The following is a 53,951-nucleotide window of genomic DNA, read 5'->3' as shown; positions in this document are numbered from 1 at the left end:
CGACCTCGCGGGCGACGCGGGTGACCTCGTCGGCGAAGGCGGAGAGCTGGTCGACCATGGTGTTGATCGTCGACTTCAGCTCCAGGATCTCCCCCTTCGCCTCCACCGTGATCTTCTTGCCGAGGTCTCCCTGCGCGACGGCCGTGGAGACGAGGGCGATGTTGCGGACCTGCGAAGTGAGGTTGTCCGCCATGAAGTTGACGTTGTCGGTGAGGTCCTTCCAGACGCCGGAGACGCCCCGCACCTGGGCCCGGCCGCCGAGGTTGCCCTCGGTGCCGACCTCGCGGGCGACGCGGGTGACCTCGTCGGCGAAGGCGGAGAGCTGGTCGACCATGGTGTTGATCGTCGACTTCAGCTCCAGGATCTCCCCCTGCGCGTCCACGGTGATCTTCTGGCTGAGGTCGCCGTTGGCGACGGCGGTGGTCACCTGGGCGATGTTGCGCACCTGCGAGGTCAGGTTCGACGCCATGAAGTTGACGTTGTCGGTGAGGTCCTTCCAGACGCCCGACACGCCCCGCACCTGAGCCCGGCCGCCCAACTGGCCCTCGGTGCCGACCTCGCGGGCGACGCGGGTCACCTCGTCCGCGAAGGCGGAGAGCTGGTCGACCATCGTGTTGACGGTCAGCTTCAGCTCCAGCAGCTCGCCGGTCGCCTCGACCGTCACCGTGCGGGTCAGGTCGCCGCGCGCCACCGCCGTCGTCACCAGGGCGATGTCCCGCACCTGCGCCGTCAGCCGGGAGGCCATGGTGTTGACCGCTTCGGTCACGTCCCGCCAACTGCCCGACAGCCCCTGCACCTTGGCCCGGCCGCCGAGCCGGCCCTCGGTGCCGACCTCCCGGGCGACCCGGGTCACCTCGCCGGTGAACAGGGACAGTTGGTCCACCGTCCTGTTCACGGTCCGGCCCAGCCGGCGCAGATCGCCGCGCAACTCCCTGGTCCCGTCGTGCAGGTCGACCCGCTGGGTCAGATCCCCGCCGGCCACCGCGTCCAGGACGCGCGTCGCGTTGGCCGCAGGGGCCACCAGGGCGTCCAGCAACTGGTTGACGTCGTCCACCCGCGTGGCCCAGCCGCCGTGGCCGGGACTGGCCGACAGGCGCTCGTCCAGACGGCCGTGGCGCACCACCTCCCGCTTCACCCGGCGGACCTCGGCGTTGAAGTGCACGCTGCGGTCCAGGATCTGGTTGAAGACGGACGTCAGTTCGGCCACGATCCCGTCGCCCGTCTCCGGCAGCTTCGTGAAGTCGCCGTCGCGGGCGGCGGTCATCGCCGCGAGCAGCGGGCGCAGCTCGGATGCTCGAATCCCGCCCTCAATACGTCCGTCTTCGAGCACATGCGGAGCACTGTTCTCACTCATGACGGCCCACTTCGATAACTCGGCGCTTATGGGCGTGGTCAGTCTGTCACTCTGACGGCGTCCGGAGAGGCGTAATCGTCCGAAGACCGAGGGCCGGTCGTCAGGTCGAGGCTCGAAACGTCGACCGTCCGAGGAGCTGCGCATGGGGGTCATTCCTACGCAACGGGAGACCGTGTCCCGGCCCGGCGGCGCGTCCGCCCGCCCGGGCGGGCTCCCGGCGCGCACGCGCGCGACCCTGGCCGGCGGCTCCCACGCGCCCGGCGCCGCCCGCGACCTCGTGCACGCCGCACTGACGGAGTGGAGCGGCCTCGGCCTGCCCGGTGGGGAGCACCTCGCCGGGCGGCTCGCGGAGGACGCCGTGCTCGTCGTCAGCGAGCTCGTCACCAACGCGGTCGTGCACGCCGGCACCGACATCGACCTGGTGTGCCGGCTGTGCCTCGCGGAGGACGACGAGCCCGAGGCGTACGCCGTCGTCGTGGAGGTCTCCGACCGCCACCCCTCCCGCGCCCCGCGCGACGGCACGCCCGAACCGCCCCTCGGCACCCCGGAGTACGGCCGCGGGCTGCAACTGGTCGCGACGCTGGCGGAGGCGTGGGGCGTGACGTACCGCCGGGGCACGAAGACGGTGTGGGCACGGCTGGGGCCGATCGCAGAGAACACCGCGGACGCCGGGCAGGCGTACGGCGACGACGTGCCCATGACCGCGTACACCACCGCCCCCGCCGAAGCCGCCCCGACCACCGCCCCCGCCGAAGCCGCCCCGACCACCGCCCCCGCAGAAGCCGCCCCGACCGCCGGCCCCGGCGCGGCCCCCCGCCCCGGTCTCGCCCCTGCGGCCCGTACCACCAGCACCCGGACCGACACCGCCCCCGCCGACGCCACCGCCGGCACAGACGCCCCCGCCCGCTTGCCCGCCTCCACCCCTCACTCCCGGGACTGGCTCGGCCGGGGTGCGCTCTCCTTCCTCGCCGAGGCCTCCGACCTGCTCGCCGGGCAGCTGGACGAGGACCTGGTCGCCGCGCTCACCGGCCAGTTGCTCGTGCCGCGGCTGGCGGACTGGTGCGCGGTGTGGCTGGAGGACGAACTCAGCGCGCGCGGCTGGGGCGACGGCACGGGCGGGCCCGGACCGCGGCTGGCCCGCGTCTGCCACAGCGGCGAGCACCACATCGAGGAACTGCGCCGCACCCTGGAGAAGGACCCGCCGCACCCCTCGCACCCGCCCGACGCTGCGGGCTCCGGGCCCACCGCCTTCCCCTGGCCCGCCGAGGCGCTCGGCCCGGGCGGCTCCGCCCTCGCCTACCGGCTGATCGCCGGCGGCCGCCCGCTCGGCACGCTCGTCATCGGCCGGGCCGGGCTGCTGCGCTTCCCCGACGAGATCACCGGGCTGGTCGAGGACCTCGGCCGCCGTGTGGCGCTCGCCATCGGTGCGGCCCGCCAGTACGCCCGCCAGGTCACCATCAGCGCCGTCCTCCAGCGCGGCCTGCTGCCCGGCGCGGTCGCCGAGATACCGGGACTGCGCAGCGCCCTCGTGTACGAGCCGCGCGAGCAGGGCGGCCCGAGCGGCGACTTCTACGACCTGTTCCCGGCGGGCCACGGCCGCTGGTGCTTCGCCGTGGGCGACGTGCAGGGCAAGGGCCCGGAGGCGGCTGTCGTCATCGGCCTCGCCCGGCCCTGGCTGCGGCTGCTGGCCCGGGAGGGGTACGGCGTCCCGGACGTCCTCGACCGCCTCAACCAACTGCTCCTCGACGACGCCACGGAGGCCGCCGACGCCGCGGCCCGTGCCTTCGTGGGCCCGGCCGGACCGGCGGACGGGCCGCAGACCCGCTTCCTCTCGCTCCTCTACGGGGAGCTGGTCCCCTTCGACGGCGGGGTCCGCTGCACCCTCGCCTCCGCCGGGCACCCGCTGCCGCTGCTGCTCGGACCCGACGGGACGGTCACCACGGCAGCCCAGCCGCAGACCCTCCTCGGGGTCGTCGAGGACGCCACCTACACCAGCGAGACCCTGGAGCTGCGGCCCGGCGACACCCTGCTGTGCGTGACCGACGGCGTCACCGAGCGCCGCTCGGGACCGCGCCAGTTCGACGACGATGACGGCCTGGCCGTCGCGCTGGCCGGGTGCGCCGGCCTCGACGCCGACCTGATCGCCGAACGCGTCCGCGACCTCGTCCACGCCTTCGGCGACGACCCCCCGGAGGACGACCTGGCCCTCCTGGTGCTCCAGACCGAGTAGCGGCGGCCGGGGCGGGGAGGGCGGGCCGCCGGGTGCGGGACAATGGAGCACATGCCTTCCGCACTCCCCGACGGTGAGCCCGTTCCCGACGACGGTGCGCTGCCCTCGTCCGCGCTCGCCGGGGCGGCCGACCGGCCCCTCGGCTTCTACCTGCACGTGCCCTACTGCGCGAGCCGTTGCGGGTACTGCGACTTCAACACCTACACCGCCACCGAGCTGCGCGGCACCGGCGGGGTGCTCGCCTCCCGCGACAACTACGCCGACACCCTGATCGACGAGATCCGGCTCGCCCGCAAGGTGCTGGGCGACGATCCGCGCGAGGTGCGGACGGTGTTCGTCGGCGGCGGCACGCCCACCCTGCTGGCCGCGGGCGACCTCGTGCGGATGCTGGGCGCGATCCGCGAGGAGTTCGGACTCGCGGCCGACGCTGAGGTGACCACGGAGGCGAACCCGGAGTCCGTCGATCCGGCGTACCTCGCGGCCCTGCGCGAGGGCGGGTTCAACCGGGTCTCCCTCGGCATGCAGAGCGCCCGGCGGCACGTGCTGCGGATCCTCGACCGCACCCACACCCCCGGCCGGCCCGAGGCCTGCGTGGCGGAAGCGCGGGCGGCGGGCTTCGAGCACGTCAACCTGGACCTGATCTACGGCACGCCGGGCGAGTCGGACGACGACTGGCGGGCCTCCCTGGACGCCGTGCTCGACGCCGGCCCGGACCACGTCAGCGCCTACGCCCTGATCGTCGAGGAGGGCACCCAGCTCGCCCGCCGCATCCGCCGGGGCGAGATCCCGATGACCGACGACGACGCGCACGCCGACCGCTACCTCATCGCCGAGGAGACCCTCACGGCGGCCGGCTACCACTGGTACGAGGTGTCCAACTGGGCCACCTCGCCGGAGGCCCGCTGTCTGCACAACGAGCTGTACTGGCGCGGCGCCGACTGGTGGGGCGCCGGGCCGGGCGCCCACAGCCACGTCGGCGGGGTCCGCTGGTGGAACGTCAAGCACCCGGGGGCGTACGCGGCGGCGCTGGCGGCGGGCCGCTCCCCGGGCGCCGGCCGCGAACTCCTCACGGACGAGGACCGCCGGGTCGAGCGCATCCTGCTGGAGCTACGGCTGCGCGAGGGCGTACCGCTGGACGTGCTGCGGGAGAAGGGACTCGCGGCCGCGCGCCGGGCGCTCACGGAGGGACTGCTGCAGCCGGGGCCCTACGACGAGGGCCGCGCCGTCCTCACCCTGCGCGGGCGGCTGCTGGCGGACGCCGTGGTCAGGGACCTCGTGGACTGAACGCCCGCCCGGCCCGTCAGCCGGTGACGAAGTCGATCAGCTCCTCCACCCGGCCGAGCAGCTCCGGCTCCAGGTCCTTGTAGGAGCCCACCCGGGCCAGGATCGCCTGCCACACCGCCCCGGTGTTGTCCGACGGCCAGCCCAGCGCCCGGCACACCCCCGTCTTCCAGTCCTGGCCGTGCGGCACGCGCGGCCATGCCTCGATGCCCAGGGCCGACGGCTTCACCGCCTCCCAGACGTCGATGTACGGGTGGCCCACCACGAGCGCGTGCTCGCTGGTCACCGACTGTGCGATCCGCCACTCCTTCGTGCCCGGGACCAGATGGTCCACCAGGACGCCGAGCCGCGCGTCCGGTCCCGGCGCGAACTCCTCGACGACCGAAGGGAGATCGTCGACGCCCTCCAGGTACTCCACCACCACGCCCTCGACGCGCAGGTCGTCGCCCCACACCTTCTCGACCAGCTCGGCGTCGTGCCGCCCCTCGACGTAGATCCGGCCGGCGCGGGCCACACGCGCGCGTGCGCCGGGCACGGCCACCGAACCCGAGGCCGTGCGGGCGGGGCGCGCCGGGCCGCCCGACGCGGGCCTTACGAGAGTCACCGTGCGGCCCTCCAGCAGGAACCCGCGCGGCTCCAGCGGGAACACCCGGTGCTTGCCGAAACGGTCCTCCAGGGTGACCGTGCCCGCCTCGCAGCGGATCACCGCGCCGCAGAAGCCGCTGCCCGGCTCCTCCACCACCAGGCCGGGCTCCGCCGCGACCTCGGGGACCGGCTGCGGCTTCTTCCAGGACGGGGTCAGATCGGCGGAGTACTGGCGCATTCGGACGACGATAGGAGAAGCCGGGGCGCTGTCACGGCGACACGCCGAAACGGGCGGCCAGGGCGTCCCGCTGCGCCCGCACGAACGCCGCGTCCACGACCGCCCCGTGACCGGGCACGTACCGTGCGTCCGCGCCGCCGAGGGCGAGCAGGCGGTCGAGGGCGGCCGGCCAGTGCGAGGGCACGGCGTCCGGCCCGGCCTGCGGCTCGCCGGACTCCTCCACCAGGTCGCCGCAGAACACCGCCTCCGGCGACCCCGGCACCAGCACCGCCAGGTCGTGTGCCGTGTGGCCGGGGCCCACGTTCGCCAGCAGGACCTGACGCCCGCCGCCCATGTCCAGGGTCCACTCCCCGGAGACCAGGTGGCGAGGCCGCACCAGGGCGTCCACGGCCTCCGTCGCCGCCGCCTCGTCCAGCCCGTTGCGCACCGCGTCCGCGTGCAGCTCGGCCCGCTCCCGCGCGAACACCGACTCGGCGCCCACCGCCGCGAACACCACCGCGCCCGCGAACGCCGCCGCCCCGAACACATGGTCGAAATGGGGGTGGGTGAGCGCGAGATGAGTCACACGGCGTCCGGCGAGCCGCTCGGCCTCCGCCCGCAGCCGTGTGCCCTCCGCGAGGCTCGAACCCGCGTCGATCAGCAGCACCGCCCCGGTCCCCACGACCAGCCCCACCGTGCAGTCCCAGCCCGGCAGCCGCCGCCGCCCGACCCCCGCCGCGACCTGCTCCCAACCCAGCTCTTCCCAAGTGACCGTCATACCGCGACGCTAACCGTGACGAACCCGTCGGCCGGCATGCGACCGGACCGACCTTGCCCCCCGCGCACCCCACGGCCGTACACTGGCCGGGGAACGCTGGCACTCGAATGTGACGAGTGCCAGGCAAGGCGCCAAGGGGACGAAGCACTGGAGGTGTGCGCGGATGCTGAGTGAACGACGGCTGAAGGTGCTGCGCGCCATCGTCCAGGACTACGTCGGCACCGAGGAGCCGGTCGGCTCCAAGGCGCTCACCGAGCGCCACAGCCTCGGCGTGTCCCCGGCGACGGTCCGCAACGACATGGCCGCCCTGGAGGACGAGGGCTACATCGCCCAGCCGCACACCAGCGCCGGCCGCATCCCCACCGACAAGGGCTACAGGCTCTTCGTCGACAAGCTCGCCGGGGTCAAGCCGATGAGCGCGCCCGAGCGGCGCGCCATCCAGAACTTCCTCGACGGCGCCGTCGACCTCGACGACGTCGTCGCGCGGACGGTCCGGCTGCTCGCGCAGCTCACCCGCCAGGTCGCCGTCGTGCAGTACCCGTCGCTGACCCGGTCCACGGTGCGGCACGTCGAACTGCTCTCGCTCGCCCCGGCCCGCCTCATGCTCGTGCTGATCACGGACACCGGGCGGGTCGAGCAGCGGCTGGTGGACTGCCCCGCGCCGTTCGGCGAGGCCTCGCTCGCGGACCTGCGCGCCCGGCTCAACAGCCGGGTCGCGGGCCGCCGGTTCACCGATGTGCCGCCTCTGGTGGAGGATCTGCCGGAGGCCTTCGAGGCGGAGGACCGCGGCACGGTCTCGACGGTGCTCTCCACCCTGCTGGAGACGCTCGTCGAGGAGAACGAGGAGCGGCTGATGATCGGCGGCACCGCCAATCTCACCCGCTTCGGACATGACTTTCCCCTCACCATCCGGCCCGTCCTGGAGGCCCTCGAGGAGCAGGTCGTGCTCCTCAAGCTCCTGGGCGAGGCGGGGGATTCGGGCATGATCGTGCGTATCGGGCACGAGAACGCCTACGAGGGACTCAACTCCACTTCCGTGGTGTCGGTCGGCTACGGTTCGGGCGGCGAGGCAGTCGCCAAGCTCGGCGTGGTCGGACCGACCCGCATGGATTACCCGGGAACGATGGGAGCGGTACGCGCAGTGGCACGGTACGTCGGACAGATCCTGGCGGAGTCGTAAGTGGCCACGGACTACTACGCCGTTCTCGGCGTGCGCCGCGACGCGTCGCAGGAAGAGATCAAGAAGGCCTTCCGGCGGCTCGCCCGCGAGCTGCACCCGGACGTCAACCCCGATCCGAAGACCCAGGAGCGGTTCAAGGAGATCAACGCCGCTTACGAGGTGCTGTCGGACCCGCAGAAGAAGCAGGTCTACGACCTCGGCGGCGACCCGCTCTCGCAGGCCGGCGGGGGAGGCGCGGGCGGCTTCGGCGCCGGTGGCTTCGGCAACTTCTCCGACATCATGGACGCGTTCTTCGGCACGGCGTCCCAGCGGGGCCCGAGGTCGCGCACCCGGCGCGGGCAGGACGCGATGATCCGGCTGGAGGTGGACCTGGAGGAGGCCGCGTTCGGCACCACCAAGGACATCCAGGTCGACACCGCGATCGTCTGCACCACCTGCAGCGGCGAGGGCGCGGCGCCCGGCACCACCGCCCAGACCTGCGACATGTGCCGCGGCCGCGGTGAGGTGTCGCAGGTGACGCGGTCCTTCCTGGGCCAGGTCATGACCTCGCGTCCCTGCCCCCAGTGCCAGGGCTTCGGCACCGTGGTGCCCACCCCGTGCCCCGAGTGCGCGGGCGACGGACGGGTCCGGTCGCGGCGCACGCTGACGGTGAAGATCCCGGCCGGCGTCGACAACGGCACCCGCATCCAGCTCGCCGGCGAGGGCGAGGTCGGACCGGGCGGCGGCCCGGCCGGCGACCTCTACGTCGAGATCCACGAACTGCCGCACGCGATGTTCCAGCGGCGCGGCGACGACCTGCACTGCACGGTCACCCTCCCGATGACCGCGGCGGCGCTCGGCACGAAGGTGCCGCTGGAGACGCTGGACGGGTCGGAGGAGGTCGACATCCGGCCCGGCACGCAGTCGGGGCAGTCCATTCCGCTGCACCAGCGCGGAGTGACGCACCTGCGCGGCGGCGGGCGCGGCGACCTCATCGTGCACGTGGAAGTCCAGACGCCCACCAAGCTGGACCCGGAGCAGGAGCGGCTGCTGCGGGAACTGGCGAAGCTGCGCGGGGAGGAGCGCCCCCAGGGGCAGTTCCAGCCCGGCCAGCAGGGGCTGTTCTCCCGGCTGAAGGACGCCTTCAACGGGCGGTGAGGCGGGGGCGGAGCCCCCGGCGGGACAGGGCGCCGGGACATGACACCATGCGGTCATGTCCTTCGCGCTGGCCGGTCTTCTCCGCCATCCGATCGTGCAGGCCCCCATGGCGGGCGGCGTCTCCGTCCCCCGGCTCGCCGCCGCCGTGTCCGAGGCCGGAGGGCTCGGCTTCCTCGCCGGTGGGTACAAGACCGCCGACGGGATGTACCGGGAGATCAAGCAGTTGCGCGGGCTCACCTCCCGGCCCTTCGGCGTGAACCTCTTCATGCCGCAGCCCGAGCATGCCGAGACCGGCGCCGTGGAGGTGTACGCCCACCAACTGGCCGGCGAGGCCGCCTGGTACGGCACGGAACTCGGCGACCCGGACAGCGGGCGGGACGACGGCTACGACGCCAAGCTCGCCGTGCTGCTCGACGACCCGGTGGCGGCGGTGTCCTTCCACTTCGGCGTGCCGAGCCCCGAGGCGCTGGCCTCGCTGCGCAGGGCCGGGACGGTCACGCTGGTCACGGCCACGACCGTCGAGGAGGCGCTCGCCGTGGAACGGGCCGGCGCGGACGCGGTGATCGTGCAGGGCGTGGAGGCCGGCGGCCACCAGGGCACCCACCGGGACGTCCCCGAGAACGACGGCTCCGGCATCGGACTGCTGTCGCTGATCGCCCAGGTCCGTGAGGCGGTCGGGCTGCCCCTCGTCGCCGCCGGCGGCATCATGCGCGGCAGCCAGATCGCCGCCGCCCTCGCGGCGGGCGCGAGCGCCGTCCAGCTCGGCACCGCGTTCGTCCCCACGCCCGAGTCCGGCGCGGCCGCCGCCCACAAGGAGGCGCTGACGAACCCGTTGTTCGTGTGCACCCGGCTGACCCGCGCGTTCACCGGCCGCCCGGCCCGCGGCCTGGTCAACCGCTTCCTGCGCGAGCACGGACGCTACGCGCCCGCCGCCTACCCCGAGGTGCACCACCTCACCGCGCCGCTGCGCAAGGCGGCCGCCGCGGCGGGCGACGCGCAGGGCATGGCTCTGTGGGCGGGGCAGGGCCACCGGATGGCCCGGGAGATGCCGGCCGGTGAGCTGGTGGAGGTACTGGCGGCCGAGACGGGCGCGGTGTGGACCGCGTCGGCGGCCGACGCAGAAGGAGGTGCGGAGCGATGACGGCTCCGGTGTTCGTGCTCGATCCGCTGAAGGTCCCCGACGGCAGCGGCGGGGAGGTCGTCCTCGACGGCCCGGAGGGGCGGCACGCCGTCTCCGTGAAGCGGCTGCGGCCCGGCGAGGGCGTCGTCCTCACCGACGGGCGCGGGCGCTGGGCCGAGGGCGTCGTAAGGGCCGCCGAGGGCAAGGACCGGCTGGTCGTCATGGACCTGGAGAGCATCAACGAGGAGCCCGAGGAACAGCCCCGCATCACCGTCGTGCAGGCGCTGCCCAAGGGCGACCGGGGGGAGCTGGCCGTCGAGACGATGACCGAGACCGGCGTCGACCGCATCGTCCCGTGGTCCGCCGCACGCTGCATCACGCAGTGGAAGGGCGAGCGGGGCGCCAAGGCGCTGGCGAAGTGGCGGGCCACCGCCCGCGAGGCCGGCAAGCAGTCCCGCCGGGTGCGCTTCCCCGAGGTCGCGGACGCGGCGACCACCAAGCAGGTGGCGGCACTTCTCGCCGGCGCGGACTTCGCCGCCGTGCTCCACTCGGACTTCGAGCAGGGCAGCGAGCGCCTCGCCACCGCCGAACTCCCCGACCGGGGAGACATCGTGCTGGTCGTCGGCCCCGAAGGGGGCGTCTCGTCCGACGAGTTGGCGCTGTTCAAGGAGGCGGGCGCGAAGCCGTACATCCTCGGCCGCACCGTGCTGCGCACCTCGACCGCCGGCACCGCCGCCACCGCCCTGCTCCTCGGCCGCACCGGCCGCTGGTCCTGAAGGACGCCCGTACGGGCGCAGTTCGAGGCGCGTGAGGGGCGGCACGCGCTCTACCGCCACCGCCGCGGCGGTGGCAGTCTGCCCGCATGGGGGCTTTACGACGCATGCGGGCAGGACGGCCGGGGACACGCACGGCCGCGGTGGCAGGGTTGGCGCTCGTGGCCGCGGGCGGGCTCGCGGCGTGCGATCCGGGCGGGCTGAGCGCCGCGTCCGTGGCGTACACCACCGACGAGGCCGCCACGGCCGAACTGGCCCGCCGTAAAACGGACGTACAGTGGCTGACCTGCACCGCCGACTACGGCAAGGGCCGCGCCTCGGCGGGGGAGGAGACCATCGCCTCGGTCAAGTGCCAGGGCCGGACCGACGACGGCCGGGACATCGAGGTCGACGGCACGGTCACCCGCGCCGTCGACGGCTCCTGCGTACGCGGCGACCTCCGCGCGCAGGTGGGCGGCAGACAGGTCTTCCGGGTCAGCGGACTCGGCGACTGCGCGTCCGCGACGCCCTCACCGCTGCAACCGCCGCCCTCCGCGAATCCGGCCCGACCGGCCCGGCCCACGGTCACCGTGACCGTCACCCGGACCGTCTGGTGCCCGTCGGACACCCGTTGCGGACCGGTCGAGGGCAAGTAGTGGCCCTGATCGGACGCTCATGGTGCAAGCACCCCTAAGCCCCTGTTCACGGCCCGCGCCCTTGCCTAGAGTGATCGGGTGACACAGTCCGCGACGCCTGCTGCGTACATCCGATACCCGCATCTGCACGGCGAACTGGTGGCCTTCACCGCCGAGGACGACGTGTGGCTCGCCCCCCTCGACGGCGGCCGCGCCTGGCGGGTCAGCGCCGACAACGTGCCCGTCTCCACACCGCGCATCTCACCCGACGGCACGACCGTCGCCTGGACCTCCACCCGCGACGGCGCCCCCGAGGCGCACATCGCCCCCGTCGACGGCGGACCGTCCACCAGGCTGACGTACTGGGGGTGTTGGCGCACCCAGGTGCACGGCTGGACCCCCGACGGACAGGTCCTGGCGCTCACCGCACACGGCCAGGCCAGCCTGCGCCGAAGCTGGGCGCACGCCGTCCCGCTCGACGGCGGGCCCTCGACGGTCCTGCCGTACGGCCCCGTCGGCGGCGTCGCCCACGGCCCGGCCACCGTGCTGCTGTCCGCGACCATGAGCCGCGAGGCCGCCCACTGGAAGCGCTACCGGGGCGGCACCGCGGGCAAGCTGTGGATCGACCGGTCCGTCGGCGACGGAGAAGGTGCCGGGGAGTTCACCCGGCTGCACGAGGACCTCGACGGCAACATCGAGTACCCGGTGTGGGCGGGCGACCGGATCGCCTTCCTCTCCGACCACGAGGGCGTCGGCGCGCTCTACTCCTCCCTCGCCGACGGCTCCGACCTGCGCCGGCACACCCCGCTCGACGGCTTCTACGCCCGCCAGGCCGCCGGCGACGGAACCCGGATCGTGTACGTCAGCGCGGGCGAGCTGTGGATCCTCGACGACCTCGACGGGGCCGAGCCGCGCCGGCTCGACGTCCGCCTCGGCGGACAGCGCACCGACCGGCGGCCGTTCCCGGTCGCCGCCGCCCGCTGGATGGGCTCCGCGATGCCCGACCACACCGCGCGCGGCAGCGCCGTGGAGATCCGCGGCGCGATCCACTGGGTCACCCACCGCCACGGGCCCGCCCGCGCGCTGGCCGCCGAGCCGGGCGTGCGGGCCCGGCTGCCGCACACCTTCCGCGTGGAGGGCGAGGAGTGGGTGGTGTGGGTGACGGACGCCGAGGGCGAGGACGCCCTGGAGTTCGCCCCCGCCACCGGGGCGGCCCCCGGCGCGGCCCCGCGCCGGCTCGCCGCCGGACGCCTCGGCCGGGTCCTGGAACTGGCCATGTCCCCCGACGGCAGCCGGGCCGCCGTCGCCGCCCACGACGGGCGGCTGCTGCTCGTCGAACGGGAGACCGGCGAGGTCCGCGAGGTCGACCGCAGCGCCGACGGCGAGGTCGGCGACCTGGTCTTCTCACCCGACTCCGGCTGGCTCGCCTGGTCGCACCCCGGCCCGCGGCCGCTCAGTCAGCTCAAGCTCGCCAACACCACCGACCTGTCGGTCACCGAGGCGACCCCGCTGCGCTTCCGGGACTTCGCGCCCGCCTTCACCCTCGACGGCAAGCACCTCGCGTTCCTGTCCACCCGCGCCTTCGACCCCGTCTACGACGAGCACGCCTTCGACCTGTCCTTCGTCGCCGGCGCCCGCCCGCATCTCGTCACGCTGGCCGCCACCACCCCCTCCCCGTTCGGCCCGCAGCGGCACGGCCGGCCCTTCGAGGCCCCCGACAAGGACGAGACCCCCGACAGCGAGGGCACCCCGGCCACCCGCATCGACCTCGAAGGCCTCGCCGACCGGATCATCCCCTTCCCCGTCGAGGCCGCCCGCTACTCCACGCTGCGCGCCGCCAAGGACGGCGTGCTCTGGCTGCGCCACCCGGTGCGCGGCGTACTCGGCGCCTCCCGTGCCACACCCGACGACCCCGACCCGCACACCGAGCTGGAGCGCTACGACCTCGCCCACCGCCGCCTGGACCACCTCGCCTCCGACGTCGACGACTTCGACGTCAGCGGCGACGGCAAACGGCTGCTGCTGTGGACCGACCACAAACTCAAGGTCGTCCCCAGCGACCGGCGCGCCTCCGGCGACGAGGACAGCGACTCCAACATCACCGTCGACCTCGGCCGCGTACGCCAGACGGTCGACCCGGCCGCCGAGTGGCGGCAGATGTACGACGAGACCGGCCGCGTCATGCGGGACAACTTCTGGCGGCCCGACCTCGGCGGCGTCGACTGGGACGGCGTCCTCGACCGCTACCGCCCGATCCTGGAGCGGGTGGCGACCAAGGACGACCTGATCGACCTGCTGTGGGAGGTGCACGGCGAACTCGGCACCTCGCACGCCTACGTCATGCCCCGCGGCGGCTACGGCGGCGGCGCCCGCCAGGGTCTGCTGGGCGCCGACATCTCCCGTCACGAGGACGGCAGTTGGCGCATCGACCGGATCCTGCCTGCGGAGACCTCCGATCCCGACGCCCGCTCCCCGCTCGCCGCACCCGGCGTCGCCGTGCGCCCCGGCGACGCGATCGCCGCCGTCGCCGGGCATCCCGTCGACCCGGTCACCGGTCCTGGACCGCTGCTCGTCGGCACCGCCGGCAAGGCGGTCGAGCTGACGATCTCGCCGGCCGGCGGGGGCGAACCGCGGCACGCCGTGGTCGTGCCGACCGACGACGAGGAGGCGCTGCGCTACCACGCGTGGGTCGCGGACCGGCGGGCCTACGTGCACGAGAAGTCCGGCGGGCGGCTCGGCTATCTGCACGTCCCCGACATGGTCGGCTCCGGCTGGGCGCAGCTCCATCGGGACCTGCGCATCGAGGTGGCCCGCGAGGGGCTCGTCGTCGACGTGCGGGAGAACCGGGGCGGGCACACCTCCCAGCTGGTGGTGGAGAAGCTGGCGCGGCGCATCGTCGGCTGGGACGTGCCGCGCGGGATGCGGCCCACCAGTTACCCGGAGGACGCGCCGCGCGGGCCCGTCGTCGCCGTCGCCAACGAGTTCTCCGGCTCCGACGGGGACATCGTGAACGCCGCGGTCAAGGCGCTCGGGATCGGTCCCGTGGTGGGCACGCGCACGTGGGGCGGGACGATCGGCATCGACAGCCGGTACCGCCTGGTCGACGGGACGCTGATCACCCAGCCGAAGTACGCGATCTGGCTGGAGGGGTACGGGTGGGGGGTGGAGAACCACGGCGTCGACCCCGACGTCGAGGTCGTCGTCCGCCCCCAGGATCACGCGGCGGGCCGGGACGTCCAGCTGGACGAGGCGGTGTCGCTGGCGCTGGCCGCACTGGAATCGACGCCGGCGAAGGTGCCCCCTACTGTGCCGTGACCCTGCATCGCAGTCCCGGATCAGGGGGCTCCGCCCCCTGGATTCCGGCCTGTGCCCACCCACCACCCGACTCGCTCGGGAGAAGGGTGAGCGGAAATCCGCCTCCACCCGCAAGCCGACGGCGGTCGATACCATGCCCCCACAGAGATCACCGGCGAGAAGAGGAGACCCGTATGGCAGGGGAACCGCAGAGCGACTGCCTGTTCTGCAAGATCGTCGAGGGCCACGTCCCCGCGACCATCGTCCGCGAGACGGAGACCACCCTCGCCTTCCGGGACATCAACCCCCAGGCCCCCACCCACATCCTGGTGATCCCCAAGGCGCACCACCAGGACGCCGCCGCCCTCGCCGCCGAAGCGCCCCAGCTCGCCGCCGACGTCCTCCGCGAGACGCAGGCCGTCGCCGACCTGGAGAAGCTGGAAAGCTACCGCACCGTCTTCAACACCGGCAGCGGCGCCGGCCAGACCGTCTGGCACGCCCACGCGCACCTTCTCGGCGGCCGCGGCCTGCACTGGCCCCCCGGATAACCCGCCGTGTCCGTACGCGAGTTGGTCGTCCTCGGCACCGCCAGCCAGGTCCCGACCCGGCACCGCAACCACAACGGCTACTTCCTGCGCTGGGACGGCGAGGGTCTCCTCTTCGACCCCGGCGAGGGCACCCAGCGCCAGATGGTGCGCGCCGGCGTCGCCGCCCACGACCTGAACCGGATCTGCGTCACCCACTTCCACGGCGACCACTCCCTCGGTCTCGCCGGGGTCATCCAGCGCGTCAACCTCGACAAGGTGCCGCACCCGGTCACCGCCCACTACCCGCGCTCCGGGCAGCGCTTCTTCGACCGGCTCCGGTACGCCACCGCCTACCGCGAGACCGTCGGCGTCACCGAGGCCCCGGTCGACGCGGACGGGCCGCTGGTGACGACCGGCTCGTACACCCTTCAGGCGCGCCGGCTGTCCCACCCGGTGGAGTCCTACGGCTACCGCCTCGTCGAGCCGGACGGCCGCCGCATGCTGCCCGACCGGCTCGCCGCGCACGGGCTGAGGGGGCCCGACGTCGGGCGGATCCAGCGGGAGGGCGCGATCGGCGGCGTCACCCTGGAGGACGTCAGCGAGGTGCGGCGCGGGCAGCGGTTCGCGTTCGTCATGGACACCCGGCTGTGCGACGGCGTGCACGCGCTCGCCGAGGGCTGCGACATGCTGGTGATCGAGTCCACGTTCCTCGACGACGACGTCGAACTCGCCATCGAGCACGGTCATCTGACGGCAGGTCAGGCGGCGCGGGTCGCCCGGGACGCCGGGGTGCGGCATCTCGTCCTCACCCACTTCAGCCAGCGCTACTCCGACCCCGGGGAGTTCGAGCGGCAGGCGAGGGCCGCCGGGTTCCACGGCGAGCTGACCGTCGCGCACGACCTGCTGCGAGTGCCGGTTCCGAAACGGCGGTGAAGCGGCCGTACGATGCTTTGATGCCCCTCCCCAAAGCTGAACTGCACCTGCACATCGAAGGCACCCTGGAGCCCGAGCTGGCTTTCGAGCTGGCCGCCCGCAACGGGGTGTCGCTGCCGTACAAGGACACCGAGGAACTGCGTGAGGCGTACCGGTTCGAGGACCTCCAGTCCTTCCTGAACCTGTACTACGAGCTGATGGCGGTCCTGCGCACCGAGCAGGACTTCGAGGACCTCGCCGACGCCTACCTCGCACGGGCGGCCGCGCAGGGCGTGCGCCACGCGGAGATCTTCTTCGACCCGCAGGCCCACCTCGACAGGGGGGTGTCGATGGGCACGGTCGTCGAGGGGCTGGGGCGGGCCCTCGGCCGCAGCCGGGAGCGGCACGGCGTCTCCACCCGGCTGATCCTGTGCTTCCTGCGCGACGAGTCCGCCGAGTCGGCCCTCGCCACCCTGGACGCGGCGAAGCCGTACCTGGACAGGATCACCGGGGTCGGGCTGGACTCGGCCGAGGTGGGGCACCCGCCGGTGAAGTTCCGCGAGGTGTACGAGGCCGCCGCCGCGCTGGGGCTGCGCCGGGTCGCGCACGCCGGCGAGGAGGGGCCGCCCGAGTACATCACCGAGGCGCTGGACGTGCTCGGCGTCGAGCGTGTCGACCACGGGCTGCGCTGCATGGAGGACCCGGACCTGGTGGCGCGGCTGGTGCGCGAGCGGATCCCGCTGACGCTGTGCCCGCTGTCCAACGTCCGGCTGCGCGCCGTCGACACCCTCGCCGACCACCCGCTGCCCGCGATGCTCGACGCCGGGCTGCTGTGCACGGTCAACTCCGACGACCCGGCCTACTTCGGCGGTTACGCCGGCGACAACTTCGACGCCGTACGGCGGACGCTGGGCCTGGACGAGGAGCGGCTGCGCGAGCTGGCCCGCAACTCCTTCGTCGCCTCCTTCCTGGAGGACGACGAGGAACTGCGGGCCCGGTACCTGGCCGAGGTGGAGGCGTACGCCTTCTGACCCGGCCCCGGTCAGTCCCCGGCGCCCGCCCGCCGGGGACCGGCCGTGTCGTACGCGCCCCGCACGGGCGCGACCGGGGTGTCCAGGGAGATGTCCACGACCGGCTGTTCGGGCGCGCCGACCTGCGGCACCGAGCCGTTCGGCGCGCCGGTGGCCGCGGCGACCACGGCCGCCGGGGTGCCGCCGCGCCGGCGCACCCCGCCCGCCAGCAGCGGGCGTCCGCCCGTGTGCAGGGCGACGGCGGTCATGGGGACGGCGACGACCAGCAGACCGGCGCCCAGGACCAGCCCCATCGCGGGGAACCCGGCCTGCGCCGACAGCAGACTCCCGGTCAGCGGGCCGGCCGCCGTCCCCAGTGAGGACGCCGACCCGACGAGCACCGCCCAGCGGCCGCGCGGGTCGAGCGAGGCGGCCAGCCCGATCAGGTAGGACAGCACGATCGGGTAGAGCACGTTCCAGGCGATCTCGCCGGCCGCGAAGCTGCCCAGCCCGGTCGCGGACGCGCTCAGCGCGACGCACCCGGCGATCAGCACGGTCCCGCCGCCGATCGGCGCCGCCCGGCCGAGCCGCGGGCCGAGCGCCCCGGCGCCCAGCACCCCCAGCAGTCCGGCCCCCAGGGCCACCGCGAACACCACGCCGACGGTGGCCTCGGTGAGGTGCGCCTGCGTCAGGCCGATCCGCCCGCTGACCCCCCACAGGGAGTTCTGCACGAGCGACCAGCACGGCATCGCCACGGCGAGCACCAGCCCCGACCGCAGATGGGGGAGCCGGGGGCCGGTCGAGCCCTGCCGGGCCGGCGCGGTGACCGTGCGGTCCGGGAGCCGGCTCGTCGACGGCCACACGGCGAGGGCGGTCAGCGCGATCGCCGCCAGCGGCTGCCCGTGCCCGGGGCCCAGGTGCGGGACCGTCAGATAGACGGCCCCCGCGAGGGCGGAGACCCCGAGCAGGCCGAGCGTGGAGGCCCGGTGCGGGTCGGGCTGGGCGGCGATCCGGGTCGCGGCCACCGTCGTGGCCGTACCGGAGCCGAACCCGCCGAGGACCGCGCCCGCGACCACCGCGGGCACGCTGCCGGCGAGGGCGGCCCCGCCGTAGCCGAGCACGGCCAGCACCAGCCCGAACCGGGCCAGGGTGCGGGCGCCGATCCGCTCCACCCGGGAGGCGAGGGCGAACCCGGCCGACGCCGAACTCAGCAGCAGGGCGCTGCCGACGGCGCCGGCCTCGGTGGCGGACAGCGGAAGTCCCGCGTCCAGCCGGCCGACGACGGTGGGCAGCAGATAGGGGGCGAGGTACCCGGCCGTGAAAAGGGCGACGAGGGGCCAGGGAGTGGTGCGGGGGGCGAACACGGGCGTTCCTGGGCGTGCGAATGGGGCGGCTATGAAAGGGGAGGGGGCGCCGACCGTCGACGGACAGGAACGCGCGGGCAATTTGTATCAAGCAAGCGGTTGCGACCAGTAGTTCGGATCGGATGATGTGGATCACATCACGTTTGGTGCGGTGAAAGCCGGGTACTGGCCTTCGCCCTCACGGTCCTTGGGTCGGCGGCTGACGCCAGTCGACCGACCCGGTCGCTCTCGGCGCCGTCGATTCGATCCGCGCCCTGGTCTCCCGCATCACCGCGACGATCCGCGCCTCGTGCGCCGGCGTCAGCCGGGCCACCGGTGCCGAGCGGCTGATCGCGTCCTGCGCGGGCGTGTCGTAGCGCAGCGCGAGACCGAAGCCGGCGATCGTTGACGCGGTGAGTTCACCTACCTAGCCTTCGTCTTCATACGTAGACAGGAGTGGGACGTGGACCTCACCATCACGGACGTACGGCTGAACCCGATCCTCGTCGCCGATCCGCCGCTGCTGAACACGCAGGGCGTCCACCAGCCGTACACCCCCCGGCTGATCGTGGAAATCACGACCGCCGACGGGGTCACGGGCGTCGGGGAGACCTACGGCGACACCAAGTACCTGGAACTGGCCCGACCCCTCGCCGCGCGACTGACCGGTCGTCAGGTGAGCGATTTGAACGGGCTGTTCGTCCTCGCGGGCGCGGTGGCCGTCGACGACTCCCGTGTCTTGGGTCAGGTGGACGTGGGCGGACTGCGCGGGGTGCAGACCGCCGACAAGCTGCGGCTCTCCGTCGTCTCCGCGTTCGAGGTCGCCTGCCTCGACGCGCTCGGCAAGGCGCTCGGGCTGCCCGTCCACACCCTCCTCGGCGGCAAGGTGCGCGACTCCGTCGAGTACAGCGCCTACCTCTTCTACAAGTGGGCCGGCCATCCCGAGGGTGCGGCGTGCGAGAAGGACGACTGGGGGGCCGCCGTCGACCCGGCCGGCGTGGTCGAGCAGGCCCGCCGCTTCAAGGAGCGGTACGGCTTCACCTCGTTCAAGCTCAAGGGGGGCGTCTTCCCGCCCGACGAGGAGATCGCCGCCGTGCGCGCCCTCGCCGAGGCGTTCCCCGGCCACCCCCTGCGCCTCGATCCCAACGGGGCCTGGAGCGTGGCGACTTCACTGCGGGTCGCCGAGGAGCTCGGGGACGTGCTGGAGTACCTGGAGGACCCCGCGCTCGGCACCGCCGCGATGGCCGAGGTCGCCGCCGGGACCGACGTCCCGCTCGCCACCAACATGTGCGTGACCACGTTCGCGGAGATCGCCGAGGCGTTCGCCAAGGGCGCCGTGCAGGTCGTGCTCTCCGACCACCACTACTGGGGCGGACTGCGCAACACCCAGCAACTCGCCGCCGTCTGCCGCACCTTCGGCGTCGGGGTCTCCATGCACTCCAACACCCACCTCGGGATCAGCCTCGCCGCCATGACCCACGTCGCGGCCACCGTCCCCGACCTCCACCACGCCTGCGACTCCCACTACCCCTGGCAGTCCGAGGACGTCCTCACCGAACGCCTCACCTTCGACGACGGCAGGGTCACCGTGTCCGACGCGCCCGGCCTGGGCGTCGAACTCGACCACGACCGCCTGAGGTTCCTCCACGAACGCTGGCTGAACGACTCCGGCGCCCTGCGCGACCGCGACGACGCGGCGGCGATGCGCCTCACCGACCCCACCTGGACCACCCCGAGCGTGCCCCGCTGGTGAACCCGGACGCGTCCGCGGTCCCGCGCGGGGCTGCGGACGCCCGTCCGGGACGTGGTGCACACTGGCCAGATCGGCACCACGTCAGGGAGCGCACAGTGACCGCGTCCATCACGTCCACCGGAGAGGGACACCACCGGCACCACCGGGAGGCACAGGTCGACCCGCTGGCCGGCCTGCGCGGCGCGGCCGACCCGCCCTGGGACGTCTACCTCACCGGCACCGTATTCCTGGACATCATCTTCACCGGCCTCGACTCCGCGCCCGTCCGCGGCACCGAGTCCTGGGCCCGCGGCATGGGCTCCAGCCCCGGCGGCGTCGCCAACATGGCCACCGCCCTCGCCCGCCTCGGCCTGCGCACCTCCCTGGCCGCCGCCTTCGGCGACGACCACTACGGCGAGTACTGCTGGGACGCGCTGGAACAGGGCGAGGGCATCGACCTCACCCCCTCCCGCACCATCCCCCACTGGCACTCCCCGGTCACCGTCTCCATGGCCTACGAGGGCGAACGCACCATGGTCTCCCACGGCCACGAACCGCCCCCCGAGGAGGTCCTCCTCCAGGGCGACGCCCCCGCCGCCCCGCCGCACGCCCGCGCCGCCGTCGCCTCCCTCACCCCCGGCCGCGGCGCCCCCTGGATCGCCCGCGCCGCCGGCCTCGGCACCCGCGTCTTCGCCGACGTGGGCTGGGACGACACCGGTGCCTGGGACCTGGCCGGCCTCACCGACCTGAAGCACTGCGAGGCGTTCCTGCCGAACGCCGAGGAGGCCATGCGCTACACCGGCACCTCCTGCCCCCGCGCCGCCGCCCACGCCCTCACCGAACACGTCCCGCTCGCCGTCGTCACCCTCGGCTCCGACGGCGCGTACGCCGTCGACCGGCGCACCGGCGAGACCGCCGAGGTCCCCGCCATCGACGTGGAGGCCCTCGACCCCACCGGTGCAGGGGACGTCTTCGTGGCCGGCTTCGTCACCGGCGCCCTCGCCGGCTGGCCGCTCGCCGACCGGCTCGCCTTCGCCGGACTGACCGCCGCCCTCTCCGTCCAGGAGTTCGGCGGATCGCTCTCCGCCCCCGGCTGGTCCGAGATCGCCGCCTGGTGGCGCAGGGTCCAGTCCGTCGACGGCCAGGACCCCGAGGCGCTGCGCCGCTACGAGTTCCTCGACGGCCTCCTCCCGGCGGGCCGGGAGACCACCCCGTGGCCGCGCCGCCGCGCCGTCCCCACGATCGGCTTCCGCCGCTCGGCCTGAACGGGAGCCGCGCCCCCGCCGCTCCCGACGCGACTGTTCGAAAACCCCTGCGGTGTTGTCAGTCCCCTGGCGTACCCTGGAACACGCCAGGCCGCCCTTGTGGCAGGCGAGACGTATCCGGGAGGACGTAGAGGCCTTCGGGCCGGCCTATGACTGAGACACCCACAGCTCAGACGCCCGCGCAGGGCAAGGCGAGAGCACAGTTCACCGTTCCCGCCCAGCACCCCATGGTGACCGTGCTGGGATCCGGAGACTCCCTCCTGCGCGTGATCGAGACGGCCTTCCCGGCGGCCGACATCCACGTCCGGGGCAATGAGATCAGCGCTACCGGCGATCCGCACGAGGTCGCCCTCATCCAGCGCCTGTTCGACGAGATGATGCTGGTGCTCCGCACCGGGCAGCCGATGACGGAGGACGCAGTGGAACGCTCGATCGCCATGCTGCGGGCGAGCGAGAACGGGACGAGCGACGGCCAGGAGACCCCGGCCGAGGTACTGACGCAGAACATCCTGTCCTCGCGCGGCCGCACCATCCGCCCCAAGACCCTGAACCAGAAGCGCTACGTCGACGCGATCGACAAGCACACCGTCGTCTTCGGCATCGGCCCCGCCGGTACCGGAAAGACGTACCTGGCGATGGCGAAGGCGGTCCAGGCCCTGCAGTCCAAGCAGGTCAACCGCATCATCCTGACCCGCCCCGCGGTGGAGGCCGGCGAACGCCTCGGCTTCCTCCCCGGCACCCTCTACGAGAAGATCGACCCCTACCTGCGCCCGCTGTACGACGCCCTGCACGACATGCTGGACCCGGACTCGATCCCCCGGCTGATGGCGGCGGGGACGATCGAGGTCGCGCCGCTGGCGTACATGAGGGGCCGGACCCTGAACGACGCCTTCATCATCCTCGACGAGGCCCAGAACACCTCCCCCGAGCAGATGAAGATGTTCCTCACCCGGCTCGGGTTCGACTCGAAGATCGTGATCACGGGTGACGTGACGCAGGTGGACCTGCCCTCCGGCACCAAGTCGGGGCTGCGGCAGGTGCAGGAGATCCTGGAGGGCGTCCAGGACGTCCACTTCTCGCGGCTGTCGTCCCAGGACGTCGTACGGCACAAGCTGGTGGGCCGTATCGTCGACGCGTACGAGAAGTACGACAGCCACCACGGCACGGAGAACGGCACCCACAAGGGCGGCCGCAACAAGCGGAAGTAGACAAGCCAGCACCATGTCGATCGACGTCAACAACGAGTCCGGAACTGAGGTCGACGAGCAGGCGATCCTCGACATCGCCCGCTACGCGCTCGCACGGATGCGCATCCACCCGCTCTCCGAGCTCTCGGTGATCGTCGTGGACGCGGACGCCATGGAGCAGCTCCACATCCAGTGGATGGACCTGCCCGGCCCGACGGACGTCATGTCCTTCCCGATGGACGAGCTGCGGCCGCCGTCGAAGGACGACGACGAGCCGCCGCAGGGGCTGCTCGGCGACATCGTGCTGTGCCCCGAGGTCGCCGAGAAGCAGGGCAAGGAAGCGCCGACGCAGCACTCCATGGACGAGGAGCTCCAGCTGCTCACCGTCCACGGCGTGCTGCACCTGCTGGGCTACGACCACGAGGAGGCCGACGAGAAGGCCGAGATGTTCGGCCTCCAGGCGGCCATCGTGGACGGCTGGCGGGCCGAGAAGGGCCTGACCGGTCCGTCGCCGGCGCCGACCGTCTCATGAGCCCGACGCTCGTCGCCGGCGCGGTCGCCCTGGTGGTCGTGGCGTGGCTCGCCGCCTGCGCGGAGGCGGGCATCGCGCGCGTCTCCAGCTTCCGCGCCGAGGAGGCCGTACGGAGCGGGCGGCGCGGCAGCGCCAAGCTGGCGCAGATCGCCGCCGACCCCACCCGCTACCTCAACGTGGCGCTGCTGGTCCGCGTCGCCTGCGAGATGGCCGCCGCCGCGCTGGTCACCTACGCCTGTCTGAACACGATCGACGGCACGGCCGGGGCGCTGCTCGCCGCGATCGGCGTGATGGTGCTCGTGTCGTACGTCGCCGTCGGGGTCTCCCCGCGCACCATCGGCCGCCAGCACCCGCTGAACACGGCGACGGCCGCCGCGTACGTGCTGCTGCCGCTGGCGCGGATCATGGGCCCGATCCCGTCGCTGCTGATCCTCATCGGTAACGCGCTCACCCCCGGCAAGGGCTTCCGCCGCGGTCCGTTCGCCTCCGAGGCGGAGCTGCGGGCGATGGTGGACCTCGCCGAGGCGGAGTCGCTGATCGAGGACGAGGAGCGCCGGATGGTGCACTCCGTCTTCGAGCTGGGCGACACCCTCGTGCGGGAGGTCATGGTGCCGCGCACCGACCTCGTCGTCATCGAGCGCTACAAGACCATTCGGCAGGCCCTCACGCTGGCGCTGCGATCCGGGTTCTCGCGGATCCCCGTCACCGGGGAGAGCGAGGACGACATCGTCGGGATCGTGTACCTGAAGGACCTGGTCCGCAAGACGCACATCAGCCGGGACGCCGAGTCCGACCTGGTGTCGACGGCGATGCGGCCCGCCGCGTTCGTGCCCGACACCAAGAACGCCGGCGATCTGCTGCGGGAGATGCAGCAGCAGCGCAACCACGTCGCCGTCGTCATCGACGAGTACGGCGGCACCGCCGGCATCGTCACCATCGAGGACATCCTCGAGGAGATCGTCGGCGAGATCACCGACGAGTACGACCGTGAGCTGCCGCCGGTGGAGGAGCTCGGCGAGGGCCGCCACCGGGTGACCGCCCGTCTCGACATCACCGACCTGGGCGAGCTGTACGGCCTGGAGGAGTACGACGACGAGGACGTGGAGACCGTCGGCGGTCTGCTCGCCAAGGCGCTGGGCCGGGTGCCGATCGCCGGGGCCTCCGCGGTCGTCGAGCTGCCCGACGGCCGGCTTCTGCGGCTGACGGCGGAGGCGGCGGCCGGGCGCCGGAACAAGATCGTCACGGTGCTGGTGGAGCCGGTGGACAAGCCGGAGGAGGAGACGGCCGAGTGACGCCCGGGGGAGCCCGAGTGACGCCCGAGGAGGAGACGTCCGTATGACGCCCGAGGAGTTGCGCGCCTTCTGTCTGTCCTTCGAGGCGGTGACGGAGGACTTCCCCTTCCGGCCGGAGATCTCCGTCTTCAAGGTGCTCGGCAAGATGTTCGCCCTCAGCTGGATCGACGCGCGGCCCCTGAAGGTCAACCTCAAGTGCGACCCGGAGGACGCGGTCCGTCTGCGCGCCGACCACCCGGACCTGATCGCCCCCGGCTACCACATGAACAAGCGGCACTGGAACACGGTGACGGTGGACGGCGCGCTGCCCGGTCAGCTCGTCCGTGAGCTGATCGAGGACTCGTACGACCTGGTCGTGGCGGGGCTGCCGCGCGCGGAGCGGCTGCGCCTGGACCGCCCCTGAGAGTTCGCGGGGGCGGCTCGCTCCGTATGCTCGGGGCATGACCGACAGCACAGCGCTCGACGCCGAGGACCGCAAGATCGTCACCCTGGCCCGTTCCGCCCGGGCCCGCAACGGGGTGCCCGAGGGGGCGGCCGTACGGGACGAGACGGGGCGTACGTACGTGGCAGGGACGGTGGCGCTGCCGTCGCTGGAACTGAGCGCGCTGCGGACGGCGGTGGCGATGGCGGTGGCGTCCGGGGCGAAGTCGCTGGAGGCGGCGGCCGTGGTCACCGACGCCGAGTCCGTCGCCGAGGCGGACCGGGCCGCCGTCGCCGATCTGGGCGGCGCGGGCACGCCGGTGCTGGTGGCTGGCCCCGACGGGACCGTCCGGCTGACCGTCACCGCGGGCTGAGACACCGGGGGCCGCAAAGGGCCCCCGGGCCTGCTGAGCACCCCGGCCGACCGCCGCGGGGGCCCGCGGCCCCCTGGCCGGGCGGCTGGAACGTGTCGTCCGGAATTTGCTCTTGCCGTCCTCCCTCTCCCGCGGGTCAATGGGCGTAGTTTCCGACGGACCGTCAGATTTACCCCCCACCGGGACAAGGTGCCCGCACCCACCCGTCCCGCTCCGGCCGTCCGTCTCCCCACATCCGGGAAGGAGCCGGAACCCCATGAGAGGCAAGCGAATCGGATCAGGTGCGGCACTGCTGGCCGGGGCCCTCGCGGTCACCGGGCTGGCCTTCGCGCCCACCGCACTCGCCGTCGCCCCGACGACGGCGAGCGTCACCGCGAACTGCGGTCTGTTCGGCGGCGGAGCCGCCACCCTCACGGCCACCCAGAGCGGCACCGCGGCCACCCTCACCCTGAAGTCGACCGCGATCACCGCTCCGATCCCGATCGGCGCCAACAGCATCAACTCCACCCTCACGATGGCGAACTCGACCGGTTCGGCCAGGGTCTTCACCGGCACGGTGAACCCGGCCATGCCGACGGGCGCCCCGATCGAGGTCGGCCCGCTGGGCGGGACCGTGGCCTCCGGTGACAGCCTGGACTTCTACCGGGGCTCCCTGAAGATGGTCGTCTTCGGGATCACCGTCACCTGTACGGGGACCGGGCCGCAGTCGCCGGGACCGTTCGTGTTCGACTGATAACCGGTGCGAAGAGGCGCCACGGGCCGTCGGTTTCCCCGCGTCAGCAGGAAGCTGACGGCCCATCAGTCGAACTCTCCGCATCCATTGACTTCTGTCGCGATCCGCACCTCAATGCCCCCTGTCGGCGCAGAAAGAGCCGCTGCGCCCGCACCCTTGAGGAGGGGGCACCATGGGTTCGACACCCCGAAGATCCCTGAGACGGCGCTGGGCGTCGCTGCTCGGGGCGACCACCCTCGCGGTCACCGCGAGCGGGGCGCTGGCGTGCCCGGCCGGCGCCGCCACCGACGTGGACTACCCCACGCACTGCGTCCCGCCGCCCATCGCGGGCATCCCGGACATCGACGGCACCACCACCGGGAGGATCACCGCGGACAAGACGTCCGCCAAGGTCGGCGACACCGTCACCGTGACCTACACGGTGGTCAAGCCCGCCGCCAGCAACCCCACCGACCTCGCCCTGCCGGCCGACATCATGACCCCGACCGGCAAGATCACCCTCGGCGGCGCGCAGAGCGGCAGCGTGACCGTCACCGGCCCGAAGAAGAACGACCCGGTGCCCGGCAAGGGCGCCTTCCCCTCGTTCTCCATGACCGGCACGTTCACCGTCACCTCGCCCGGCGCGATCACCCTCTCGCCCGGCGACTACAACATCCACACCAGCTACATCCTCGAACTCGACACCCCCTGCACGGTGAAGAACCCGCCCGCCCCGGTGTCCGAGACGGTCACCGCGACGGACAACCCGCCGGCCAACACCCGCTCCATCCAGCTCGGTTCCGCCTCCGGTACGCCGGGCGCCGCGGTCACCGTCACCGGCGGCGGCTTCACCCCGGGCGCGAGCGTCACCCTGGCCGGACGGTCCGGGGCCGCCCAGACCGCGGACAAGGCGACCGTCACCGCGAACGCGCAGGGCGCCGTCTCCGGCTCGCTCGTCGTCAACGACCGCACCACCACCGGCGTGGTCGCGTACGAGGGCGGCGCGTGGAGCGCGGAGCGGGGCGCCGGGCCCGTCGCGTACGTCGTCGTCGACGACACGCCCGTACCCCCCGGGAGCCAGAAGCTGACGACCACCGTCAAGGCGGGCACCCTGTCGATGTCCCAGGCCGGGGACGCCGTGCAGCTGTCGGCGGTCGACTTCGGCACCGGCGGCGCCTCGACCGGCAACCTCAACGCGGTGACCGTCAAGGACTTCCGCGGCGGGCCGGCCGGCTGGTCGCTGACCGGCAAGGTCACCGACTTCAGCGGACCGGGCGGCAAGATCGGCGCGGGGAAGCTGAGCTGGACGCCCGAGTGCGGCACCAAGGCGGGCAGCCCCAGCACCTGTCAGGCCGGCTCGGCCGGAGTGGTGGGCGGCACGGGGGCGACCCTGGCGTCCACACCGAACGGCACGCTCACCGGCGGTGAGTTCACCGCCTCCGCCCGACTCTCCCTCGACGTACCGGCGTTCACGCCTCCGGGCACCTACGCCGGCGTCCTGACCCTCACGCTCACCTGACCCACGTCCACCGGTGGCCGGGCGTCCTCCTCACAGGTCCGCACCCGCCCGACCACCCCGCCGTGTCCGACGCCCGCGGGGGTCCGCACCCATGCGCAAGCCGTACGCCCTCCTCCTGACGTTCCTCACGCTGCTGCCCCTGCCGCTGGGCCTGCTCGGCCCGCTCGCGCCGCCCGCCCGGGCCGCCGACAACGGCAGCTGGTCGGTCAACCCCCTCTCGACGACCGTCGCCGAACGGCCCTACTTCTACGTCTCCGCAGACCCCGGCCAGACGATCGAGGACACGGTCGTCGTCACCAACAAGACGGACACGCCCCTCACCTTCCGCCTCTACGCCGCCGACGCCTACAACACCGAGCGCGACGGCGGTTTCGCCGTGCGGACGGCGGGGGAGCGGATGCGGGGCGTGGGGGCGTGGGCGAAGCCCGCGAAGGACCGGGTCACCGTGCCCGGACGCGGCACGGCCACCGTGCCGTTCACGATCGGCGTCCCCGAGGACGCCGAGCCCGGCGACCACCCCGGGGCGATCGTCGCCCTCGACGAGCGGGTCGAGAAGGGCGGGGCGGGGGTCGCGCTCGGCGTGCGGCGCGCCGTCGGTGCCCGCGTCTACCTCCAGGTCGGCGGCCCCACCCTGCCCGCGCTCACCGTCGAGGACGTCCGCGTCGAACAGAGCCGGCCGCTGGTCCCCGGCTTCGGCGACAGCGAGGCGACGATCTCCTACACGCTGCGCAACACCGGCAACGTCACCCTGAACCCGAAGGTCGAACTGCGGGCCCGGGGCCTGTTCGGCCGCACCCTGCTCTCCCGCGACCTGGCGAGGATCCCCTCGGAACTCCTCCCGGGCCAGCGCGTCCATCTCTCGGAACCCTGGCACGGGGCGCCCCAACTCGACTGGGGCAAGGTGACGTTGACGGCGAGCGCCAGGGAGACGAGGGAGTCGGCGAGCGCGGGTTTCTTCGCCGTGCCATGGCTCGCGGCGCTGGTGCTGGGCGCGGCTGTCGGCGCAGGACTGGTGCTGCTGCTCAAGAAGCGGCGGGCGCGACACCCTCAACGGGCGCGGGGCGTCGACATCATGCGGCTCCGCCGCGGGGCGCGACCAGTCCCCACGCACCCGCAGACGAAAAGCCACACAGCATCCGGTGTTTAGAGGGCGTCGGGCCCCCGCTCCCCGGTCCGCACCCGCACCACCGTCTCAACCGGCAGAGCCCAGACCTTCCCGTCGCCGATCTTCCCGGTCTGCGCGGCGCGCACGATCGCGTCGATGACGTCGTCCGCCACCGCGTCCTCGACGACGACCTCGATACGGACCTTGGGCACCAGGTCGACCTGGTACTCGGCGCCGCGGTACACCTCGGTGTGGCCGCGCTGCCGGCCGTAGCCGCTGGCCTCGGTGACCGTGAGGCCGTTCACGCCGAGCTCCTGCAGGGCGTTCTTGACCTCGTCGAGGCGGTACGGCTTGACGATCGCGGTGATGAGCTTCATGCCTGGGGGGTGGCCTTCTGGACGGAGGAGAGGGAGGAGGAGGAGCTGACCGGGGCGCCATGGCCCAGGACGCCGTGATCGTATGCGCTCTCGGCGTGCACCGTAAGGTCCAGGCCGGTCTGCTCGTGCTCCTCGTCCGCGCGGAAGCCGATCGTGCGGTCCAGCAGCTTGCCGATGCCGTACGTCACGAGGAAGGCGTACGCCCCGACCGCGACGACGGCCACCAGCTGCCTGCCGAGCAGGGCGGGGCCGCCGCCGTGCACGAGGCCCTCGGGGCCGCCGGTCATCGACTCGACGGCGAACACGCCGATCAGGAGGGTGCCGATGACACCGCCGACCAGGTGGACGCCGACGACGTCGAGCGAGTCGTCGTAGTTCAGCTTGAACTTCCAGCTCACCGCGTACGAGCAGACGACGCCGGCGGCGAGGCCGACCACCAGCGCGCCGAGCAGGGAGACCGAGCCGCAGGACGGGGTGATCGCGACCAGGCCGGCCACCGCGCCGGAGGCCGCGCCCAGGGTGGTGGGGTGGCCGTCGCGCTTCTGCTCGACGAAGAGCCAGCCGAGCAGGCCGGTGCAGCCGGCGGCGAGGGTGTTGAGGAAGACGGCGGCCGCGAGGCCGTTCGCGCCGAGCGCGGAGCCCGCGTTGAAGCCGAACCAGCCGAACCACAGCAGTCCGGCGCCCAGCACGACCATGGGGAGGTTGTGCGGACGCATCGCGTCCTTCTTGAAGCCCAGACGCGGGCCGAGGACCAGGCAGAGCGCCAGACCGGACGCGCCGGAGGTGATCTCGACCGGGAGTCCGCCCGCGAAGTCGAGCGCGCCGAGCCCGTCCAGGATCCAGCCGCCGGGCCCCCACACCCAGTGGGCGACGGGAACGTATACGAGGAGCGCCCAGAGGGGGACGAAGACCAGCCACGCCGCGAACTTCGCGCGGTCCGCGATCGCGCCGCTCACCAGGGCAGCCGTGATGATCGCGAAGGTGAGCTGGAAGGTGGCGAACAGGACGGTGGGAACCGTGCCGTGGACGCTGTCGGGGCCGACGCCCGCCATGCCGGCGTGGTCGAGGACGCCGATCAGGCCGCCGCCGGCGTCGTCACCGAAGGCGAGGGAGTAGCCCGCGGCCAGCCACACCACCGTGACCAGGGCGATGGACACGAAGCTCATCATCAGCATGTTCAGGACGCTCTTCGTGCGGACCATGCCGCCGTAGAAGAGGGCCAGGCCCGGGGTCATCAGCAGGACCAGTGCGGTGGCGGCGAGCAGCCAGGCGGTGTCGCCGGTGTCCACCTGCGCGGCGGCGGCAAGGATCACGGTCGTCTCCAACGGTGTGGGGGCTCGTCAGAGGGTCACCGCAGGGCGTTACCGGTTGCGTACGGGTGTGTTTCCGTGACGTTTCGTTGCGTGTGGGTTTCGGGAAGCTCACGTGTCGGCGGGGCCGCGTGGATCAGGGACAATGGTCGCCATGAGCGTTCGCACCCAGTCATCCGAACAGTCGGCCGAGGCCGCGCACCGGGCCGGTTTCGCCTGCTTCGTGGGCCGCCCCAACGCCGGCAAGTCCACCCTCACGAACGCTCTGGTCGGGAAGAAGGTGGCGATCACCTCCAACCGTCCGCAGACCACGCGGCACACGGTCCGGGGCATCGTGCACCGCCCCGAGGCCCAGCTGATCCTGGTCGACACCCCTGGGCTGCACAAGCCGCGCACGCTGCTGGGGGAGCGGCTGAACGACGTCGTACGCACGACGTGGGCCGAGGTGGACGTGATCGGTTTCTGCCTCCCGGCGAACGAGAAGCTGGGTCCCGGCGACCGGTTCATCGCCAAGGAGCTGGCCGGGATCAAGCGGACGCCGAAGGTCGCCGTCGTGACGAAGACGGACCTCGTCGACTCCAAGACGCTCGCCGAGCAGCTGATCGCGATCGACCAGCTGGGCAAGGAGCTGGGCATCGAGTGGGCCCAGATCGTGCCGGTCTCGGCGGTCGGTGACCAGCAGGTCGAGCTGCTGGCGGACCTGCTCGTGCCGATGCTGCCGGAGAGCCCGCCGCTGTACCCGGAGGGCGACCTCACCGACGAGCCCGAGCAGGTGATGGTGGCGGAGCTGATCCGCGAGGCCGCGCTGGAGGGCGTGCGGGACGAGCTTCCGCACTCCATCGCCGTGGTCGTCGAGGAGATGCTGCCGCGCGAGGACCGGCCCGCCGACCGGCCGCTCCTCGACATCCACGCGAACATCTACATCGAGCGGCCCAGCCAGAAGGGCATCATCATCGGCCCGAAGGGACGCCGCCTGAAGGACGTGGGCATCAAGTCCCGCAAGCAGATCGAGGCCCTGCTCGGGACACCGGTCTTCCTGGACCTGCACGTCAAGGTCGCCAAGGACTGGCAGCGCGACCCCAAGCAGCTGCGCAAGCTGGGCTTCTGACGCCGGGGCCCGCGCCGCTCACCGGTACCGGTTCAGTCCACCCCCTTGATCCGGACCACCAGGAGCGCGCCCGCGAGGCCGATCGCCGCCGCGATGGCGTACAGGGCCGGATAGCCGCCCAGGTGGGTGACGATCGGGGCGGCGAGGGCCGGGGCCGTCACCTGGGGGAGGGCGTTGGCGACGTTGATGACGCCCAGGTCCTTGCCGCGGTCCAGCGCCTTCGGCAGGACGTCCGTCATCAGGGCGAAGTCGACGGAGGTGAACACACCGAAGCCGACGCCCAGCACCGCCGCCGCGACGATCGCCCCCGGCCAGGTCTGCCACACCGCCAGCGCCCCCGTCGCCACCGCCATCAGCACGCCGGACCAGAGCACGAACGGCTTGCGCCGGCCCACCCGGTCCGACCAGACGCCCCCGACGACGACCGTGGCGAGCAGCGTCACCCCGTTCACGGCCGTCAGGATCAGCACGCCCTCGTCGGGATCGGCGTGATGGAGGCGGTCGCGCAGGTAGTACAGCAGGTACAGCAGCACCAGCGCGTTGCTGAGGTTCATCAGGAAGCGGGTCAGCCAGGCCCAGCCCAGGTCGGGGTGGCGGCGCGGGCTCAGCCAGAAGCCCGCCAGGAAGCTCCGCCAGGACCAGGCGGGACGGTCCGCCGCCGGCAGCCGCAGATCCGCGTACCTCCACACGTACGGCAGGACCCCGACGAGGCTGAACACCGCGCAGGCCGCGTAGCCCGCCCCCACGCCCCCCGCGGCCGTCGCCAGTCCCGTGCCGCCGACCACGCCCAGGACCTGCGCCGCGCCCAGCCAGCCGCCCACCGAGCCGCGCTGGAGGCGGGGCACCCGGTCGGGGACCGCCGCCGTCACCGCCGCGAAGGCCGCGTTCAGGGTCAGCTGCGCCAGGCACCAGCCGAGGGCCATCGTCCACACGCCGTCCGCGGCGGCCAGCGACAGCAGCGACAGGGCCCCGCCCGCCGCGCCGGCCACGATCCACGGCGTGCGCCGGCCGTGGCGGGACGTGGTGCGGTCCGACAGGGCGCCGAAGAGCGGGTTCGCGACGAGGGAGACGACCGCGCCGACGCCCGTCACCCACGCCAGCATCGTCTCCTTCGACATGCCGGAGCCGGGCGCGAAGTCCTCCGCCTGGGAGGCCAGCAGGATCTGCAGCGGGCCGTACCAGCCCGCCCAGATCGCCCCGTTGGCGAGGGACAGCGCAGCCGTCCAGCCCCGGCCGACCCGGTCCACCGGCTCGGCCAGGGCCGGACCGGCCGCGGGGGGAGCCGCCGTCATCTCTGCGCCCGCAGCACGTCCCGCAGCCAGGTGTAGGACGCCTTGGGGGTCCTGGCCAGCGTCTCGAAGTCGACGTGGACCAAGCCGAAGCGGCGTTCGTAGCCCTCCGCCCACTCGAAGTTGTCCAGCAGCGACCAGACGAAGTAGCCGCGGACGTCGACGCCCGCCTCCACCGCCCGGTGCAGGGCCCGCAGATGGCCGTCCAGGTAGGCGATGCGGTTCTGGTCGTCGACGCCGGGGTAGCTGCACCCGTTCTCGGTGATGACGACCGGGGGGAGGCGGTCGCCGTAGCGGTCCCTGAACGTGGTGAGCAGTTCCGTCAGTCCCTCGGGGACCACCGGCCAGCCGAAGTCCGTCACCGGGACGCCCTCGATCTCCCGTACCGAGAAGGGGAGTTCGGCCGGCATGCGCACCCCGCCGAACTCGATCTCCGTGCCCTGCGGCGCGCCGACCCTGGTGGGGGCGTAGTAGTTGACGCCGTAGAAGTCGAGCGGCTCGGCGATGACCTTCAGGTCGGACTGCGCGTCGCCGGGCATCAACTCGCCCATGCCCTCAGGGTACTCGCCGAGCAGGACCGGCTCGGCGAACAGCCGGTTCAGCAGGAGGTCGTAGAAGGCGGCCGCCTCCACGTCGGCGGGCTCCTGGGAGGCCGGCCAGGTCGGGCCGTGGGAGTTGGCGATGCCTGCGTCCGTGGCGCCGGCCGCGCGCAGCGCCCGTACCGCCAGTCCGTGGCCGAGGAGTTGGTGGTGGGCGACCGGCAGGGCGTCGAAAAGGAGCTGTCTGCCGGGGGCGTGGGTGCCGAGCGCATGGCCCAACAGGGTGTGCTCGGCGGGCTCGTTGAGGGTGATCCACTTGCTCACGCGGTCGCCGAGGCGGGCGGCGACGGCGCTGACGTGGTCGGCGAAGCGGTACGCCGTGTCCCGCTCCAGCCAGTCCAGGTCCACCGGGAGGTCCCAGTGGAAGAGGGTGGGCACGGGGCGGACGCCCGCCGCGCACAGCTCGTCCACCAGCCGGTCGTAGAAGTCGAGGCCGCCGGGGGAGTTCACCCGGGGCCAGGAGACGGAGAAGCGGTAGGCGTCCACGCCGAGGCCGGCCAGCAGGGCCACGTCCTCGGGGTAGCGGTGGTAGTGGTCGCAGGCCACCGCCGCCGTCGAGCCGTCCTTGACCCGGCCCGGCTCGGCGGTGAAGGAGTCCCACACGGACGGCTCGCGCCGGTCGGCCGCCCCCTCGATCTGGTGGGCGGAGGTGGAGACCCCCCACAGGAAGCCGTCGGGGAACCGGGGGATCGGGTGCGTCGCGTCGCGCTGGTCGGTAGCCATGCGCCGGATCATCCGTACCAGGGGTAACGGAAGTCAACGGCCGGACAGGAAAGTCCAGTTACGCCCCCTCTGCTTGCGCCCTGCTCCTCACGCCCCCTCCTTCAGCACCCGCGTGATCAGCCTGCGCTGTTCCTCCGTGAGCCGGGGGTCCGCCGCGTACACGGTCCGGCCGTCCACCGTGATCTCGTAAGCGAAGCCGTCCGGCACACCGGCCGGGGGCACGTCCCGGCCGGCGGCCGTCGCCTTCTCGGCCAGGGCGTGCCACTCGTCGGCGTCGGGCCGCCCCGAGGTGTCCACCTCGGCATGCCGCTCGATGCCCGCGAAACCGCCCGTGCGCGTCACCTGAATCCGCATGGGTCCTGTCTAGTACGAACGGGTCCTGTCCGCTGCGCGTGTCACAGGATTCGCACCCCGACCCGCTCCCATGCCTTCTCCACGGCCAGGAGTTCCTCGCCGCCGTCGCCGAAGCGCTCGCGGGCGGCCTTCACGGTCAGCCCGGCGAAGTCGGTGAAGAAGGCACCCTCCCGCAGCTCGCCGCCGGTGAGGACGTCGTACCAGATCTGGCCCGCCTTCTCCCAGGCGAAGCCGCCGAGGGCGGTAGCCGCCAGGTAGAACGCGTGGTTGGGGATGCCGGAGTTGATGTGGACGCCGCCGTTGTCGCGACCGGTGCGGACGTAGTCGTCCATCGTCGCGGGCTGCGGGTCCTTGCCGAGGACGTCGTCGTCGTACGCCGTGCCCGGGGCCTTCATGGAGCGCAGGGCCTGGCCGGTCACGCTCGGGGCGAGGAGCCCGGCGCCGATCAGCCAGTCGGCCTCGGCGGCGGTCTGGCCGAGCGTGTACTGCTTGATGAGCGAGCCGAACACGTCGGACATCGACTCGTTCAGGGCGCCCGGCTGGCCGTAGTAGGTGAGGTTCGCCGTGTACTGGGTGACGCCGTGGGCCAGCTCGTGGCCGATGACCTCGACGGAGTTGGTGAAGTCGACGAAGATCTCGCCGTCACCGTCGCCGAACACCATCTGCTCGCCGTTCCAGAAGGCGTTGTTGTAGTCCCGGTCGTAGTGGACGGTGGCGTCCAGGGGCAGGCCGTCGCCGTCGATGGAGTGGCGGCCGTAGGCCTTCAGGAAGAGCTCGAAGGTGGAGCCGAGGCCGGAGTAGGCGCGGTTGACCGTGGCGTCGCGGCCGGGGTCCTCCCCCTCGCCGCGGACCTTGGCGCCGGGCAGATCGGTGCCGTGCCCGGCGTCGTAGACGGTCCGCAGCGGCCGGTCGGACGGAGCCTTCGCCGATGGGGCCGCCGCGAGGCGGAACTCGGTGGTCACGCTGCGCGCAGCGCGCAGTTCGCTGTCGCGCACCAGGGTGCGGCGGGCGGGACCGGAGAGCGCGGGGTCGTCGTTGCGGGCCAGCCGGTGGAGGACGTGCGGCGGTACGACGGTGCAGAAGACGGGCTCGAAGCCCCCGTGTGTCGTCATGCCCGGCACCCTTGCACTGGGTGATGCCACTGTCACTAGAGGCAACCATGATTGGTGAAATACGGTGACATAGGACCACGGGCCGGGTTCCCGAGTGGTATGGCGCACGTTTTGCCGGATTCCTCCCTGTGGTCCCGCATACTGGGACAAGCCCGCGTGCCCGGCGTCGCTCGGCTAGAGTGCGGAGCATTATGCGTTTCGGGCTGCTTCTCCTTAGCTGCCGCGGCGAGGGCCTGTAGTCGAGGCCGACCCCCTCCCCGCGGAGCTTGGCGTTGCGTCGTCGGCCGTCCTGATCCGGACTTTCTCCGGCCACCCCGAGGAGCCACCGCACCATGGCGAACCGCCAGCAGCCCAGCCAGATGCCGATCCACAAGTACGGTCAGTACGAGCAGGTCGACCTCCCCGACCGCAGCTGGCCGCAGCAGCGCGTCACCTCCGCCCCCCGCTGGCTCTCCACCGACCTGCGTGACGGCAACCAGGCCCTGATCGACCCGATGTCGCCCGAGCGCAAGCGCCGGATGTTCGACCAGCTGGTCAAGATGGGCTACAAGGAGATCGAGGTCGGCTTCCCCGCCTCCGGCCAGACCGACTTCGACTTCGTGCGCTCGATCATCGAGGAAGAGGGCGCGATCCCGGACGACGTCACGATCTCCGTACTGACCCAGGCCCGCGAGGACCTGATCGAGCGGACCGTGGAGTCCCTCAAGGGCGCCAAGCGCGCCACCGTGCACCTGTACAACGCCACGGCCCCCGTCTTCCGCCGCGTGGTCTTCCGCGGCTCCAAGGACGACATCAAGCAGATCGCCGTCGACGGCACCCGCCTGGTGATGGAGTACGCCGAGAAACTGCTCGGCCCGGAAACCGAATTCGGCTACCAGTACTCGCCGGAGATCTTCACCGACACCGAGCTGGACTTCGCCCTGGAGGTCTGCGAGGCGGTCATGGACGTGTACCAGCCCGGCCCGGGCCGCGAGATCATCCTCAACCTGCCCGCCACCGTGGAGCGTTCGACGCCGTCCACGCACGCGGACCGCTTCGAGTGGATGGGCCGCAACCTCTCCCGCCGCGAGTACGTCTGCCTGTCGGTCCACCCGCACAACGACCGCGGCACCGCCGTCGCCGCGGCCGAGCTGGCGCTGATGGCCGGCGCCGACCGTGTCGAGGGCTGCCTCTTCGGGCAGGGCGAGCGCACCGGCAACGTCGACCTGGTCACCCTGGGCATGAACCTGTTCTCCCAGGGCGTCGACCCGCAGATCGACTTCTCCGACATCGACGAGATCCGTCGCACGTGGGAGTACTGCAACCAGATGGAGGTCCACCCGCGCCACCCGTACGTGGGCGACCTGGTCTACACGTCCTTCTCCGGCTCCCACCAGGACGCCATCAAGAAGGGCTTCGACGCGATGGAGGCCGACGCGGCCGCCAAGGGCGTCACCGTCGACGACATCGAGTGGGCCGTCCCCTACCTGCCGATCGACCCCAAGGACGTCGGCCGCTCCTACGAGGCCGTCATCCGCGTCAACTCGCAGTCCGGCAAGGGCGGTGTCGCCTACGTCCTGAAGAACGACCACAAGCTGGACCTGCCGCGCCGGATGCAGATCGAGTTCTCGAAGATCATCCAGGCGAAGACCGACGCCGAGGGCGGCGAGGTCACCGGCGGCGCGATCTGGGGCGTCTTCCAGGACGAGTACCTGCCCAACCCGCAGAACCCGTGGGGCCGCATCCAGGTCCGCAACGGCCAGTCGAGCACCGACACCGACGGCGTGGACACCCTGACCGTCGAAGCCACCGTCGACGGCGAGGACACCGTCCTCACCGGCACCGGCAACGGTCCGATCTCGGCCTTCTTCGACGCCCTGCAGTCCATCGGCATCGACGTACGCCTGCTCGACTACCAGGAGCACACGATGAGCGAGGGCGCCTCCGCGCAGGCCGCCTCGTACATCGAGTGCGCGATCGACGACAAGGTCCTGTGGGGCATCGGCATCGACGCCAACACGACGCGCGCGTCGCTGAAGGCGGTCGTCTCGGCCGTCAACCGCGCCACCCGCTGAGCCGCGTGACCCGCATGTTCCGGGGCCCCGGTCGCCGCGAGCGACGGCCGGGGCCCCGGCACATCTCGGCCACCCGGGCGTGAAGGTCACGGAGAGGTCTCGTCCTGGGTGCTGACTCAGGCCGCCGGATGTGGCTAACATCACGCAGACGTACGGCGATGATGCCGTGCGGTGACGGAGGTGCGACGTGCTGCCAGGACGGGGACGAGACGGCCGTGCCAACGGGCTTGCCCGCATCCTGGGCACCCGCACCGCGTGGACGCCCGTGGGGGACGGCGAGTTCTTCTGCCCCGGCTGCGGCGGCGACCGCAACTACCAGCGCCTCACCGGCCATCGCCGCCTCACCCTGCTCGGCGTGCCCGTCCTCCCGCGCGGCGCGAGCGCGCCCGTCGTCGAGTGCGCGGCCTGCCGGCGTCACTACGGCACCGACGCCCTCGACCACCCCACCACCGTCCGCTTCTCGGCGATGCTCCGCGACGCCGTGCACACCGTCGCCCTCGCGGTGCTCTGCGCGGGCGGCGCCTGCGCCCGCGCCTCCCTGGAGACGGCCGCCGCGACGGTGCGCACGGCCGGCTTCCCCGACTGCACCGAGGACCAGCTCGCCGCCCTCGTCGACGCCCTCGACACCGACACCGGCCGCCCCCACGGGGAGCTCTGCGCCCCGGTCCTCGCCGCCGAACTCCACGAGGCCCTCGCCCCGCTCGCCCCGCACCTCGCCCCCGCCGGCCGCGAATCCGTCTTCCTCCAGGGTGCCCGCATCGCCCTGGCCGACGGCCCGTACACACCCGCCGAACGCGAGGTCCTCACCACGGTCGGAACAGCCCTGACCATCTGCACGGCCGACGTCACCCGCCTCCTGGCAGCAGCCCGCACCCCGTCGTGAGCACTCCCCTACAGGGCTAAGGCAGGGTCTTGTCGTAGGTCTTGTCCGCGTCCGAGTCGTAGACCTGCTTGCCGGCGGCGTCGAAGCCCTTGATGTGCGGGGCCCTGGTGACCTGCTGGTTCAGGATGCCGGCGGCGACGAACCAGCCGTGGTCCAGGGCCGCCGTGGCGTCGCTGTCGCCGTAGGAGACGGTCACCTTGGCCACGGACGGGTCGACCGTGCCGATCGAGGCCCAGCGGTACGGGAGTTTCCAGTGGCCCTTGTCGATCAGCGACTGCCGGTACAGGCCGCCCGCGTTGTCGTCCGGCACGACCGGGCGCGCGGCCGACGTCAGGCCGTCCTGCGTGCTGGTGCTGATGCCGGCGGACACGCCGTCCTTCACGTCGCAGATCACCCGGAAGCCCGCCGGCCGCTGCGCCACGCCGACGACGTGGACGCCGTCGCCGGGGGAGTTGGAGTCTCCCGTGCTCTTCGCCGCCAGGATGATCCGGTGGTTCTCCGCCTTGCCCGCGTCCTTGCCGACGACGCGTGCCACGTGCTCCGCGGTCAGGCACTCCTGCAGCGCCTTCGTCGCCTCGTCGAAGGTGATCCCGTCGAGCAACTGCCCGTCCGTGGCGGGCCGCGCGGGGCCGGAAGCCGAGGCCGCCGCCGACGCGCTCTGGGGGGCGCTGACCGACGACATCGGCGTCGCCGTGTCAGCGCCCCCTCCCCCGTTCCCCCCGGCCACGGCGTACGCCGCCGCCGGCACCGTCACGATCGCCGCCAGCGCCGCGCCGACCGCCGCCACCCGTCGCCGCCGCTCCGCCACGCCCCGCCGCCGGATCGCCGGGTAGGGCGCGGGGGAAGGGTGGATGGTGTACGCGTCGTCCGTCATCAGTTCCCTCACCAGTTCCTCGAAGTGCCGTTCGTCGGTCTCGTGTGCTTGGTGCGCTTTCCGTGACTGCGCGCCGTGCGCCTCGTCGTTCACCTTCCGCCTCCCCGTCGGGACACCGTGCGGTCCTCCCGCATCAGCCCCGGATACAGCCGCAACTTCGCCAGCCCCTTGGAGGCCTGGCTCTTGACCGTGCCGGGCGAGCAGCCGAGCACCTCGGCCACCTCCGCCTCCGACAGGTCCTCCCAGTACCGCAGGACCACCACCGCCCGCTGTTTCGCGGGCAGTTGTGCCAGCCCGGCGAGAAGGGAGCCGCGTTCGTCCACCCGGCCGACGGACTCGTCGTCCCGGCCCGCCCGCTCCGGCGGGGCCGCGGTCAGCGCCTCGGTGACCCGCCGCTTGCGGAAGCGGTCGCTGTTGCAGCTGACCAGCATCCGCCGGACGTAGGCCTCCGGGTTGTCGCTGCGCGCTATGCGCCGCCACGACCGGTACGCCTTCGCCAGCGCGGTCTGCGTCAGGTCCTCCGCGTGGTGGACGTCGCCCGTGAGCAGGTACGCGGTCCTTACGAGCCGTGACCACCGTGCCCTGACGAAATCCTGGAACTGGCCCTCAAGTTCGGCCTGCATCAAGCACCCTCCTCGCCCCCCAGACCACCATGGCGACGGAATCGGTTGCCCGTGAGTTCGGGACCCGTTCGAATGGGGGGGCATGGAGCGAGACGCCGAGAGGAACGTAGGGAAAGCCGTGGGCGATGACGCCGGTCGGGCCGCGTGGACATGGTCGCCGCAGGCGCCGGGGGTGCTGACGCTGCCCTCGGGGCGGCTGGTGCGGGGGCGGGGACTGCGGCGTGACGTGGACCCGGCGGAACCCGTCCCCGCGTACGGGCTGTATCTGCTCGGGGCGCCGCCCCCGGAGTTTCCCTGGGAGGCGCGGTGGGTCCGGTGGCCCGACTTCCGGCTGCCCTCGGACCGGGCGGACGCGCGGACGGCGTTCACCGAGGCGTGGTGGCGCGCGGAGGGGGAGCGGGTGGAGGTCGCCTGCGGCGGCGGCCGCGGCCGCACCGGGACGGCCCTGGCCTGCCTGGCCGTCCTGGACGGCGTGCCGGCCGCCGAGGCGGTCGGCTTCGTACGCCGCCACTACGACCGGCACGCCGTCGAGACCCCCTGGCAGCGACGGTTCGTACGACGGTTCGCGGCCACGGTCTGAGCCGCGAAGAGGGCCTCACGGACGCCGCGGAGAACGCCTCACGGACGGTCCGAGCCGCGGAGAGCGCCTCACATGGTGAGCGTCATCAGCAGCCGGTGTGCGCCGGGGCCGAAGTAGTCGGCGCGGGGGCCGCCGGGGTCGGGGAGGAAGCCCAGGGAGCGGTAGAGCGCCACGGCGGTGTCGTTGCCCGGTTCGACGGAGAGGGAGACGGTGTGGACGCCCTCCCCGCGCAGATGGCTCAGGATCCTCGTCATCAGCTGACGCCCGAGCCCCTTGCCGCGCAGGCCGGGGGTGATGCCGAGGCTGAGGATCCAGCTGTGTGCCGCGTTCGGCGGCGTCGACAGCACGTACCCGACCAGGTCTCCGCCGTCGTCCACCACGAACACGAAGTCCGGGAAGCAGGCGAGGAACTGCCTGAGCACGAAGTAGGGGTAGGGGTCGGCCGGGAAGGCCTCCGCGTCGAGGCGGACGATCGGGCCGAGATCCTCCTCGCCGGCCGGTCTGATCCGTAAGCGCCTTTCTCCGGACACCTGGCTCACGGTCGAACCGGCGACCGACGGAAAACGATCTCCGGGAACTCCGGGAAGAGGAGTCATACCGTCCCCTTGTGAAGGATGGACTTGGACCGGTCTATGCGAATGACGCGCGCGGCTGCTCTAATGCGATATCCATCTGATCGTCCATCATCTCCCGGTGCATCCACGCCTTCAAGACCTCCGTCTCCTGCTAGGCTGAACCAATGGACTTGGGACCACCCGCCGCCGATCAAAAACTGAATGCTGACGTCCCGTGGGACGCCTTCGATCCCGATGAGTACATCAAGCACAATTACCTGGGCATCCAGGCCGTGGACGAGGAGATCCTCTCCCGTGTGCGGGACCACTTCAGTGATCATTTCCGGGGGCGGGCAGGACGGGTGCATTCCGGTATCGACGTGGGCGCGGGTCCCAATCTCTACCCCGCCCTCGCGATGCTCCCCTGGTGCGACCGGATCACCCTGTTGGAGCGGTCCGAGAGCAACCTCGACTACCTCCGCCGTCAACTCCAGAGCTACGACGCGCACTGGGACCAGTTCTGGGAGGTGCTGCGCAAGGGCGAGGCATATGCCGAGCTGGGCGACGACTACGGGAAGTACCTCGCCGAAGCCGTCCGAGCCCCCGAGCCGGGCAGCCTCTTCGACCTGTGCGGCAGCGACCGCCGCTGGGACCTCGGCACGATGTTCTTCGTGGCCGAATCCATCACCACCGACCTCGACGAGTTCCGCCGCGGTGTCGGCTGCTTCATGCACGTGCTGAATCCCGGCGCGCCCTTCGCCGCCGCTTTCATGGAGCATTCCGAGGGATATCAGGTGGGCTCCCAGGAATTCCCGGCCCTGGACGTCGACGTGGCCGAGGTGAGAACTCAGCTCGCCGAATACGCGGACGAGGTGACGATTCACCGCACCGCCAATCCGCAGGAACTCGTGCGCGACGGATACACGGGAATGATCCTCGCCTGCGGGCGGCGGAAGAGCTGACTTCCGATCCGTTTCTTCCGTGACGCCGAGAAGCAGACGGAAAGCCGCCGGAGCGACGCCGGAACGACGCGGGAATGACGCCGGAACGAACACCCGCCGCGAAAGACGGCATCGAGGCGGACACGGTGACGGCATGGTGACGGGCCTGTGCGAGGGGAATGGGCATGCAGATCAAACCGAGACAGAACCTGCTCGAGGTGTGGCAGGCCATCGGCCGCCACTCGTTCGACAACGGTGAATGGGACTGGGGTGAATGGGGCGGCCGCAGCAGCGTCGCCGACGCGGAGCGACTGCTCTGCCTGATGTACCCCGCCACCGAAATCAGCGCGTTCCGTCTCGACGACCCCGACACCACCCAACGGGACGTGGAAAGGGCCCTGCGGAACGCGGGCGACTCCACCGCGATTCCCGGGAACCTCGTCAAGGTCCTCACCCACTTCATGGAGCAGCACCGCGGCGAGGGCAGGCCCACCTTCGCCGGCGGCTACTACTTCTCACCCGAGGACCCCGAGCAGCAACTCACCCAGGAGCAGCGGGACGTGGGCGTGGTCGACGCCTACTCCATGTCGGTCACCCTCTGCCTCGCCACGCTCGGCTTCCTCAAGGTCTACCGGGGCAAGACCCAACGGGCGAGCACCCTCGCCCAGATCGAGCGGCTCTGGGAGGCCACCAGCGCCCGGCTGACCGCCGCCATGGTGAGCCTGCTGCGCTCCTTCACCGTCAACGTCGTCGACGTCAACGGCGACCAGGGACAGGCCCTGACCCGGCTGCTCGGCCAGGGCCGGCTCTCCCAGCGGCAGGTCCTGCAGCGCTTCCAGGAACGCTTCAAGCAGTTACGCGCCGTCATCAGCGAGAGCCTCATCCTCGGTCTCGACGCCGACGTCACCGACGAACTGCGCAACGAGAACCGCATGTTCGAGTGCGGATGGGCCTGGAGCCTGGTGCAGGGCGCCCCCGACGTCGAGGTGGAGCCCGAGACCGCCGTCGCCATCGGCAAGCAGCCCGAGGGCGTGGCCCACGCCGTGCCCTACCTGTACTTCACCGTCGTCGCCCTCGACGGCATCCCCGACCTGTTCTCCGAGCGCACCCTCGTCCTCGGTCTGCTCAACCCCGAACAGCAGAAACTCGCCGACGCGCTCCGGCTGCGCTGGGAGATCACCCAGCAGTACTGGTCGGCGGTGGCCCGCTTCGGCGACGGCACCTGGCCGCTGGAGGAGATCCCCTGGCGCACCACGCTCCAGCAGCTGGAGTCGGAGTACTTCTCCCTCTCCGTGGCCTCCATCCTCGTCCACGACCTCGTCCGCCGCCGCGCCACCGACGACGACCTCACCCGCACCGTCGCCGTCATGGAACGCCTCGCCGAACGCGGCCGGATCACCAGCGGCATGACCCGCGACGACCCCGCGATCGGCCTGCACAACCCCGGAGTCACCCTGCCCCTGCTGGGCAGCGACGCCCTGGGCCCGCCCATGAAGTGGACGATGACGGACTTCTCCGCGCAACTGCTCAAGCGGACCATCCAACTCTGTTCGCTGTCACGGAACATCAGCTCCCAGGACCGTCTGCTGCAACTGGCCGAGAGCATCCTCGACCACCTCTGGCAGCGCCGGCTCAGCGAGGGCCACGGCGTCGGCCTGTGGGACAACGTGCACGCCGTCTACCCGGAATCGCCGGTACGCCAGGGCCCGTTGTCCTGGAACATCATGGAGCGCATCACCGAGTGCATGGTCGCCGCACACGGCCTGTACGACCAGAAACCGGTCCGCAGCTCCGAACTCACCGAGCTGTCCAAGGCGTTGATCAGCGAGGCGGCGCACCTGTTCGGCCGGGAGCAGATGGAGCAGGCCGCCCCCGCCCTCAAGAGCCCCCAGGGAGAAGAGATCAAGGCCATCGAGGCGGACCTGCGCCGCGCCCGGCGACTCGTCGGCGACCAGCCCGGCACCGCCTACGCACTCGCCCTCGGCGTCCTGACCCGGCTCGACACCCTCGCCCGGGCCCGCGGCGACGCCGACCCGCAGGGGAGGTGACGGGTGCTCGTCTTCGCCGCCTCCGACAAGGGGGGCACGGGCCGTTCCGTCACCAGCGCCAACCTCGCCTACCACCGCGCGCTCGACGGGGACGACGTCTGCTACCTCGACTTCGACTTCGGCTCGCCCACCGCGGCCGCCGTCTTCGACCTGCCCGACGTGCTCGGGGAGGCCGAGGGGCGGGGTCTGCACTCCTACCTCAAGGGAGAGGTGGGCGAGCCGCTGCGGGTCGACGTGTGGGCCCGCACCGAACACCCCGTCCTGCTCAGCCGGCCCGGCGGCTCCGGACGGCTGGTGCTGCTGCCCGGCGACCGCTCCGGCGGTGAATTCGTCACCGACGCCGAGAACCTGCACCGGTGCGTGGACCTCATCCTGCGACTGAAACGCGAATTCGACGTCATCATCGTCGACTTGAGCGCCGGACGCAGTTATGCGATGGACCTCGCGCTGCTCGCCACCTCGCCCCGCGGCGGGCTCGGGCGACTGAAAACGCGATGGCTCGTCTATCACCGCTGGACCCGCCAGCACGTGATGGCGGCCGCCGAACTCGTGTACGGGAAACAGGGCATAGTCGAGGCCGGTTGCGCCATGGGCCACGACTCGGACGCGCTCAACGCCGCGATCCGTTTCGTACGGGCCGCCGTTCCCAATCTCGAGTCACCGCTCTGGTCGCAGGTCTCACCCGCCCAGTACGCGTGGATGCGGCAGTGCGACACACAACTGGAGGAAATCGCGGCCGGCCGCGGCATCGGCAAGACGCGGGTGCTGTCGTCCATTCCGCTGGAACCCGTCCTGCAGTGGCAGGAACGCCTCATCACCGACGAGGACGTCCACGACCGCCGGATCGCCAATGTCGAGACCTGGCAGAAGATGGGCGAACTCGCACAACGCCTGACCGACGACACCTACTGGGGGCAGCTGTGAGCGGGCCGGGAACGGTGTTCCGGGAGACCAGCGCGCAGCCGCGCACAGAATCCGTGCCCTACTCCCATCTCTCCCTGGAATTAGGGCACTTGTACATGGAGGACTTCGTCGAAGGCCCCGACCGGCTGCGCCGCCACTTCGCCGCCGTACGGCCCTGGGTGGACGCCGCCAGGGCCGGCGTCGGCCCGCTGCCGGCCGGCCGACGGCCGAGGATCAGCACCTGCTTCCTCATCGACGACTACTTCAGCCGGCTCTCCACCCCCGCCGAACTCGTCCCGCCGCTGCTCGAAGCGGCGGCCGAGTCCGGCCTCACCATCGACTACCTGGCCCGCGAGTCGGGCTGCGCCGGCCCCGCCCTCGCCGGTCCCGGCCCGGCCGGCGGGTCCGGCCGCCGCGACCGCGCCGTCCTCGCCGAGGCCGTCCTGCACCGGCTCGTGGAGTCGCCCCCGCCCGGCAGCAACGGCTTCCGCCCGCCTGTCAGCCGCACCGGCTGGCTCACCAACGGCCGCCGCGCCCCCTCCCGGCGCACCTCCGCCGCCCTGGACGCCACCGGCGCGGTCTGGGAGCCGCCGAGCGAGACCGGCGCGCGCGGCCACTCCGTCTTCATGGACGTCGAACTGTGGAGCGGGCCCGAGGACGAGCGCACCTGGTCCTGCGCCTTCCTCGCCTCGGTCTGGCAGCTCGTCCGGCTCGGGCTGCTGCGCGACAACGGCCAGGCCGTGCTGACCCCCGCCGTCTGGGACGACAAGGCGTTCCCGGCCGACTGGGACGCGCTGCCGCCCGTCGTCCGCCTCAACCCGCTCGCGCCGCCCTTCACCGCGTACGCCACGTGCAGCATCCTCCCGGCCCGGTTCCTGCCCGTGGAGCACGCCGTCCGCGTCGTCCTCGACCAGGTCCACGTCGAGGAGGAGGCGCTGCGCCAGGTCGCCGAACGCTCCGCGGGCGAGGGCGTCACCGTGCCCGCCGGGATCGTGGACCGCACCTCCTACGTGTTCCCGCCGGGGCTGTGACATGAGCGGCCTGGGCACGACCACGGGGCCCGTCCTGGCCTGCGGCGAGGTGCGGACCTGTCTGCTGCCCAACCGTGACGCGGTGGACGAGCGGGCGGCGGAGGGGCTGCTGCGCCTGCGCGCCGACGAACGCGTCCGACTGTCCCGGCGTCCCAACCGGCACGCCGTCTCCCCGGACGTCCTCACCGGCGTGGACTGCCGGCTGCCCACCGCCACCGGCGCCCGGATCCGCGCCGTCGGCACGGTGACCGCCCGCGCGGCGCTCGTCGAGGGCCGGGTGCTGCAGTCGACGGCGTCCTTCTCCCTCCCGGCGGACGGGCCCGACCGGCGCCAGCCCTGGGGCTACTACCTGGTCCGGCCGGGCTCCCTCGTCCCCGTCGGCCGGCTCCCCGAGAAGTCGGTCCGGGAGGGCTTCCTCACCGGGAGCCGGCAGGGCGAGCTGGACGTCGGCTCGATCGCCGAGAGCCTGCTGGCGCGGATCTCCCGGCGGCGCGAACTGGACCACGACGCCCCGCTCACCACCGCCGACACCAGCCTGCGCTGGACGGCGTCCCCGACCGCCGCGGGCGAGGAGGCGTCCCTGCACTTCACCGAGGCCGGCGACGGACTGCGGGTCGTGGAGCTGCGGCTGCCGCCCGGCACCGAGCCCGCGGCGGTGGCCGACCTGTGCGAGGACCTCGCCCTGCACGACTGGCTGCTGACGACCGTCGCCGACAAGCTCGACGGCCTGCAACTCGGCTCCGACGACCGCAAGGCCGCGCTGAAGGTGCTGCGCCCGCTCGTCGACCACCTGCTGCACCTGTGGATGCCGAGGGCCCGCGTCGACCGCGCGCTGACCACCCCCTGGGAGGAGCTGGAGAGGAACCCCGGGTTCAGCAGACAGTGGACCACCCTGGCCCAGCGCATCCGCGACCAGCTCGCCCTGCAGAACCTCATCCGCCGCGAGGAACGCGGCGACGCGCTGAGCACACCCTGACGGCACCACGGCACAGCCCGTACGACAGCACAGCCCGTACCACCGCACAGCCCGTACGACAGCACAGCAGCGAGGGAAGGCACCACGGCACCGGTCCGCGCATGATCCCGACGGGGGGAGAAAGAGAGATGAACGCTCCGGCGAACACGTTAGAAGGCGCTCGGCACGTGACCCAGAAACTCCTGGTCACCGTGGTGGTGGGCGGTGTGGTCTACCTGCTCACCAACGTCCTCGGAGCCGACGAGGAAGGCCCGTGGCAGCTCGTGCTGTCCGTGCTGTGCGGCGGCATCGTGCTGATCGTGCAGTTCCTCGTGTCCTTCGTGAACCAGATGAACGCCGTCAAGGACTCGGTGGACAAGAGGTTCGCCGACATCGGCAAGGCCACCAAGCTCTTCAACGAGGTGGAGAAGCTGCGCGGCGACGGCGTGCCCCGGCTCGCCGAGCACGCCACCAAGGTCGTCTCCATGGGCCCGGACATCCTGCACGCGTTCGCGCACGCCGAGATCGACCGACTGGCCGCGCAGATGGAGGACTTCACCAACCTCGTCGCCGAGTGCCCCGGCGAGAACCACGACTGGCTCATGACCCTCACCCGGTGCACCCGCAAGAGCATCGACGCCATCAGCACCACCGTCGTAGACGACAGCTTCTGGAACACCGAACCCGCCGGCCGCTACCTCACCGCCCAGCGGGAGGCCATCCTCGACCCCGAACGCCGTATCCGGGTGCGGCGGCTGTTCATCGTCAAACGGCCCGAAGAGTTCTCCGCCCTGGGGCCGATCTGCACCGAGCAGCGGGACATGGGGATCGACGTGCGGGTGGTCGCGCTGGAGGAGCTCCCGCCGTACTTCCGGCGCGGCAAGATGATCGACTTCATCGTGTTCGACGAGGCGCTGACGTACGAGATCCACGCCGACCAGCTCAGCGTGAACTCCTCCACCACGATCAACGCCCGCGCGAACGAGGTCGAGCCCCTGCGCCGCCGGTTCAACCTGCTGTGGGACGCCGCCGACCCGGGCAACTCCCCGAACGGCCTGCCCGGCCAGGTACGGGTCAGGAGCGGCGGCTCCGACCCGGACTGACCGCCGGTGACGCCCGGCCGGGCCCGGTCCCACCGGTCCGGCCGCGGCACCCGGGTCAGGCGGCCTCGGTGATCTCGGCGGCCGCCCGATCCGCTGCCGTCTCCGCGCGCCGTACGGCCAGGAGCAGCAGCGGTGTCGCCAGCAGCAGCGCGCCCGCGAGAGCGATCGCGGTGCGCGGCCCGGTGAGAGCGGCCAGGCCGCCCCACAACGCGGTCATGGCCGCCACGCTCGCCTTGGTCCCCACCGACCACGCCGAGAGCGTACGGGCCACCCGGTCCGTCGGGGTCAGCTCCAGCCGGGTGGTGGCGAGGACGGGGTTGAACACACCCGCGCAGGCGATCAATCCCAGCTCCACCGTCATCACCAGGACGAGCCCGGCGACGCCCGGCCCGACGAAGGCCAGCCCGAGCGACCAGCACGCGCGCAGCACCCCCGTGCCGAGCAGCACCCGCCGGCGGCCGTACCGGGCCACCAGCCGGGGCGCCAGCCGGGATCCGATCAGCCCGCCGACGCAGGGCACGGCGAAGGCCAGCGCGTACTGCCAGGGGGCGAAGCCCAGCGGGCCCAGCATCAGCACGGCCAGCGGCGGCGAGGCCGCCATGATCAGCCCGTTGACCAGCGCGGCGTTGAGGAACAGCGGCCGCAGCACGGGATGCGCGAACAGGTGCCGCCAGCCGGCGAGCAGGTCCCCGGCGCGCAGCCGCTGCCCGTCCCGCGCCGCGGTCACCCGCGCCGGCGCCGGCTCGCGCGCCCGGATCGCCCGCAGCCCCGCCGCCGACAGCAGATAGCTGACCGCGTCCGCCACGACCGTCACGACCGGGCCGAACAGGCCGATCGCGGCGCCGCCCAGGGGCGGACCCAGCATGGTGGCCGTCCAACTCGTCGATTCGAAGCGGCCGTTGGCGGCGAGCAGGCGCTCCGGCGGCAGCAGCGACTTCAGGAAGGCGCCGCTCGCCGCGGTGAAGGAGATGTCGGCCGCGGCGACGACCGCGGACACCAGCAGCAACTGGCCGACGCCGAGCCCGCCCAGCCAGTAAGCGACGGGCACGCTCAGCAGCACCGCGCACCGCACCAGGTCCGCCGTGATCATCACCGGCCGTTTCCGCCGGAACTCGACCCACGGCCCGAGCGGCACCGCCAGCAGCGCCCCGACCGCCGGCCCCACGGCGGCCAGCGCCGCCACCTCGGCCGGCCCGGCGTGCAGCACCAGCACGGCGATCAGCGGGAACGCGTCGAACGCCAGCCGGGTCCCGAACGCGCTGACCGCGTACGCCCCCCACAGCCACCCGAAGTCGCGTCCCAACGCCCACCGCACCACCCGGGCGATCCTACGGTGCCCGCCCACCCCCCTCCCGGCATGGGCGAGAATGAACCCATGAGCCTGTTCGACAGCGGTGTCCGATGAGTCTGTTCCGGGATGACGGCGTCGTTCTTCGCACGCAGAAGCTCGGCGAGGCCGACCGCATCATGCTGCGTCGTTGCGGGGGGCGACCCCCGCACCCCCAGCAGGCCTGCGGCGGTGTCCGATGAGTCTGTTCCGGGATGACGGCGTCGTTCTTCGCACGCAGAAGCTCGGCGAAGCCGACCGCATCATCACGTTGCTCACGCGGGGGCACGGGCGGGTGCGGGCGGTCGCTCGGGGGGTGCGGCGGACCAAGTCGAAGTTCGGGGCGCGGCTGGAGCCGTTCTCGCATGTGGACGTGCAGTTCTTCGCGCGGGGCAGCGAGCTGGTCGGCCGTGGGCTGCCGCTGTGCACGCAGAGCGAGACCATCGCGCCGTACGGCGGCGGCATCGTCAGCGACTACGCCCGCTACACCGCCGGCACCGCCATGCTGGAGACCGCCGAGCGGTTCACCGACCACGAGGGCGAGCCGGCCGTGCAGCAGTACCTGCTGCTCGTGGGCGCCCTGAGGACGCTGGCCCGGGGCGAGCACGCCCCCCATCTCGTCCTCGACGCGTTCCTGCTGCGCTCCCTCGCCGTCAACGGCTACGCGCCCAGCTTCGGCGACTGCGCCAAGTGCGGCATGCCCGGCCCGAACCGGTTCTTCTCCGTGGCCTCCGGCGGTTCCGTCTGCGCCGACTGCCGGGTCCCCGGCAGCGTCGTACCCTCGCCGCAGACCCTGGAACTGCTGGGCGCGCTGCTCACGGGAGACTGGGAGACGGCGGACGCGTGCGAGGCACGCCACGTCCGGGAGGGCAGCGGACTGGTCTCCGCCTACCTGCACTGGCACATGGAGCGCGGCCTGCGCTCCCTTCGGTACGTAGAGAAGTAAGCGGCTAGAGGAGAGAAGACACACATGGTGGTACGCGGGTTCCTGGGGCGGCAGCGTCGGGAGTACAAGGCGCCGGAACCGCACCCGTCCGGCGCCCGCGCGCCGAAGGTGCCAGGTGAGCTGGTTCCGGAGCACGTGGCGATCGTCATGGACGGCAACGGCCGCTGGGCGAAGGAGCGCGGTCTGCCCCGCACCGAGGGGCACAAGGTCGGTGCCGAGCGAGTGCTCGACGTGCTCCAGGGCGCGGTCGAGATCGGTGTGAAGAACATCTCCCTGTACGCCTTCTCCACCGAGAACTGGAAGCGTTCGCCCGACGAGGTGCGCTTCCTGATGAACTTCAACCGCGACTTCATCCGCAAGACCCGCGACCAGCTCGACGAACTGGGCATCCGGGTGCGCTGGGTCGGCCGCATGCCCAAGCTGTGGAAGTCGGTCGCCAAGGAGCTCCAGATCGCCCAGGAGCAGACCAAGGACAACGACCGGCTCACCCTGTACTTCTGCATGAACTACGGCGGCCGCGCCGAGATCGCCGACGCCGCGCAGGCCCTCGCCGAGGACGTGAAGGCGGGCCGTCTCGACCCGTCGAAGGTCAACGAGAAGACGCTGCAGAAGTACCTGTACTACCCGGACATGCCGGACGTCGACATGTTCCTGCGGCCCAGCGGCGAGCAGCGCACGTCCAACTACCTGCTCTGGCAGAGCGCGTACGCCGAGCTGGTCTTCCAGGACGTCCTGTGGCCCGACTTCGACCGCCGCGACCTGTGGCGCGCCTGCATCGAATACGCCTCCCGCGACCGCCGCTTCGGCGGAGCCATCCCCAACGAGGAGCTCTTGGCGATGGAGGGCAGGCAAGGGGAGTAGCAGCACTCTCCGACCGGGCTGGGCTCACCAGCCCGTCTGGGGGTCCCCCCTCTGGGGAGTTTGAGGACGAGGCCCGTCCAGGGCCGAAGGGGGTCTGGGGGCACAGCCCCCAGGCACCGCGCCCCGAACGCCCCGCTCAAGAGCACGGCTCAACCCGCGGAGCACTCCGCACAGGTCCCGAAGATCTCCACCGTGTGCGCCACGTTCACGAACCCGTGCTCCGAGGCGATGGCCTCCGCCCACGTCTCCACCGCGGGGCCCTCGACCTCGACCGCCTTGCCGCAGCTGCGGCAGACAAGGTGGTGGTGGTGGTCGCCGCTGGAGCAGCGGCGGTAGACGGACTCGCCGTCGGAGGTGCGCAGGACGTCGACCTCGCCGGCGTCGGCGAGGGACTGGAGGGTGCGGTAGACCGTCGTCAGTCCGACCGAGTCGCCCTTGTGTTTGAGCATGTCGTGGAGTTCCTGCGCGCTGCGGAACTCATCGACCTCGTCGAGCGCCGCCGCCACTGCGGCACGCTGCCTGGTGGCGCGGCCCTTCACGGGCGGTCCAGCGGTCGTCACCGTTGCCTCCTCCGTTGGCTCGGTTCACGTCTGCGGCTTGCCGGGCCATTGTGCCAGCCCGGGCCGGGTGCGGTCAGACGCCGATGCCGTCACCCGCTTCCCTGGTGGCCGGAATCGCGCACTCCGCGGGGTCCCCGGCGGGCTGGGCGGCGGCGGCCGCGCGGGCGCGTCGTCGGGCGAGCGGGGCGGCGAGCGCGGTCAGGGCGATGAACGCGCCGATGGTGAGCAGCACGATCGTCGCGCCGGGCGGGACGTCCTGGTAGTACGAGGTGACGGTGCCGCCGAGGGTGACGGTGACGCCGATGGCCACGGCGACGGCGAACGTCGCCGTGAAGCTGCGGGTGAGCTGCTGGGCCGCCGCGACCGGGACCACCATCAGCGCGGAGACCAGCAGGAGTCCGACGACCCGCATGGCGACGGTCACCGTGACGGCGGCGGTGACCGCGGTCAGCAGGTTCAGGGCACGCACGGGCAGTCCGGTCACCCGGGCGAACTCCTCGTCCTGGCTGACGGCGAACAGGTGCCGGCGCAGGCCCAGGGTGACGAGGACGACGAAGGCGGCGAGTACGCAGATCGCGGTGACGTCGGACTCCGACACGGTCGACAGGGAGCCGAAGAGGTAGGAGTTCAGGTTGGCGTTGGAGCCGGTCGGCGCGAGGTTGATGAACATCACGCCGCCGGCCATGCCGCCGTAGAAGAGCATCGCCAGGGCGATGTCGCCGCGGGTGCGGCCGTACCAGCGGATCAGTTCCATGAGGACCGCGCCGAGGACGGAGACGGCGGTGGCCATCCACACCGGGGACCAGGTCAGCAGGAAGCCGAGGCCGACGCCGGTCATCGCGACATGGCCGATACCGTCGCCCATGAGGGCCTGGCGGCGCTGGACGAGGTAGATGCCGACGGCGGGGGCGGTGACGCCGACCAGGACGGCGGCGAGCAGCGCCCGCTGCATGAAGGCGTAGTTCAAGAAGTCCATCAGCTCAGCAGTCCCGTGCGGATCGGTTCGGCGCCCGCCGGCGCGTGCGGGTGTACGTGGTCGTGGCCGGGCAGGGCGTGCTGGCCGACCGCGCGCGGGGGCGGGCCGTCGTGCGTCACGCAGCCGTCGCGCAGGACGACGGCGCGGTCGATGAGGGGTTCCAGCGGGCCGAGTTCGTGCAGGACGAGCAGGACCGTGGCACCCTGGGCGACCTGCTTCTCCAGGGTACGGGCGAGGACTTCCTGGCTGGCGAGGTCGACGCCCGCCATCGGCTCGTCCATGATCAGCAGTTCGGGTTCGGCGGCGAGCGCGCGGGCGATCAGCACCCGCTGGTGCTGGCCGCCGGAGAGGGCGTTCACGGAGTCCTTGGCCCGGTCGGCCATGCCGACGAGGTCCAGGGCGCGGGTCACGGCCTGGTGGTCGGCCTTGCGCAGGATGCCGAAGCGGGCCCGGGACAGCCGGCCGGAGGAGACGACCTCGGTGACGGTGGCGGGGACGCCGCCGGCGGCGGTGGTGCGCTGCGGTACGTAGCCCACGCGCCGCCACTCGCGGAAGCGCCCGCGGTCGGCGCCGAACAGCTCGATCCGGCCGGCGGTGACCGGGACCTGGCCGATGACGGTGCGCACGGCGGTGGACTTGCCGGAGCCGTTCGCGCCGAGCAGCGCGACGACCTCGCCGCGCCGTACGGTCAGGTCGATGCCGCGCAGGACGGGGCGTGAGCCCAGTTCCGCGCGGACCCCTTCGAGGGTGATGACGGGCTCGCGTTCGCCCTCTGTGACGCCGGTGTCCATGACGCCCTCCGTAGAGATCACTTGGTTCCCAGGGCCGTCTGCAGCGCCTTGAGGTTGGCTTTCTGGACCGCGAAGTAGTCCTTGCCGCGGGACTTCCCGGTGATGCCCTCGATCGGGTCGAGGACGTCCGTCCTCAGTCCGGCGTCCTTGGCGACGGTCTTGGCGGTCTTGTCGCTGACGAGGGTCTCGTAGAACACGGTCGAGACGCCGTCGGCCTTCGCCATCTTCTCAAGTTCGCGGACGCGGGCGGCACTCGGCTCCGACTCGGGGTCGAGGCCGCTGATGGCCTCCTCGGTCAGGCCGTAGCGCTCGGCGAGGTAGCCGAAGGCGGCGTGGGTGGTGATGAAGACCTTGGTCCGGGTGTTCGCGAGACCGGTCTTGAACTGGGTGTTCAGGGCGTCCAGTTCGGAGACGAGGGCGGCGGTGTTCTTCTTGTAGTCGGCCGCGTGGCCGGGGTCGGCCTTCTCGAAGGCCGCGCCGACGCCCTTGGCGACCTCGGCGTACCTGACCGGGTCGAGCCATATGTGAGGGTCGAGGCCGGCTTCCTCCTCGCCGTGCTCGTGGTCGTGCTCGGCC

51 protein-coding genes and 1 pseudogene (1 of these 52 running past the window's edge) are annotated in these 53,951 nt (G+C 72.3%); 33 read left to right on the top strand and 19 right to left on the bottom strand.

Going from position 1 to position 53,951, the window contains the following annotated elements; genetic code table 11:
* A partial coding sequence (locus tag ACIOC0_RS12280; RefSeq protein ID WP_402155081.1) for a HAMP domain-containing protein occupies positions 1-1,264 on the bottom strand: 1,264 nt, incomplete at its 3' end.
* Positions 1,265-1,496: 232 nt separating this feature from the next.
* Here ACIOC0_RS12280 and ACIOC0_RS12275 point away from each other — a divergent pair.
* Together ACIOC0_RS12275 and hemW are read left to right on the top strand one after the other, a co-directional pair.
* Entirely contained in the window at positions 1,497-3,584 is a 2,088-nt protein-coding gene (locus ACIOC0_RS12275) for a SpoIIE family protein phosphatase (protein WP_402154965.1), read from the top strand.
* Positions 3,585-3,635: 51 nt separating this feature from the next.
* Positions 3,636-4,868 (top strand): radical SAM family heme chaperone HemW, encoded by a 1,233-nt coding sequence (hemW, locus tag ACIOC0_RS12270; protein ID WP_402154963.1) that lies wholly within the window; start codon positions 3,636-3,638, stop codon positions 4,866-4,868.
* A gap of 16 nt (positions 4,869-4,884) precedes the next feature.
* On the opposite strand, the gene ACIOC0_RS12265 is transcribed toward hemW, so the two are convergent.
* Both ACIOC0_RS12265 and ACIOC0_RS12260 read right to left on the bottom strand, forming a co-directional pair.
* Positions 4,885-5,688, bottom strand: coding sequence for a DUF3097 domain-containing protein (locus tag ACIOC0_RS12265; protein WP_356678377.1), 804 nt, complete (start codon positions 5,686-5,688; stop codon positions 4,885-4,887).
* A 31-nt stretch (positions 5,689-5,719) separates the two neighbouring features.
* A complete protein-coding gene (locus ACIOC0_RS12260) occupies positions 5,720-6,445 on the bottom strand; it encodes an MBL fold metallo-hydrolase (RefSeq protein ID WP_402154960.1) in 726 nt (241 codons plus the stop codon).
* Positions 6,446-6,608: 163 nt separating this feature from the next.
* Here ACIOC0_RS12260 and hrcA point away from each other — a divergent pair, with 163 nt between their 5' ends.
* The 9 genes from hrcA to ACIOC0_RS12215 all read left to right on the top strand — a co-directional run bounded on the left by hrcA (position 6,609) and on the right by ACIOC0_RS12215 (position 17,033).
* Positions 6,609-7,625 (top strand): heat-inducible transcriptional repressor HrcA, encoded by a 1,017-nt coding sequence (gene hrcA, locus ACIOC0_RS12255; RefSeq protein ID WP_356678381.1) that lies wholly within the window; start codon positions 6,609-6,611, stop codon positions 7,623-7,625.
* On the top strand, positions 7,626-8,762 hold the full coding sequence (dnaJ, locus tag ACIOC0_RS12250) for a molecular chaperone DnaJ (RefSeq protein ID WP_402154958.1): 1,137 nt from the start codon (positions 7,626-7,628) through the stop codon (positions 8,760-8,762). It abuts the gene before it with no gap.
* Positions 8,763-8,817: 55 nt separating this feature from the next.
* Positions 8,818-9,903 carry a nitronate monooxygenase gene (locus ACIOC0_RS12245; RefSeq protein ID WP_402154956.1) on the top strand — a complete coding sequence of 362 codons (1,086 nt, stop codon included), beginning with the start codon at positions 8,818-8,820 and terminating at the stop codon, positions 9,901-9,903.
* Entirely contained in the window at positions 9,900-10,658 is a 759-nt protein-coding gene (locus ACIOC0_RS12240) for a 16S rRNA (uracil(1498)-N(3))-methyltransferase (protein ID WP_402154954.1), read from the top strand. Before ACIOC0_RS12245 ends, ACIOC0_RS12240 begins: the two co-directional genes overlap by 4 nt.
* Before the next feature lie 86 nt (positions 10,659-10,744).
* Entirely contained in the window at positions 10,745-11,290 is a 546-nt protein-coding gene (locus tag ACIOC0_RS12235; protein ID WP_402154951.1) for a hypothetical protein, read from the top strand.
* 78 nt (positions 11,291-11,368) lie between these two features.
* Positions 11,369-14,584 carry a S41 family peptidase gene (locus ACIOC0_RS12230; RefSeq protein WP_402154949.1) on the top strand — a complete coding sequence of 1,072 codons (3,216 nt, stop codon included), beginning with the start codon at positions 11,369-11,371 and terminating at the stop codon, positions 14,582-14,584.
* 173 nt (positions 14,585-14,757) lie between these two features.
* Positions 14,758-15,111: a histidine triad nucleotide-binding protein gene (locus tag ACIOC0_RS12225; protein ID WP_402154947.1), complete on the top strand. Its 354-nt coding sequence runs from the start codon at positions 14,758-14,760 to the stop codon at positions 15,109-15,111.
* Positions 15,112-15,117: 6 nt separating this feature from the next.
* Positions 15,118-16,023 (top strand): ribonuclease Z, encoded by a 906-nt coding sequence (locus ACIOC0_RS12220; protein WP_402154944.1) that lies wholly within the window; start codon positions 15,118-15,120, stop codon positions 16,021-16,023.
* 20 nt (positions 16,024-16,043) lie between these two features.
* Positions 16,044-17,033 carry an adenosine deaminase gene (locus ACIOC0_RS12215; RefSeq protein WP_402154941.1) on the top strand — a complete coding sequence of 330 codons (990 nt, stop codon included), beginning with the start codon at positions 16,044-16,046 and terminating at the stop codon, positions 17,031-17,033.
* Positions 17,034-17,044: 11 nt separating this feature from the next.
* On the opposite strand, the gene ACIOC0_RS12210 is transcribed toward ACIOC0_RS12215, so the two are convergent.
* Positions 17,045-18,376 (bottom strand): MFS transporter, encoded by a 1,332-nt coding sequence (locus ACIOC0_RS12210; RefSeq protein WP_402154939.1) that lies wholly within the window; start codon positions 18,374-18,376, stop codon positions 17,045-17,047.
* Between the two features lie 178 nt (positions 18,377-18,554).
* Positions 18,555-18,758 (bottom strand): annotated as a pseudogene (locus tag ACIOC0_RS12205) (hypothetical protein); the annotation flags it as partial.
* Positions 18,759-18,818: 60 nt separating this feature from the next.
* Between ACIOC0_RS12205 and ACIOC0_RS12200 the strand changes: the two are divergent.
* The 10 genes from ACIOC0_RS12200 to ACIOC0_RS12155 all read left to right on the top strand — a co-directional run bounded on the left by ACIOC0_RS12200 (position 18,819) and on the right by ACIOC0_RS12155 (position 28,535).
* Entirely contained in the window at positions 18,819-20,108 is a 1,290-nt protein-coding gene (locus tag ACIOC0_RS12200) for a glucarate dehydratase family protein (protein ID WP_402154937.1), read from the top strand.
* 95 nt (positions 20,109-20,203) lie between these two features.
* On the top strand, positions 20,204-21,352 hold the full coding sequence (locus ACIOC0_RS12195; protein WP_402154935.1) for a carbohydrate kinase family protein: 1,149 nt from the start codon (positions 20,204-20,206) through the stop codon (positions 21,350-21,352).
* Between the two features lie 149 nt (positions 21,353-21,501).
* Positions 21,502-22,560 (top strand): PhoH family protein, encoded by a 1,059-nt coding sequence (locus tag ACIOC0_RS12190; RefSeq protein ID WP_352245074.1) that lies wholly within the window; start codon positions 21,502-21,504, stop codon positions 22,558-22,560.
* Between the two features lie 13 nt (positions 22,561-22,573).
* Entirely contained in the window at positions 22,574-23,071 is a 498-nt protein-coding gene (gene ybeY, locus ACIOC0_RS12185; RefSeq protein WP_351091123.1) for an rRNA maturation RNase YbeY, read from the top strand.
* Positions 23,068-24,363 carry a hemolysin family protein gene (locus ACIOC0_RS12180; RefSeq protein ID WP_402154933.1) on the top strand — a complete coding sequence of 432 codons (1,296 nt, stop codon included), beginning with the start codon at positions 23,068-23,070 and terminating at the stop codon, positions 24,361-24,363. Before ybeY ends, ACIOC0_RS12180 begins: the two co-directional genes overlap by 4 nt.
* Positions 24,364-24,406: 43 nt before the next feature.
* Positions 24,407-24,766 (top strand): MmcQ/YjbR family DNA-binding protein, encoded by a 360-nt coding sequence (locus ACIOC0_RS12175; protein ID WP_402154931.1) that lies wholly within the window; start codon positions 24,407-24,409, stop codon positions 24,764-24,766.
* A 37-nt stretch (positions 24,767-24,803) separates the two neighbouring features.
* The gene (locus tag ACIOC0_RS12170) at positions 24,804-25,157 is read left to right on the top strand and encodes a cytidine deaminase (RefSeq protein ID WP_351335194.1); all 354 of its coding nucleotides are present in this window, start codon (positions 24,804-24,806) and stop codon (positions 25,155-25,157) included.
* A 256-nt stretch (positions 25,158-25,413) separates the two neighbouring features.
* Positions 25,414-25,890 carry a hypothetical protein gene (locus tag ACIOC0_RS12165; protein WP_402154928.1) on the top strand — a complete coding sequence of 159 codons (477 nt, stop codon included), beginning with the start codon at positions 25,414-25,416 and terminating at the stop codon, positions 25,888-25,890.
* A 172-nt stretch (positions 25,891-26,062) separates the two neighbouring features.
* Complete coding sequence (locus ACIOC0_RS12160) at positions 26,063-27,388, top strand: beta-xylosidase (RefSeq protein ID WP_402154926.1); 1,326 nt, start codon at positions 26,063-26,065, stop codon at positions 27,386-27,388.
* Between the two features lie 91 nt (positions 27,389-27,479).
* Positions 27,480-28,535, top strand: coding sequence for a WxL protein peptidoglycan domain-containing protein (locus ACIOC0_RS12155; RefSeq protein ID WP_402154924.1), 1,056 nt, complete (start codon positions 27,480-27,482; stop codon positions 28,533-28,535).
* Here ACIOC0_RS12155 and ACIOC0_RS12150 read toward each other — a convergent pair.
* Together ACIOC0_RS12150 and ACIOC0_RS12145 are read right to left on the bottom strand one after the other, a co-directional pair.
* Positions 28,532-28,870, bottom strand: a complete 339-nt coding sequence (locus tag ACIOC0_RS12150; RefSeq protein WP_402154922.1) for a P-II family nitrogen regulator — start codon at positions 28,868-28,870, stop codon at positions 28,532-28,534. The two genes, ACIOC0_RS12155 and ACIOC0_RS12150, sit on opposite strands and share 4 nt — an antisense overlap.
* The gene (locus ACIOC0_RS12145; RefSeq protein ID WP_402155080.1) at positions 28,867-30,180 is read right to left on the bottom strand and encodes an ammonium transporter; all 1,314 of its coding nucleotides are present in this window, start codon (positions 30,178-30,180) and stop codon (positions 28,867-28,869) included. The genes ACIOC0_RS12150 and ACIOC0_RS12145 overlap by 4 nt, the downstream gene beginning before the upstream one ends.
* 154 nt (positions 30,181-30,334) lie before the next feature.
* Between ACIOC0_RS12145 and era the strand changes: the two genes are divergently transcribed.
* Positions 30,335-31,288, top strand: a complete 954-nt coding sequence (era, locus tag ACIOC0_RS12140) for a GTPase Era (protein ID WP_165430289.1) — start codon at positions 30,335-30,337, stop codon at positions 31,286-31,288.
* A 32-nt stretch (positions 31,289-31,320) separates the two neighbouring features.
* Here era and ACIOC0_RS12135 read toward each other — a convergent pair whose 3' ends face one another.
* The 4 genes from ACIOC0_RS12135 to ACIOC0_RS12120 form a co-directional block, all read right to left on the bottom strand.
* Positions 31,321-32,580, bottom strand: a complete 1,260-nt coding sequence (locus ACIOC0_RS12135) for an MFS transporter (protein ID WP_402154920.1) — start codon at positions 32,578-32,580, stop codon at positions 31,321-31,323.
* A complete protein-coding gene (locus ACIOC0_RS12130; protein ID WP_402154918.1) occupies positions 32,577-33,911 on the bottom strand; it encodes a GH1 family beta-glucosidase in 1,335 nt (444 codons plus the stop codon). Before ACIOC0_RS12130 ends, ACIOC0_RS12135 begins: the two co-directional genes overlap by 4 nt.
* A gap of 75 nt (positions 33,912-33,986) precedes the next feature.
* Positions 33,987-34,253 carry a protealysin inhibitor emfourin gene (locus ACIOC0_RS12125; RefSeq protein ID WP_130436849.1) on the bottom strand — a complete coding sequence of 89 codons (267 nt, stop codon included), beginning with the start codon at positions 34,251-34,253 and terminating at the stop codon, positions 33,987-33,989.
* 41 nt (positions 34,254-34,294) lie between these two features.
* Positions 34,295-35,365, bottom strand: coding sequence for a M4 family metallopeptidase (locus tag ACIOC0_RS12120; RefSeq protein ID WP_402154915.1), 1,071 nt, complete (start codon positions 35,363-35,365; stop codon positions 34,295-34,297).
* 332 nt (positions 35,366-35,697) lie between these two features.
* Here ACIOC0_RS12120 and leuA point away from each other — a divergent pair, with 332 nt between their 5' ends.
* Positions 35,698-37,419: a 2-isopropylmalate synthase gene (leuA, locus tag ACIOC0_RS12115; RefSeq protein WP_351091145.1), complete on the top strand. Its 1,722-nt coding sequence runs from the start codon at positions 35,698-35,700 to the stop codon at positions 37,417-37,419.
* Between the two features lie 187 nt (positions 37,420-37,606).
* Entirely contained in the window at positions 37,607-38,302 is a 696-nt protein-coding gene (locus ACIOC0_RS12110) for a TerB family tellurite resistance protein (RefSeq protein WP_402154913.1), read from the top strand.
* 16 nt (positions 38,303-38,318) lie between these two features.
* Here the strand turns inward: ACIOC0_RS12110 and ACIOC0_RS12105 are convergent, their stop codons facing one another.
* Both ACIOC0_RS12105 and ACIOC0_RS12100 read right to left on the bottom strand, forming a co-directional pair.
* Positions 38,319-39,269, bottom strand: coding sequence for a hypothetical protein (locus ACIOC0_RS12105; RefSeq protein ID WP_402154911.1), 951 nt, complete (start codon positions 39,267-39,269; stop codon positions 38,319-38,321).
* Positions 39,266-39,799, bottom strand: a complete 534-nt coding sequence (locus ACIOC0_RS12100) for a SigE family RNA polymerase sigma factor (RefSeq protein WP_402154909.1) — start codon at positions 39,797-39,799, stop codon at positions 39,266-39,268. The genes ACIOC0_RS12105 and ACIOC0_RS12100 overlap by 4 nt, the downstream gene beginning before the upstream one ends.
* A gap of 118 nt (positions 39,800-39,917) precedes the next feature.
* Here ACIOC0_RS12100 and ACIOC0_RS12095 point away from each other — a divergent pair, with 118 nt between their 5' ends.
* Complete coding sequence (locus ACIOC0_RS12095; RefSeq protein ID WP_402154907.1) at positions 39,918-40,379, top strand: protein phosphatase; 462 nt, start codon at positions 39,918-39,920, stop codon at positions 40,377-40,379.
* Positions 40,380-40,447: 68 nt separating this feature from the next.
* On the opposite strand, the gene ACIOC0_RS12090 is transcribed toward ACIOC0_RS12095, so the two are convergent.
* Positions 40,448-40,909 (bottom strand): GNAT family N-acetyltransferase, encoded by a 462-nt coding sequence (locus ACIOC0_RS12090; RefSeq protein ID WP_351091155.1) that lies wholly within the window; start codon positions 40,907-40,909, stop codon positions 40,448-40,450.
* Positions 40,910-41,118: 209 nt separating this feature from the next.
* Between ACIOC0_RS12090 and ACIOC0_RS12085 the strand changes: the two genes are divergently transcribed.
* The 6 genes from ACIOC0_RS12085 to ACIOC0_RS12060 all read left to right on the top strand — a co-directional run bounded on the left by ACIOC0_RS12085 (position 41,119) and on the right by ACIOC0_RS12060 (position 47,914).
* Entirely contained in the window at positions 41,119-41,895 is a 777-nt protein-coding gene (locus tag ACIOC0_RS12085; protein WP_130436857.1) for an SCO2525 family SAM-dependent methyltransferase, read from the top strand.
* Positions 41,896-42,059: 164 nt separating this feature from the next.
* On the top strand, positions 42,060-43,922 hold the full coding sequence (locus ACIOC0_RS12080) for an SCO2524 family protein (RefSeq protein ID WP_402154905.1): 1,863 nt from the start codon (positions 42,060-42,062) through the stop codon (positions 43,920-43,922).
* A gap of 3 nt (positions 43,923-43,925) precedes the next feature.
* The gene (locus tag ACIOC0_RS12075) at positions 43,926-44,846 is read left to right on the top strand and encodes an SCO2523 family variant P-loop protein (RefSeq protein WP_402154903.1); all 921 of its coding nucleotides are present in this window, start codon (positions 43,926-43,928) and stop codon (positions 44,844-44,846) included.
* Entirely contained in the window at positions 44,843-45,856 is a 1,014-nt protein-coding gene (locus ACIOC0_RS12070) for an SCO2522 family protein (RefSeq protein WP_402154901.1), read from the top strand. Before ACIOC0_RS12075 ends, ACIOC0_RS12070 begins: the two co-directional genes overlap by 4 nt.
* A gap of 1 nt (position 45,857) precedes the next feature.
* Positions 45,858-46,832, top strand: a complete 975-nt coding sequence (locus tag ACIOC0_RS12065) for an SCO2521 family protein (protein ID WP_402154899.1) — start codon at positions 45,858-45,860, stop codon at positions 46,830-46,832.
* 167 nt (positions 46,833-46,999) lie between these two features.
* Positions 47,000-47,914 (top strand): hypothetical protein, encoded by a 915-nt coding sequence (locus tag ACIOC0_RS12060; protein WP_402154896.1) that lies wholly within the window; start codon positions 47,000-47,002, stop codon positions 47,912-47,914.
* A gap of 55 nt (positions 47,915-47,969) precedes the next feature.
* Here the strand turns inward: ACIOC0_RS12060 and ACIOC0_RS12055 are convergent, their stop codons facing one another.
* On the bottom strand, positions 47,970-49,232 hold the full coding sequence (locus ACIOC0_RS12055) for an MFS transporter (RefSeq protein ID WP_402154893.1): 1,263 nt from the start codon (positions 49,230-49,232) through the stop codon (positions 47,970-47,972).
* Between the two features lie 208 nt (positions 49,233-49,440).
* Here ACIOC0_RS12055 and recO point away from each other — a divergent pair, with 208 nt between their 5' ends.
* Entirely contained in the window at positions 49,441-50,187 is a 747-nt protein-coding gene (gene recO, locus ACIOC0_RS12050) for a DNA repair protein RecO (RefSeq protein WP_351091170.1), read from the top strand.
* A gap of 24 nt (positions 50,188-50,211) precedes the next feature.
* Positions 50,212-51,048, top strand: a complete 837-nt coding sequence (locus ACIOC0_RS12045; RefSeq protein ID WP_402154891.1) for an isoprenyl transferase — start codon at positions 50,212-50,214, stop codon at positions 51,046-51,048.
* 149 nt (positions 51,049-51,197) lie between these two features.
* On the opposite strand, the gene ACIOC0_RS12040 is transcribed toward ACIOC0_RS12045, so the two are convergent.
* From ACIOC0_RS12040 to ACIOC0_RS12025, 4 genes are all read right to left on the bottom strand, one after another.
* Positions 51,198-51,608, bottom strand: a complete 411-nt coding sequence (locus ACIOC0_RS12040) for a Fur family transcriptional regulator (protein ID WP_402154889.1) — start codon at positions 51,606-51,608, stop codon at positions 51,198-51,200.
* Positions 51,609-51,681: 73 nt separating this feature from the next.
* Positions 51,682-52,584, bottom strand: a complete 903-nt coding sequence (locus tag ACIOC0_RS12035; RefSeq protein WP_356681156.1) for a metal ABC transporter permease — start codon at positions 52,582-52,584, stop codon at positions 51,682-51,684.
* Positions 52,584-53,375, bottom strand: a complete 792-nt coding sequence (locus tag ACIOC0_RS12030; RefSeq protein WP_402154886.1) for a metal ABC transporter ATP-binding protein — start codon at positions 53,373-53,375, stop codon at positions 52,584-52,586. The genes ACIOC0_RS12035 and ACIOC0_RS12030 overlap by 1 nt, the downstream gene beginning before the upstream one ends.
* Positions 53,376-53,392: 17 nt before the next feature.
* Positions 53,393-53,951, bottom strand: partial view of a metal ABC transporter substrate-binding protein gene (locus tag ACIOC0_RS12025; protein WP_402154883.1) — the 3' portion only. It continues 398 nt past the right edge of the window; only the last 559 of its 957 coding nucleotides appear in the window; its start codon lies beyond the right edge, outside the window; the stop codon is at positions 53,393-53,395.

This window comes from Streptomyces sp. NPDC088254 (genome assembly GCF_044740925.1).
In the GTDB taxonomy this organism is placed as follows: domain Bacteria; phylum Actinomycetota; class Actinomycetes; order Streptomycetales; family Streptomycetaceae; genus Streptomyces.
The sequence above is the reverse complement of the archived record's forward strand: the minus strand, read 5'-3'. Positions and strand labels throughout refer to the sequence as shown.

Excerpts from the sequence above, each read along its gene's own strand:
- ACIOC0_RS12080 (WP_402154905.1), top strand. The coding sequence starts at position 42,060 with ATGCAGATCAAACCGAGACAGAACCTGCTCGAGGTGTGGCAGGCCATC.
- recO (WP_351091170.1), top strand. The coding sequence starts at position 49,441 with ATGAGTCTGTTCCGGGATGACGGCGTCGTTCTTCGCACGCAGAAGCTC.
- ACIOC0_RS12245 (WP_402154956.1), top strand. The coding sequence starts at position 8,818 with ATGTCCTTCGCGCTGGCCGGTCTTCTCCGCCATCCGATCGTGCAGGCC.
- hrcA (WP_356678381.1), top strand. The coding sequence starts at position 6,609 with ATGCTGAGTGAACGACGGCTGAAGGTGCTGCGCGCCATCGTCCAGGAC.
- ACIOC0_RS12240 (WP_402154954.1), top strand. The coding sequence starts at position 9,900 with ATGACGGCTCCGGTGTTCGTGCTCGATCCGCTGAAGGTCCCCGACGGC.
- ACIOC0_RS12180 (WP_402154933.1), top strand. The coding sequence starts at position 23,068 with ATGAGCCCGACGCTCGTCGCCGGCGCGGTCGCCCTGGTGGTCGTGGCG.
- ACIOC0_RS12125 (WP_130436849.1), bottom strand. The coding sequence starts at position 34,253 with ATGCGGATTCAGGTGACGCGCACGGGCGGTTTCGCGGGCATCGAGCGG.
- ACIOC0_RS12065 (WP_402154899.1), top strand. The coding sequence starts at position 45,858 with ATGAGCGGCCTGGGCACGACCACGGGGCCCGTCCTGGCCTGCGGCGAG.
- ACIOC0_RS12045 (WP_402154891.1), top strand. The coding sequence starts at position 50,212 with ATGGTGGTACGCGGGTTCCTGGGGCGGCAGCGTCGGGAGTACAAGGCG.
- era (WP_165430289.1), top strand. The coding sequence starts at position 30,335 with ATGAGCGTTCGCACCCAGTCATCCGAACAGTCGGCCGAGGCCGCGCAC.
- ACIOC0_RS12100 (WP_402154909.1), bottom strand. The coding sequence starts at position 39,799 with ATGCAGGCCGAACTTGAGGGCCAGTTCCAGGATTTCGTCAGGGCACGG.
- ACIOC0_RS12150 (WP_402154922.1), bottom strand. The coding sequence starts at position 28,870 with ATGAAGCTCATCACCGCGATCGTCAAGCCGTACCGCCTCGACGAGGTC.
- ACIOC0_RS12260 (WP_402154960.1), bottom strand. The coding sequence starts at position 6,445 with ATGACGGTCACTTGGGAAGAGCTGGGTTGGGAGCAGGTCGCGGCGGGG.
- ACIOC0_RS12275 (WP_402154965.1), top strand. The coding sequence starts at position 1,497 with ATGGGGGTCATTCCTACGCAACGGGAGACCGTGTCCCGGCCCGGCGGC.
- ACIOC0_RS12225 (WP_402154947.1), top strand. The coding sequence starts at position 14,758 with ATGGCAGGGGAACCGCAGAGCGACTGCCTGTTCTGCAAGATCGTCGAG.
- ACIOC0_RS12165 (WP_402154928.1), top strand. The coding sequence starts at position 25,414 with ATGAGAGGCAAGCGAATCGGATCAGGTGCGGCACTGCTGGCCGGGGCC.
- ACIOC0_RS12190 (WP_352245074.1), top strand. The coding sequence starts at position 21,502 with ATGACTGAGACACCCACAGCTCAGACGCCCGCGCAGGGCAAGGCGAGA.
- ACIOC0_RS12215 (WP_402154941.1), top strand. The coding sequence starts at position 16,044 with ATGCCCCTCCCCAAAGCTGAACTGCACCTGCACATCGAAGGCACCCTG.
- ybeY (WP_351091123.1), top strand. The coding sequence starts at position 22,574 with ATGTCGATCGACGTCAACAACGAGTCCGGAACTGAGGTCGACGAGCAG.
- ACIOC0_RS12175 (WP_402154931.1), top strand. The coding sequence starts at position 24,407 with ATGACGCCCGAGGAGTTGCGCGCCTTCTGTCTGTCCTTCGAGGCGGTG.
- ACIOC0_RS12170 (WP_351335194.1), top strand. The coding sequence starts at position 24,804 with ATGACCGACAGCACAGCGCTCGACGCCGAGGACCGCAAGATCGTCACC.
- ACIOC0_RS12155 (WP_402154924.1), top strand. The coding sequence starts at position 27,480 with ATGCGCAAGCCGTACGCCCTCCTCCTGACGTTCCTCACGCTGCTGCCC.
- ACIOC0_RS12035 (WP_356681156.1), bottom strand. The coding sequence starts at position 52,584 with ATGGACTTCTTGAACTACGCCTTCATGCAGCGGGCGCTGCTCGCCGCC.
- ACIOC0_RS12135 (WP_402154920.1), bottom strand. The coding sequence starts at position 32,580 with ATGACGGCGGCTCCCCCCGCGGCCGGTCCGGCCCTGGCCGAGCCGGTG.
- leuA (WP_351091145.1), top strand. The coding sequence starts at position 35,698 with ATGGCGAACCGCCAGCAGCCCAGCCAGATGCCGATCCACAAGTACGGT.
- ACIOC0_RS12265 (WP_356678377.1), bottom strand. The coding sequence starts at position 5,688 with ATGCGCCAGTACTCCGCCGATCTGACCCCGTCCTGGAAGAAGCCGCAG.
- hemW (WP_402154963.1), top strand. The coding sequence starts at position 3,636 with ATGCCTTCCGCACTCCCCGACGGTGAGCCCGTTCCCGACGACGGTGCG.
- ACIOC0_RS12085 (WP_130436857.1), top strand. The coding sequence starts at position 41,119 with ATGGACTTGGGACCACCCGCCGCCGATCAAAAACTGAATGCTGACGTC.
- ACIOC0_RS12120 (WP_402154915.1), bottom strand. The coding sequence starts at position 35,365 with ATGACGACACACGGGGGCTTCGAGCCCGTCTTCTGCACCGTCGTACCG.
- ACIOC0_RS12235 (WP_402154951.1), top strand. The coding sequence starts at position 10,745 with ATGGGGGCTTTACGACGCATGCGGGCAGGACGGCCGGGGACACGCACG.
- ACIOC0_RS12030 (WP_402154886.1), bottom strand. The coding sequence starts at position 53,375 with ATGGACACCGGCGTCACAGAGGGCGAACGCGAGCCCGTCATCACCCTC.
- ACIOC0_RS12160 (WP_402154926.1), top strand. The coding sequence starts at position 26,063 with ATGGGTTCGACACCCCGAAGATCCCTGAGACGGCGCTGGGCGTCGCTG.
- ACIOC0_RS12130 (WP_402154918.1), bottom strand. The coding sequence starts at position 33,911 with ATGATCCGGCGCATGGCTACCGACCAGCGCGACGCGACGCACCCGATC.